This window comes from Thermoanaerobacterium thermosulfurigenes (assembly GCF_051201035.1).
Taxonomy (GTDB): Bacteria; Bacillota; Thermoanaerobacteria; order Thermoanaerobacterales; family Thermoanaerobacteraceae; genus Thermoanaerobacterium; species Thermoanaerobacterium thermosulfurigenes.
In genome coordinates this window covers 1-54,626 of sequence record NZ_JBPODR010000016.1, presented here as the reverse complement: position 1 = coordinate 54,626, position 54,626 = coordinate 1, and the positions used below count along the sequence as shown (strand labels likewise).

The 54,626-nt window shown below is 38.4% G+C and carries 46 protein-coding genes; 2 read left to right on the top strand and 44 right to left on the bottom strand.

The window, feature by feature from the left end:
* The first annotated feature begins 256 nt into the window (after positions 1 to 256).
* Positions 257 to 754 carry an ABC transporter ATP-binding protein gene (locus HNR52_RS07825; RefSeq protein WP_041592135.1) on the top strand — a complete coding sequence of 166 codons (498 nt, stop codon included), beginning with the start codon at positions 257 to 259 and terminating at the stop codon, positions 752 to 754.
* Positions 755 to 806: 52 nt separating this feature from the next.
* Here the strand turns inward: HNR52_RS07825 and HNR52_RS07820 are convergent, their stop codons facing one another.
* The 10 genes from HNR52_RS07820 to HNR52_RS07775 form a co-directional block, all read right to left on the bottom strand.
* On the bottom strand, positions 807 to 1,148 hold the full coding sequence (locus HNR52_RS07820) for a rod-binding protein (protein WP_013788904.1): 342 nt from the start codon (positions 1,146 to 1,148) through the stop codon (positions 807 to 809).
* Between the two features lie 25 nt (positions 1,149 to 1,173).
* Entirely contained in the window at positions 1,174 to 1,974 is an 801-nt protein-coding gene (gene flgG, locus HNR52_RS07815; RefSeq protein ID WP_013788905.1) for a flagellar basal-body rod protein FlgG, read from the bottom strand.
* Between the two features lie 15 nt (positions 1,975 to 1,989).
* Positions 1,990 to 2,736, bottom strand: coding sequence for a flagellar basal-body rod protein FlgF (gene flgF / locus HNR52_RS07810; RefSeq protein WP_435620217.1), 747 nt, complete (start codon positions 2,734 to 2,736; stop codon positions 1,990 to 1,992).
* A gap of 12 nt (positions 2,737 to 2,748) precedes the next feature.
* Positions 2,749 to 3,777: a rod shape-determining protein gene (locus tag HNR52_RS07805; RefSeq protein WP_013788907.1), complete on the bottom strand. Its 1,029-nt coding sequence runs from the start codon at positions 3,775 to 3,777 to the stop codon at positions 2,749 to 2,751.
* A 129-nt stretch (positions 3,778 to 3,906) separates the two neighbouring features.
* The gene (gene spoIIID / locus HNR52_RS07800; protein ID WP_013788908.1) at positions 3,907 to 4,158 is read right to left on the bottom strand and encodes a sporulation transcriptional regulator SpoIIID; all 252 of its coding nucleotides are present in this window, start codon (positions 4,156 to 4,158) and stop codon (positions 3,907 to 3,909) included.
* Between the two features lie 134 nt (positions 4,159 to 4,292).
* Complete coding sequence (locus HNR52_RS07795) at positions 4,293 to 5,108, bottom strand: M23 family metallopeptidase (RefSeq protein WP_013788909.1); 816 nt, start codon at positions 5,106 to 5,108, stop codon at positions 4,293 to 4,295.
* 79 nt (positions 5,109 to 5,187) lie between these two features.
* Positions 5,188 to 6,255 carry a stage II sporulation protein D gene (gene spoIID, locus HNR52_RS07790; RefSeq protein WP_435620216.1) on the bottom strand — a complete coding sequence of 356 codons (1,068 nt, stop codon included), beginning with the start codon at positions 6,253 to 6,255 and terminating at the stop codon, positions 5,188 to 5,190.
* Between the two features lie 57 nt (positions 6,256 to 6,312).
* Complete coding sequence (locus HNR52_RS07785) at positions 6,313 to 7,773, bottom strand: S-layer homology domain-containing protein (protein WP_435620215.1); 1,461 nt, start codon at positions 7,771 to 7,773, stop codon at positions 6,313 to 6,315.
* 15 nt (positions 7,774 to 7,788) lie between these two features.
* A complete protein-coding gene (locus HNR52_RS07780) occupies positions 7,789 to 10,284 on the bottom strand; it encodes an S-layer homology domain-containing protein (RefSeq protein ID WP_435620214.1) in 2,496 nt (831 codons plus the stop codon).
* Positions 10,285 to 10,297: 13 nt separating this feature from the next.
* On the bottom strand, positions 10,298 to 15,550 hold the full coding sequence (locus tag HNR52_RS07775) for an IPT/TIG domain-containing protein (protein WP_435620213.1): 5,253 nt from the start codon (positions 15,548 to 15,550) through the stop codon (positions 10,298 to 10,300).
* Between the two features lie 419 nt (positions 15,551 to 15,969).
* On the opposite strand from HNR52_RS07775, the gene HNR52_RS07770 reads away from it, so the two are divergent.
* Complete coding sequence (locus HNR52_RS07770) at positions 15,970 to 16,260, top strand: MTH1187 family thiamine-binding protein (protein ID WP_435620212.1); 291 nt, start codon at positions 15,970 to 15,972, stop codon at positions 16,258 to 16,260.
* Positions 16,261 to 16,280: 20 nt separating this feature from the next.
* Here HNR52_RS07770 and HNR52_RS07765 read toward each other — a convergent pair whose 3' ends face one another.
* From HNR52_RS07765 to HNR52_RS07600, 34 genes are all read right to left on the bottom strand, one after another.
* Positions 16,281 to 16,424, bottom strand: coding sequence for a YvrJ family protein (locus HNR52_RS07765; protein WP_013788915.1), 144 nt, complete (start codon positions 16,422 to 16,424; stop codon positions 16,281 to 16,283).
* 93 nt (positions 16,425 to 16,517) lie between these two features.
* Positions 16,518 to 16,736: a DUF2922 domain-containing protein gene (locus HNR52_RS07760; RefSeq protein WP_013788916.1), complete on the bottom strand. Its 219-nt coding sequence runs from the start codon at positions 16,734 to 16,736 to the stop codon at positions 16,518 to 16,520.
* Positions 16,737 to 16,774: 38 nt separating this feature from the next.
* Complete coding sequence (locus HNR52_RS07755; RefSeq protein ID WP_435620211.1) at positions 16,775 to 16,999, bottom strand: DUF1659 domain-containing protein; 225 nt, start codon at positions 16,997 to 16,999, stop codon at positions 16,775 to 16,777.
* A 110-nt stretch (positions 17,000 to 17,109) separates the two neighbouring features.
* Positions 17,110 to 18,504: a dipeptidase PepV gene (gene pepV, locus HNR52_RS07750; protein ID WP_435620210.1), complete on the bottom strand. Its 1,395-nt coding sequence runs from the start codon at positions 18,502 to 18,504 to the stop codon at positions 17,110 to 17,112.
* Positions 18,505 to 18,598: 94 nt separating this feature from the next.
* Complete coding sequence (gene yjeM, locus HNR52_RS07745) at positions 18,599 to 20,113, bottom strand: glutamate/gamma-aminobutyrate family transporter YjeM (RefSeq protein ID WP_435620209.1); 1,515 nt, start codon at positions 20,111 to 20,113, stop codon at positions 18,599 to 18,601.
* A 112-nt stretch (positions 20,114 to 20,225) separates the two neighbouring features.
* Complete coding sequence (locus HNR52_RS07740; protein ID WP_435620208.1) at positions 20,226 to 21,053, bottom strand: 5'-methylthioadenosine/S-adenosylhomocysteine nucleosidase family protein; 828 nt, start codon at positions 21,051 to 21,053, stop codon at positions 20,226 to 20,228.
* A gap of 257 nt (positions 21,054 to 21,310) precedes the next feature.
* Positions 21,311 to 22,564, bottom strand: coding sequence for a UDP-N-acetylglucosamine 1-carboxyvinyltransferase (murA, locus tag HNR52_RS07735; RefSeq protein ID WP_435620207.1), 1,254 nt, complete (start codon positions 22,562 to 22,564; stop codon positions 21,311 to 21,313).
* 9 nt (positions 22,565 to 22,573) lie between these two features.
* Complete coding sequence (locus tag HNR52_RS07730) at positions 22,574 to 23,326, bottom strand: YwmB family TATA-box binding protein (RefSeq protein ID WP_041592136.1); 753 nt, start codon at positions 23,324 to 23,326, stop codon at positions 22,574 to 22,576.
* Between the two features lie 199 nt (positions 23,327 to 23,525).
* A complete protein-coding gene (gene wecB / locus HNR52_RS07725) occupies positions 23,526 to 24,677 on the bottom strand; it encodes a non-hydrolyzing UDP-N-acetylglucosamine 2-epimerase (protein WP_435620206.1) in 1,152 nt (383 codons plus the stop codon).
* An 18-nt stretch (positions 24,678 to 24,695) separates the two neighbouring features.
* Entirely contained in the window at positions 24,696 to 25,730 is a 1,035-nt protein-coding gene (locus HNR52_RS07720; RefSeq protein WP_435620205.1) for an MraY family glycosyltransferase, read from the bottom strand.
* Between the two features lie 65 nt (positions 25,731 to 25,795).
* The gene (locus HNR52_RS07715; RefSeq protein WP_041592137.1) at positions 25,796 to 26,242 is read right to left on the bottom strand and encodes a deoxycytidylate deaminase; all 447 of its coding nucleotides are present in this window, start codon (positions 26,240 to 26,242) and stop codon (positions 25,796 to 25,798) included.
* A gap of 13 nt (positions 26,243 to 26,255) precedes the next feature.
* The gene (upp, locus tag HNR52_RS07710) at positions 26,256 to 26,888 is read right to left on the bottom strand and encodes a uracil phosphoribosyltransferase (RefSeq protein WP_013788926.1); all 633 of its coding nucleotides are present in this window, start codon (positions 26,886 to 26,888) and stop codon (positions 26,256 to 26,258) included.
* Between the two features lie 16 nt (positions 26,889 to 26,904).
* Complete coding sequence (gene rpiB, locus HNR52_RS07705; RefSeq protein ID WP_435620204.1) at positions 26,905 to 27,351, bottom strand: ribose 5-phosphate isomerase B; 447 nt, start codon at positions 27,349 to 27,351, stop codon at positions 26,905 to 26,907.
* A gap of 14 nt (positions 27,352 to 27,365) precedes the next feature.
* Positions 27,366 to 27,806, bottom strand: coding sequence for a low molecular weight protein arginine phosphatase (locus HNR52_RS07700; protein ID WP_435620203.1), 441 nt, complete (start codon positions 27,804 to 27,806; stop codon positions 27,366 to 27,368).
* A 17-nt stretch (positions 27,807 to 27,823) separates the two neighbouring features.
* Complete coding sequence (locus HNR52_RS07695) at positions 27,824 to 28,873, bottom strand: L-threonylcarbamoyladenylate synthase (protein WP_435620202.1); 1,050 nt, start codon at positions 28,871 to 28,873, stop codon at positions 27,824 to 27,826.
* A gap of 23 nt (positions 28,874 to 28,896) precedes the next feature.
* The gene (locus tag HNR52_RS07690; protein WP_435620201.1) at positions 28,897 to 29,616 is read right to left on the bottom strand and encodes a ZIP family metal transporter; all 720 of its coding nucleotides are present in this window, start codon (positions 29,614 to 29,616) and stop codon (positions 28,897 to 28,899) included.
* A 309-nt stretch (positions 29,617 to 29,925) separates the two neighbouring features.
* Positions 29,926 to 30,987, bottom strand: coding sequence for a peptide chain release factor 1 (gene prfA / locus HNR52_RS07685; RefSeq protein WP_013788931.1), 1,062 nt, complete (start codon positions 30,985 to 30,987; stop codon positions 29,926 to 29,928).
* A 51-nt stretch (positions 30,988 to 31,038) separates the two neighbouring features.
* Positions 31,039 to 31,878, bottom strand: a complete 840-nt coding sequence (gene prmC / locus HNR52_RS07680; protein WP_435620200.1) for a peptide chain release factor N(5)-glutamine methyltransferase — start codon at positions 31,876 to 31,878, stop codon at positions 31,039 to 31,041.
* Positions 31,865 to 32,794, bottom strand: a complete 930-nt coding sequence (locus tag HNR52_RS07675) for a DUF1385 domain-containing protein (RefSeq protein ID WP_013788933.1) — start codon at positions 32,792 to 32,794, stop codon at positions 31,865 to 31,867. Before HNR52_RS07675 ends, prmC begins: the two co-directional genes overlap by 14 nt.
* A gap of 24 nt (positions 32,795 to 32,818) precedes the next feature.
* Positions 32,819 to 33,400: a thymidine kinase gene (locus HNR52_RS07670; RefSeq protein WP_435620199.1), complete on the bottom strand. Its 582-nt coding sequence runs from the start codon at positions 33,398 to 33,400 to the stop codon at positions 32,819 to 32,821.
* Positions 33,401 to 33,749: 349 nt separating this feature from the next.
* On the bottom strand, positions 33,750 to 33,959 hold the full coding sequence (rpmE, locus tag HNR52_RS07665; protein WP_013788935.1) for a 50S ribosomal protein L31: 210 nt from the start codon (positions 33,957 to 33,959) through the stop codon (positions 33,750 to 33,752).
* A gap of 63 nt (positions 33,960 to 34,022) precedes the next feature.
* On the bottom strand, positions 34,023 to 35,864 hold the full coding sequence (gene rho, locus HNR52_RS07660) for a transcription termination factor Rho (protein WP_435620198.1): 1,842 nt from the start codon (positions 35,862 to 35,864) through the stop codon (positions 34,023 to 34,025).
* A 348-nt stretch (positions 35,865 to 36,212) separates the two neighbouring features.
* On the bottom strand, positions 36,213 to 36,860 hold the full coding sequence (gene fsa, locus HNR52_RS07655) for a fructose-6-phosphate aldolase (RefSeq protein ID WP_013788937.1): 648 nt from the start codon (positions 36,858 to 36,860) through the stop codon (positions 36,213 to 36,215).
* A gap of 66 nt (positions 36,861 to 36,926) precedes the next feature.
* Entirely contained in the window at positions 36,927 to 37,778 is an 852-nt protein-coding gene (locus tag HNR52_RS07650; protein WP_013788938.1) for a class II fructose-1,6-bisphosphate aldolase, read from the bottom strand.
* Between the two features lie 73 nt (positions 37,779 to 37,851).
* The gene (locus tag HNR52_RS07645; protein WP_013788939.1) at positions 37,852 to 38,205 is read right to left on the bottom strand and encodes a response regulator; all 354 of its coding nucleotides are present in this window, start codon (positions 38,203 to 38,205) and stop codon (positions 37,852 to 37,854) included.
* A gap of 189 nt (positions 38,206 to 38,394) precedes the next feature.
* Positions 38,395 to 39,825, bottom strand: coding sequence for an N-acetylmuramoyl-L-alanine amidase (locus tag HNR52_RS07640; RefSeq protein ID WP_435620197.1), 1,431 nt, complete (start codon positions 39,823 to 39,825; stop codon positions 38,395 to 38,397).
* Between the two features lie 207 nt (positions 39,826 to 40,032).
* A complete protein-coding gene (locus HNR52_RS07635) occupies positions 40,033 to 41,946 on the bottom strand; it encodes an FAD-dependent oxidoreductase (RefSeq protein ID WP_435620196.1) in 1,914 nt (637 codons plus the stop codon).
* A 268-nt stretch (positions 41,947 to 42,214) separates the two neighbouring features.
* Entirely contained in the window at positions 42,215 to 43,999 is a 1,785-nt protein-coding gene (locus tag HNR52_RS07630; RefSeq protein ID WP_435620195.1) for an ABC transporter ATP-binding protein, read from the bottom strand.
* A gap of 33 nt (positions 44,000 to 44,032) precedes the next feature.
* Positions 44,033 to 45,781 carry an ABC transporter ATP-binding protein gene (locus tag HNR52_RS07625; RefSeq protein ID WP_435620194.1) on the bottom strand — a complete coding sequence of 583 codons (1,749 nt, stop codon included), beginning with the start codon at positions 45,779 to 45,781 and terminating at the stop codon, positions 44,033 to 44,035.
* Positions 45,782 to 46,185: 404 nt separating this feature from the next.
* Positions 46,186 to 46,602, bottom strand: coding sequence for a hypothetical protein (locus HNR52_RS07620; RefSeq protein WP_435620193.1), 417 nt, complete (start codon positions 46,600 to 46,602; stop codon positions 46,186 to 46,188).
* Positions 46,603 to 46,606: 4 nt separating this feature from the next.
* Positions 46,607 to 47,092, bottom strand: coding sequence for a type II toxin-antitoxin system HicB family antitoxin (locus HNR52_RS07615; protein ID WP_435620192.1), 486 nt, complete (start codon positions 47,090 to 47,092; stop codon positions 46,607 to 46,609).
* Between the two features lie 30 nt (positions 47,093 to 47,122).
* Entirely contained in the window at positions 47,123 to 47,374 is a 252-nt protein-coding gene (locus tag HNR52_RS07610; RefSeq protein WP_435620191.1) for a type II toxin-antitoxin system HicA family toxin, read from the bottom strand.
* 119 nt (positions 47,375 to 47,493) lie between these two features.
* Positions 47,494 to 47,754: a YgiT-type zinc finger protein gene (locus HNR52_RS07605; RefSeq protein WP_435620190.1), complete on the bottom strand. Its 261-nt coding sequence runs from the start codon at positions 47,752 to 47,754 to the stop codon at positions 47,494 to 47,496.
* Between the two features lie 221 nt (positions 47,755 to 47,975).
* Complete coding sequence (locus HNR52_RS07600; protein ID WP_435620189.1) at positions 47,976 to 54,455, bottom strand: pectinesterase family protein; 6,480 nt, start codon at positions 54,453 to 54,455, stop codon at positions 47,976 to 47,978.
* Positions 54,456 to 54,626: the final 171 nt, after the last annotated feature.

Genomic DNA, 54,626 nt, shown 5'->3' with positions numbered 1-54,626 from the left:
ATTTTTTCTCCAAGATGGTATATCTTAGAGAAGTAAATAAGCATTTGTTTTAAATAACTTTTGTTCATTTTATCAGCATCCTTTCTATTTAGGTTTTCGCAAAACATATTATAGAAAGGATGCTTTTATTTTGCAAATTTTTTTCTTTCAATTTCCAGTAAAAAACGGAAAATCACATATTTCTAGCTGCTCTTAGTTAAATTATATAAATCAACGTGTTTATCACTCTATAAATTTTTAAATGCGAAATCTCTGAATGGGTATAGTTTTACAAGACACATTTATTTTTGCTGGCACAATATACGACAATATTAAATATGGAAAGCCTGACGCCACATATGAAGAAGTTATAGCAGCAGCTAAAGCAGTACATGCTGATGAATTTATAACTCAATTGAAAGATGGTTATTATACACAAGTTAATGAAAGAGGTTCAAGGTTGTCTGTAGGTCAAAGGCAGCTTATATCTTTCGCTCGCACATTGCTTAAAAATCCTGCAATAATAATACTGGATGAAGCTACGTCTAGTATAGATACACATACAGAGATACTAGTTCAAATGGCATTGGAAGAGTTACTTAAAGGAAGAACTTCATTTGTAATAGCTCACAGACTTTCAACAATAAGAAATGCCGATAGAATCTTTGTAGTAGAAGATGGGAATATTGTTGAAGAAGGAACACATGAAGAACTAATGGCAAAGCATGGTAAATATTATGATCTTCAAGTTTCACAAATTAAATTTGCGGTATAGCGATTAGGACTTATTAATTAAGAAGATGCAGTTCAATGCTGCATCTTCTTTGTCATATCTTCTTTGACAATTGGTTGTACATTTCATCTGCCAATCCAAGCCCTGAGTTTTTCGCTATTTCCTGTGAATAATTGTCATACATCATTGTAGTAAATACATCTGTAGCAAAGTCATCACCAGTTAGCGGATCCTTTGGTATAGTATTTCTCATCTCAGTAAGCATTTGATTTACAAATACGGCTTCCAAGTCGATACACGCTTCTTTCAACTTTTGCTTGTCCTTATTGTTTAAAGCATCTTGTATCGCCTTTTGAAAATCGCCGGTATTAGTGTTGACATTAAGCTGATTCACCTGATTTACTTCATTTATACTGCTTACAGGATCTATGTTCATTTAAAACTTCCTCCAATTGTAAATATTATCTCCTTAAATTGTTGGCAATGCTAAGCATGTCATCTGCTGCTTGAATAGCCTTTGAATTTAGTTCATAAGCCCTTTGAGCTGCTATCATGTTTACCATCTCATTTACCACTTGCACATTTGAAGTTTCTAAAAAGCCTTGACGGACGTTCCCCATTCTACCCTGAAAATCATCTCTTGTGCCAGGATCTCCAGATGCTGCTGTTGCTTCATAAAGGTTGTCGCCTTTGTCCAAAAGTCCATCTGGATTTTGAAAATTGTAGATACCTAAAGTCGCTACATCCTGCTGTGTCCCATCAGAGTTTTTCACAGATATGACTCCCAGAGGTGATATGGATATATCCTTTTGGGTACTATCAAATGTTATAGGATTTCCTCCGTCGTCTAAAACAGGATAGCCATCAGCAGTAGTAAGTGTAGCAGTGTTTTGATCTACGCTTAACTTAAAGCTTCCATCTCTCGTGTAGTACGTATTTCCATCAGGGCCTAACACTGCGAAAAATCCTTCTCCGTCTAACGCCACATCTAAAGGATTATCTGTCTCTTGCAGGCTTCCTTCGCTAAAGTCTTTGACAATGGCAGATGGCCTTACACCAACTCCCACCTGCATGTTTACAGGTTTCCCCTGTCCTCCATTTACGTCTTCAGTCTGAAGCGTCTGATATATAAGATCCTGAAATTCCGCCCTATCCCTCTTAAATGCAGTCGTATTTACATTTGCAAGATTATTTGAAATCACATCAACATTAAGCTGCTGGGCATTCATGCCTGATGCAGCAGACCACAATGCTCTTATCACTTATACCACCTCTTTTTATACTTTTCCAACTTCGTTTACACTTTTATCAAGTGTTTCATCGAATGCAGACACTGACTTTTGGTTTGCCTCATAAGTCCTCATTGCGCTTATCATAGTCACCATCTCATCTACTGGATTTACGTTTGAACCCTCTAAATAACCCTGCTTTACTTTTGAAGTCGCAGGTATAGCTTGTCCACCAGTTGTGAAAAACAGATTGTTGCCTTCTTTTCTGAGTGTATTGTAATTTGCAAAATCCACTATGTTTAACTTATCAACAACTTGCCCATTTACGCTTATGTTTCCAGACTCATCAACGGATATATCTCCGTTATTAAGCTGTATAGGGCCATTTTGGCCTAAAACGTAGTAACCATCTTTTGTCACAAGATACCCATTGTTGTTTAAAGTAAACGAACCATCTCTCGTGTACCTTACGCCACTTGGCGTGCTTACAGTAAAAAATCCTGAACCGTCTATAGCAAAATCCAGCTTCCCATCGGTCTTTTCAATGTCACCTTCAGAGAAATTGGTGTTAAACGTCTCAACTAAAACACCGTAATCCATAGTCCCAATATTGCCATTGTAGGGCATATTGTCACCGCCGCTTCTTGTAACCATATAATCAGGAAAAGCCATCGTCGTCACAGTGTCCTTTTTGTAGCCTGCGGTATTTACATTGGCGATGTTATTTGAAAGCACATCTACTATCTTCTGCTGTGCTATCATTCCTGATGATGCTGTGTACAAACCTCTTAGCATACAAACACCTTCTCACTTGATTTTAAACGCATCAATGACAGTTTCGTGGTCTTCCATAAATGGCAAAGACTCTAATGCCTTTCCCGTACCTAAAGCCACACATGATATTGGATCATTCGCCAGTACGACTGGCACATCCATCTTTTCCTCCAGCAATTTGTCAAGTCCATGCAGCAGCGAACCCCCACCAGTAAGCACTATACCTCTATCGCATATGTCTGCTGCTAATTCTGGCGGAGTTTTTTCTAATACGCTGTGGACCAGATCGACGATATCAGCTAACGGCTCTTCCAGTGCTTCCGCAACCTCATCTGAGCTTATATCGAAACTTTTCGGAAGCCCAGATATAAGGCTTCTTCCCTTTACAGTCATATACTCTTCCTTGTCTTTTTTAAGAGCAGAACCTATATTTATCTTTATTTCCTCAGCAGTCCTATCACCTATGATGATATTGTACTTTTTCCTTATGTACTTTATTATAGCGCTGTCAAAATTATTTCCTGCAACTTTGATACTTTTAGACACCACTGCGTTACCTAAAGAAATGACAGCAACATCAGTGGTGCCTCCCCCAATATCTACTACCATATTGCCACACGGCTTCTCTATGTCAAGACCTGCCCCTATAGCTGCAGCTATAGGTTCCTCAATCAAAAAAGCTCTTCTGGCACCTGCATGTACTGCAGCATCTATGACAGCCCTCTTTTGAACCTGTGTCACCTCACTGGGTATGCAGATCATTATTCTGGGCCTCATTATAATTCCCCCGCCGCAGGCCTTTTGAATAAAATATCTTAGCATTTTTTCGGTTATATCATAATCTGAAATCACTCCAGCACTCATTGGCCTGACAGCTATAATATCCCCCGGCGTCCTGCCTACCATTCTTTTTGCCTCATCGCCTATTGCAAGTACTTTGCCTGTATTTCTATCGATGGCCACAACAGATGGCTCGTTTAAGACGATCCCCTCATCCTTCATATAGACAAGTACAGATGCCGTGCCGAGGTCAATTCCAATATCTTTTGATAAAGCAAACATCTAAACACACCTTTCTTCTGTTTTTCGACATTGTATTGGCATCCATATTCTTTATCGACACTTAAAAATAAATATTTAATAAATAAATTCGACAAATATTTCATAATTCCTCTTTTTAATATTAAATTTTTATTTTCCTGACTTGTACTTTATTTTAGTGGCATTGCCACCTCTTATATGTCTTTCAGCCTTATTTTTCTCCAATACTTCTTTGACTTCTTGGTAGAGCTTAGGGTTTATATTCTCAAGTCTTTCTGTTACATCTTTATGAACTGTGCTTTTGCTAACACCAAAAACTTTTGCAGCTTCTCTTACAGTCGATTTGTTCTTTATTATATATTTCCCTATCTCCAATGTCCTCTCTTCGATATAATCTTTCAATACAAAAACCCCCTTAAGTATAGACCTTTCAATATATTTATATGCGGGGATTGTATCAATAGAATAAAATGACAAGCTTCAACGCAAAAAAATAACAGGGTTTTCCCCTGTTATCCTGATAATAAACACACTGTTTATTTGCTGAAGTATTGCATGGGGTCTATATAATTTCCATCTTTTAGTAACTCGAAGTGGACATGTGGATCTTCCGCAATTTCAAACTTAGCAGTATTTCCAACTTTTCCTATGACACTTCCTTGTTGTACTGCCTGTCCCACTTTCACACTGACGTCATCCTCAAGATTGCTATAGCGAGTTATATACGAACCATTTTTTATCTCTACAGTGTTTCCAAGCCTACTATCGTTGTACACTTTTGTCACAATACCGTTCATTGCTGCCACCACATCAGTGCCTAAATCCGCTTTTAAATCAACTCCTTTGTGGGTTGTCCATTCATCGAGAGTCTTTGAATATGTAAGCTTCGTCACAGCAAATTCCATTATCACATCTCCATTGACTGGTTTTATCAGCGATAACGTAGCATTGCTTTGACTCTTCGTATCCGCACTTGCTGTAGTGATGTTTGACATGGTATTTACAGCGTTATTTGATTGCGGCTTGTTCTCCACTGTCTTCGATGCTGTATTTGATACATTAGTTTTCGAGGACGATGATACATTGGTGGAATTTGTGTTTTCAACTTTCACTTTGTTTTCTTCTTTTGTCGTGCTATTATTCTTAGTAGTAGGGTACTCCGAAACAGTATTCTTTGTGCTGGAGTCTGTCTTCACAGTATTTTGCGTTGTACTAAGCTCTGCCATCTTCTTTAAGTTATTGTCTGTAACATAGACAGCAGTAACAGCTACGACAACTATGCACAAAAACAAAATTAAGTAGAATCCTTTTCTGTCAAAAAACCTTGCTAAATCGTCTCTATTTATCTTCACAAAAATTCACCTCCTTTTGGTATTTTAACCAATATAATTTAATTTATACCAAAGGAGGTTTCACGATATCTATGTAAGCTTAAGCTTTTCCATTTTTTAATTTTAAAAGGTTATCTATCTTCATTATTTCTACACCTGTATAGTAGTGCTTCAATATATCTTCAAAGTTTTTGCCATCCTTCGCCATTGCATTTGCACCATATTGACTCATTCCTACACCATGTCCATATCCAATCACATTTATCACCACGTTGCTTCCTTTCATGCTAAAGCTAAAGTTGGTGGAATTTAGCTGGAATAGATCTTGTATATCTGTTCCTGTAAAGTCTACGCCGCCTATGTTCAGCGATAAAACGTGTCCTGCTTCAGTCCTTTTTACGTTTTTTATGTATCCTAATACATTTTTTGTGCTTATATTAGCTTTAGGCGTTTTGCTTTTTATGCGGTTTACAAATTCTTCTGATGATACTGTCACAGTCGTCTTAAATTTCTGGGCCACTTCTTCCCCTGGAGATGGCACGCTTTTTAAATAAGGAAAGTTCTCCTTCCACACGTTAATGGCGTCTTCCGTCTCACCACCGCTTATGGCATGATATACAGGATCTATAAGTGCATCATTGTAAACTATCACAAGACCTTTCGTGTCATTTACCGCTTTCACTATCTTGTCATGGTACAAATTGTACTTATCACCCCATCGAGATTTCATTACATCGTCTGATATCCATGCCTGACAGTGCTTTGAATCTGTGCATATATCGCTACCTGGATGAAGATCGCAACCTTTACCACCTAAAGATAATTCCTTCGAAAGTGCATACGTCCTTGCAGCAACTGCTTGAGCCTTTAAAGCTTCTAATTCAAAATCCGCTGGCATCTCTGCTGCCACAACACCTACAAGGTAATCTTCCAGATTCATCTTTACATTTTTGTCTTCATCCACCACAAACACATTAATCGTATTGTAATCAGCAGGTGCTTCTTCTACATTGGTCTTTATGTCTTTAAGTCCTCCACTATTTATAAGCCTGACAGTGCTTCCATGGGATACAACACTTCTTGCAGGCGCCAATCCTATGACGATTACAGTTGGCAGTAAAATAGTCGCAAAGACAATTAAAATAACCCCGTACGCAATATGCTTCATTATATCCTCCTTAATACAGGATAGTAAAGTATATGCGTCGGGGTAAAAATTTATGAATCAATAATTTATAACCTTCTGTACATAATCAACCGTCAGATCCTTCATCATGAAGTCTATCATGCGGGATATCATGGCTGCCGCTTCCTCCCTTGTCAATGTGTCATTGGCATCTATGTTGCCGTAGCTATCACCTTCTAATAATCCAATCTCATTTGCAACGTAAATGTCCCTTTTAGCCCACGATGGAATGCTAACATCATCTTTAAAGCCTGTATTGAAATTGCCCGATGGAGCAAGGTTAGAAAGACCTAGTGCTCTTATGAAGATGACTGCCGCCTCCGCTCTGGTAAGTGGCTTATCAGGGCTAAACTGATTTGGCGCAGTTCCTGATATAAGCCCAGCTTGACTTGCTGCTTTTATGTAGCCGTAATTGCTGTCAGAAGTAGATACATCTACAAACGGGGATACTTCTGCAGTTTTAGACTTTGAGTAGCCCGTCATCTTCGGGACAGTATAAGGTGCCAAATTTATGGCTTTGGCAACTGCAACTGTAAAATCAGTCCTCGTTATAGGAAGTTTGGGGCCAAAATATTTTGAATCATTCGGGAAAATCTCCATGCTCATTAGCTTCAATATATCGTCATATCCCCATGTGCCGTTTATATCCCGTACATCCGGCACCACAAGCCTTTTTTCTTGCGGCACTTCGTCTAAACTTGCGCTGCTTGATCCTGTATTTCTTCCTATTACATTACCACTTCCATCGAACTCTGGCAAATCGTATGTGTACGTCATGACGTCTTGTCCAGCTTGACTTAAAAGATAACCGCCCCTAAAGCTTATGTAGTTAGGATCATTTGTCACGTACTGAAGGTCAGAGCTTACAGTAAATGATACATTCACATTGGCAGTGCCGCTCCACGATATATTCGTATTGTTAGATACGGTATTGCCTTCTATCGTGTAGTTAATCTGCTGTGTCTTTACACTGCCGTAAGCGTGGCTATACCCTACCGTTTTGTCAGTTATGTCTACAACAATGGTTCCGCCGTTATTGTTTAGGGTGTACACCTTTCTGCCTGCAAAATTGCCTGCAAAATAATCTACACCTGGGTTTATCGATTTAATGTCAGAGCCATTGAAATCATAAGATGACAGCCTGTAAACTTTGCCGCCTTCTGTTATGGTCTCTGAAAACCGGCTTAAAGTGGTATTTGACTGAACTTGATTGTACTGATCCTTTGGCGTGTCCACAGTAGTAAATGTCAAAGTCCTTGTAAGCTTACCACCATCACCTGATGACAATTGATACCTGTACGTTGACGTGGTGGTTCCAGATCTTGTAGACTGTGATACGGTAAGTTTTCCATCAAATACGACAGGACTGCCTGTTATAAACACTACTTCTTTGTATTCATATTCATTGGCAATACCACCTTCATACCCTGCGTCGTTGGCAAAGGCGTAAACTGGAATAACCATAAACAATAGTATCAATATAATCATAATCTTCTTCATGCTGCATCTCCCCATTTACTGCTGTACAGTGACTATTATCCCTGAAGCGCCATCTCTCACTATGTAGAGACTATCTCCGCTATTTAAATCATTGACAGATATTACTTTGTTGTTCTTCACTATGACTGCCTTAGTAACATCTATAGAGTCTAAAGATGTATTAAGCTCCCAATTGTTGTTAAGCCCATTCCAATCCATCACATTGTCCAAAGTCAAGACATTGCCATTAACGCTGCTTAATACCGCTTTAGTCACCCTGTCTGTACTAACTAAAGGCCTTAAGTTTACAGCTATTGCATTATTATTGCTGGAAACGACGTACGCAGAATAATAATTAGAGCCGCTGTACTTCTGATTTAAAAATTGACTGTACGGTATGTTTGAAGGGCTGTTGCCAGTATTATCTACAATATATGTTTCATCGCCGACGTAAAAAATTTCGTCGCCATTGGCAACCCATTCGTTGTTGCTTAAAGATTCATCACCGTAATCATTGCCACTGTAATAGTAGTAGTTGCCAAGCGTTATGGAATCTGACGTCACGGTTATAATATTTCCTTTGGCGTAGTAGTATCCAGATGGACCATTTGCATCCAATATTGATATGAAGTTTGCCCCGCCACCTCTTGCAAATGAAATGTAAGCCTGACTTACCTTAGACAACTGGTCTTTTGGCACCAAAAGCCCATCATCCAATATGATAGTGCCGTCATTGACGCTTACCTGACGATTGTCGCTAAGAGTCACCGTCAAAGTATTTCCATCGTACGATATGTTGCCAACGTAGCTCATATTAAATCCATTTTGTATAGATACAAGTGTTGCAGTATCTGTGCCATAATGGTTTTCCACCATTATATATGCATCATATCCTTTGTACTTGCTAATATCGCTTACAGGTATTTTTAGACCATTAAGGTAGACTGATGCACCATCAAGACTGTACATGGAATAATTAGATGATGTATTCCATTGGCCTTGTCTATAAATTTGGACATTCTTAAGCTGTATTTTAGGATTAAAGCCAGAAACTCCTGTTATGGTCCCTCTTATGACTGCAACAGCCTTGTTGTAGTCGCCCTCCAAAAACACTTCATCAGGCGTATTGGAGCTTATGCTGCTGAAATAAAGCTTTATATACTCTCCGACTTTCAAATCTCCTACGCTTAGTGACCCACTTCCACCTTCAACAGGCATATCAACATTTGCCGTATATGTATTTCCATTGTCCAATGTTATTGAAACTTGACCGCTATTCGTCTCTATGTCGGTTATCTTTCCGCTGTACTGCCTATCTCCAAGATTGACCTGACCATTTCCACTTAAATCAGTGTACACGATATCTATTCTTGTGGCTGTACTGCCAGAAACAGTGACTTTAGCTGTCTCCCCGTACTTTAAGTCGCTTATAGATGCATTAACAGAATTCATAGTAAGTTGTGTATTGTTATTATAGTATATTATATAGCTATTTCCACTGTCATCTATGAGCCTAAAACTTCCTTGCCAAACAGCATCGATTGTACCGCTTAAAACATATGAAGATGTACTTTCTGTTTCAGCAAATACCACATTGCTGCCATTTGTGTAATATGTGATTCTGTCGCCATTTGTGATTAATGAAGATAACCCTGCAACACCGTTTTTCAAAACTGCAAAGTCGTAATTTGCACTTTGCGAATTTTCGGAAACCAATGCAATATCTTGTCCACTATCATTTTTAATTTCGTATGTGTACCTTGTGCCGCCGTTTACGCTGTCTTTTTGTATGTCTTCAACATAGCCCATATCTTTTGTGTATCCCATCATTGTATATGAAATATTAAAAGCTCTGCTTAATACGGCTGCCATCTGTTCCCTTGTGATGTAGTCGTTTGACCCAAAATAGCCATTTGTGTATCCCGACATTATTTTCGATTCAATCGTCGCTTCTATGTACGGCAATTTATCTGCATCGAATAGGCTGCTATCTTTGTACGAATAGACGTACTGTGCATCTTTCCCATAAACAGGCGTCAGATTTATACCTTTAGCAATCCAGTTGGCTATCTCCTGCCTTGTGGCGTTTTTCGTAAAATCCAATGACTGCTCCTGCTTTGACAGAAGCCCTGTATTTTTAGCAACGGTTATTACACCTTGTGCCCAGCTATCCACTGTACCGCTGGAAGCAGTACCAGCAGCACCTGGTGCTCCACCAGATGCACTGTTTTGAGCCACTTGCACGTCTTTCTCTTTCCCTATTAGCCTTAGTATCATGGCAAGTGCTTCTTCTCTTTTTAAATAACTTGCAGGATAATAAAGTCCATCTCCATTGCCTCTTATGACTGCCAAGGCTGTCATCCTCATTATATCGCTTTTTGCAAAGCTATTGCCTATATCATTGTAAGTCATGTTCGCAAATATTGCTGATGCATTGTTTACACCGGAATAAACCGTTGAACCGTAAACGGAAGCAAACAGCAAAATGGATAAAATTGAAACCACAGTGATTGTTTTAATTAGCCTCTTCATAGCACATACCTCATCATAAATTAGAATCAACTACAGCATACCTTCCAGTGTATAAAACATACCCTGAGACGTAATGCAAAACAGGATCTACATATTGGTAGTAAGTCGTGATACCATCAAAATTTTTTAGTGACAATGAACTATTTTTTGCTCTGTTGCTGTAATAATTCATCGCTACATTTACAGCTTGTTTAAAGTTAGCCATGTGTGTCACAATGCTTCCATTTATCTCATCGTAATTTATCTGATACACATCAGATACAATTGTACTGGATTTTCCAAGGCTTTTGTTTAAATCATCTATCACTTTACCATCCAGCAATTTGACTGTGATCCTATCTATATTAGATGTCAAGTTTAAAGCCTGAGGTGAAAAATTTATGCTGAAATTTGGAGTCCTTACAACAATGCTTCCACTTTTGCCGCTAAAGCTTTTTGGGATATTTAAAACCCATGTGTTTGTATCTTTGTATTTGTATCCAGTCAAATCTACTGTGTATGCACTGGAACTTGCAGCATCATTTCCAAGCGTTATATAGACTACATTACCTGATATATTCGTAGTTGTACTGCCTATTACATCCGGCACACCAGTATCGTACTTTGAGTTAGTTGAAGAATCGGTGTATGCAGATGCATAAGCAAAGCCGCTATTGCCTTTATCATTAATAGGCCTTAACTCAAAATTGTAAAGAGTATTTGGGCTTAGCCCATCAACGTAATACTCCAACTTATCTGTTGATGCGATAAAGGAATAATTTGTATCAATGCTTCTTTTGCCGTATATCTCATAGAGATTTGCACCATTTACGGCATTCCAGTACAAATGTATCGCGTGATCATTTCCGTAAATCGTCTGGGCATAAAATCCAGATGGATTGTCTGGCGCTGTCTGAACATACATAAATCCGCCTGATAGCACAGCATCTGCGTAATCCGGGTTCAATATCCTTACATCTACTTTTCCAGCGGTATGCTGTGGCGTGACTACAGTTACAGTGGTGTAATTATTGACAACCACTGACTGAGCCAATGCATCTCCAAAGTAGACGAGAAGTCCCGTTTTGAAATTGTCACCCACAATCGTTACGGTATCTCCTCCTCTTGTAGATCCTGTATTAGGAGTTATAGATGTTATAACAGGGTTTGCACCTGTCTTCACATAAGTAAATGCACCTTGCATTGTTGTACTTGCTCCGTCATCTACGTTGTACACCGTGACATCTATCGGCACATTGAGTAGACTCGGATCGCCTGCCGGGGTCTTGACAACTATTTCTGTACTACTGCTTGATACAACCGTGGCTTTATTACCTTCAAAGTACACCGACACATTGCTTCTAAAGTCGCTGCCAGTTATTGTAACAGTTGTACCACCTGCAATGCTTCCTTTAGAAGGATCTACTTTAGTTATGGCAGGATTTGAAACAGGTGAAACATACTCGATGTTTGCTGTAACCATACCACCATCCGGATTTACAATCTTTAATGTCTTTATACCTATATCGCTCATCGCTGGTGCTACAAATTTTATCTCACTGCCGCTTACTACAGTGACATTTGTCACTTCTACATCATCAATGTAGACTTTAGAGCCGGGTCTTACAAGAGTGTTACCGTCATATATAGGTACAGCAAAATTAGAGCCTACGACAATGACGTGCGTCGTACCATTTACGTTGACTTTTGGTGGTACAATACCGCTTATTGTAGGTTTAGATTGAACGTACGTAAAGCCATTGTCAAGATATCCTATGCCTGTGTCGTAGTTTACGACAGATACCCTTACAGGCCCCGGCACATTGGGAGGCGTCACAACCTTCAACGTTCCATAGTCTACGTATATTACCTTTGTGGCTTTCACATTGCCAAAGTACACATCAGGTCCTATAGGATTGCCATCGCTGTCTTTTAGGATATTGCCATTTTGGTCTTTTGCTATTCTAAAATCTTGCCCTGTTATGGTGATGGTGTCACCGCCATACGTAGAACCTGTATTTGGATCTATCTTCGTTATGACAGGCAAGCTGTTTGGGACGACGTAAGTAAACCCTGCTTCACCACTGTGAAGTCCATAGGTGTAGTTGCCACCATCGTAGTTTATAACTGTGACGTAAGTCATTCCCGGATTTCCTGGCGGCGTCATAGCCTGTATGGTGGTGCCGTCAGAACTTACAGTAATGTTCGTGGCAAGTTGTCCACCGATATAGACTTGTGCTCCACGCCTAAAATCGCTTCCTGTTATTGTTATTGCCGTACCGCCGTTTACAGTGCCTTGATCTGGCGTTATCGACGTTATGACGGGATTTGATTCAGGAACAAGGTAGTGGAACTTCTGTGGGGATTTTGCTGTAGCCGTATCAGGGTTTACTACTGTTATGTCATACAGTCCTGTGTACTGCATATCTGGCACAACTGCGGTTATAGTATTCTGATCTATTACGTACACATCGTCCATAACCGTATTGCCTATATAAACTGTTGCACCTTCGCTGTCGCCTATTTTTCTCGAAAAATCACTGCCAAAGATGTACACAAGAGTACCTTTTCCACCGTAATTGGGAGACACGCTGGTTATTTTTGGGTTTGTCTCAATAAGCAAGTATTCAAATCCATCCTGCAATGATGCCGTACCGCCATCTGATGGATTGATAACCTGCACTATCTTTTGCCCCAATGTACCTGCAGGTGTCACAGCATTTATTACAGTATTCCCCGATGTGACACTTGTCACATTAGCTTGTACGCCATCTATGGTGACAATACTTCCTGTCTCAAAATTGCTGCCTGTAATAGTAATCTGTGTACCACCCTTTGTGGGGCCTTTATTAGGATTGACAGAAGTAATCGTGGGAGTCTTCTGTGTATCTTTTATTTCAAACCCGTTTTTAAGTGTGACTGTGCCGCCTGCCGAGCCATTTACCCCATCGTAGTTGGTAACCGTCACATCCTGCCATCCTACCGGATAAGGACTTGTCGTAACAGGCACTATCGCTTTTATCTGTGTGCCTATGTTTAACTTCTTGCCATCTATGATGTTGCCACTATTGTCCACAACGCTTATTACTTGTAAATTTATATTTCCTATAGTTACCATAGGGTACACAGGGACATATACACCATTTTGCACAGTTTGTCCAACATAGAAATCTGTCCCTGTTATTGTTATTAAATTTCCTCCGTACTTAGAGCCAAAATTTGTAAACACATTTGTGATAGTAGGTGCAGTATAGTAGTAATACCCATTTGCCATCGTTGTAAATCCACGGTTTTGATCCGCATCTTTATTGACAACTTTCACATCAACATAACCAAGGGCACTGCTTTTGGGCGTTATGACAGTCACTATTGACCTATTGCTGGAATCAATAGTCAAGTCTTTTACAGTAGCCAAGACACCTCCAAAATACACGCTGACGCCTGGTCTTATATCAAATCCTTGTATTGTGACAGTATCACCGCCTGCTCTACTACCGCTATTAGGAGATATGCTTAATATTTGAGGATTTGAAGGAAGCGGATTGTACGTAAACTTATTAGCCGGCGAGCTTTGCTCGGAGTACTGCATAACGACATTTCCATTAGAATCCATAATCGTGGTTTCAACTGTCACTACTACATCCACAGACATGGGCTGTCCTGGCGGGTTTAAAGTAATACTTGGAGACAATACCTGCAAAATCTCCTGTCCTACAGATGGTGCATAAACACTTTCTATTACAGCTTTATTACCACCAAATGTCACATAAAGCTTCCTTACTCTCGTACCAACTACGTTCTGCCCTGTCACAGGATCTGTGTAAGTGTAGCTGCTGTTAGTATATGTTATCTCCGTATTATCTGGATTTGCGGTATATGTGGACGGATCGTCGCTTCTTTGGAAGTTGTAGCCCCAGATAGTCACATCTGTACTGCCATTTTCATATCCACTGTATGGATTCATGTCTATAGCCACAAGGCTGTCTTGAACAGCAAGGTAAAAGTATCCGTTTTGCTCTGTTACAGTGTACCCTGTAATAGGGTCTATTATGTCTACATTCACAGGCCCTGATTTTGAATAAGGAGGTGTTGTAACCTGTATGGCATCCATGTTGTTTGTAAGGCCAGGCAAACTTACCATTTGAACGTTTTGCCCTTGAACACCACCAAATTTCACTATAAGATCTTGCCTCAAATTTTGGCCGACTATGATGACCTTCGTGCCGCCAGACACTGTGCCTGCATTAGGCGTTATGCTGTCAATCGTTATGATTGATGGTGTAGGAATTATTTGAAGTGCATTTACCAATGTGACTGTTGCACCATTTGATGCAATGATATCGATGTTTTGATATGGCAACGTCGTATCCTTTGGAGCAGGCACTACTACGCTCATCTCGGTATCGCTTACCACCGCAACATTGCCGCTATTTACAAGGTTTTCCCCAACGTAAACTCTCATGCCACTGCCAAGCGTAGAAAACCCATGACCATATATCGTTATAGTATCGCCTACAATGGCTGTATACTTTGATAAGCTTGTTATATCCTGATTGACTGCAGATAAATTCGTACTGTATGTATTTGATTGACCACCGTATATATTTGTCACGTTGATATTGTATGTTGTATAAGGATCGATCCTTATGCTGGAAGGTATATCTGAAATCAAGACAGAGCCGCTTTGGGACACCACATTTGACGTCTCACCGTTTATATTCCCTACAGCTATATCGCTTAAATTGCTGCCTTCCATTCTTATGTACGACTGTGGCTGCGATATACCTGTCACATTGCCACTGGAATCTCTCGTCACAGTCTTATAATTATCCAATGCTGCACTTTGTATATTAGGATTGTCGATGTATGTGAATCCGTTAGGTATAGCTGCACTTTGCCCATCGCTTCTATGGGCGATAATCATGTAAGGCTTATTCAATAAAAGGCCTGCAGCACTCATTGTAGGAACCTTTGCGTATATCTTGCTTTCATTTACACTAAGTATGGTAAGCTTCGTGTTGTCCGAAATAGAATCGATGTAAACCGCATCAATTTGAGATGTCATGTTTCCTGAACTGTCAAATGTCATAAAAGCACTGCCATCTATCTCTATAGCTGTGGATGTATCATAAGGTCCTTTGGCAGGTGACGCCATAGTGCCATCATAGCGCAATGACTCGACAGAAGTTATATTAGGTGGATTTGAAGCATAAGCTTTCGACATATTCCCCGGGAAAAACGAAAACAAAATGACAAATATCAACAATAGCGACACAAATCTCTTCATCCCACATACCCTCATTTCATCAAATACTTTATTTAAATAGTTCTATGAATGCAAATGAAAAACTATATAATCCAATATTTATATCGACACTTTTCTTTGAAATTTTATAGTTAAAAGCATAAAAAAAACGCTGCAATAAATGCAGCACACCATATTGGGTTGGGGGTGCAGAATATAAATTAATTATGGGGAAAAGGGGAATCATTCTTACATGTCCTATTATATTACAACAATTTGTCGAAATAAATAGGTCTTAAGACCCAATTAATCCAAAATTTAATCATTTATTTGTAATTTTTTCTTCAAATCGGCTTATTTTCAGCATTTTATAAAAACGGATAAAAAAATCTTTTTCGACAAAATATATTAATATTCTACAAGATAATTCAATATAGCAAACTGACAAAGGAGGTATTCAAATGTCAATATTGGAAATAAATTTTGTCCCTGTTGGAACAGGTAGCGCTTCTTACTCAAGTTTTGTACAAGAGGCAGTAGAACTTTTAAACACGAGAGGCCTCAAATACACCGTTACACCTACATCGACAGTAATCGAAGGAAATACAGGAGAGCTTATGAAAGTAGCAGAGGAAATTCACAACATACCATTTAAAGATGGAGCAATGAGGGTAGTGACAAACATCATGATCGATGAAAGGCGGGATAAGCCTGATAATATGGAAAAGAGGGTAAGTGAAGTAATCAGTTGATAGAATAAGCGCTTCTGCGCTTATTCTATCTTTGTTATGGCTTTTGTCAACTCGTTTATAGAATTGGTCAGGCTATCTAATTTACCTTCGATTCTAACTAAAAGGTAAATGCTTACTACTATTGGAAACCCAAGATTGGCGATACCTGTAAAAATCTCATTCATGATAACCCTCCTTTACATATTTACAATGCCATTCTTGCATAAAAGCTATGGCACTGTTCAATAAATTTAAAAGCGGGGTTGCCCCCCGCCGTATTATTTGACTGCAAATTCTTTTTCGGTTGTGGATACAAGGCTGGCGCTAACTGCTTCTACCAGTTCACCGCCATTTGTGTCAAATATGTTTTTTGAAATTATAGTATCCATTGCTGCTTTAACTTGGCTATCAGTAAGCGTTTCAAGTGCGTTATCCACATTTATTCTGAAATTACTGCCAAGCTTATTTTTGAAGTTCATCTGAAGCTGTACCGCCACTTCTATACCCTCCCTTCTTCCATAATCATCTTAAATTATTACTGCTGAGCCAGATCTACTTGGTTTATGCGGGTCACAGACTTCACAGGATATGTTTGAAGTCCGCTTAAAATTGCAGCCACATCCATGACATCCTGATCAAGGGCAGAACTTTTAATGTTGTTGTATGTCCTGCTTCTTATGACGTCGACACCTCTTTCGTCTTTTCCAGTGATGTATGATATGGAAATCCTTGAGCCTTGTGGTGTAGATATAACCGCCATTTTAACACCTCCTTTTAGTTTTTACACTTATAATATAGAAAAAGCGAAAAAATCTTACCCATAAAAAAACAGGAAATTATCATAAAGATAAGTTCCTGTTTTTAATGTATTTACTTTGCCAGCTCGTATATGGCACGGGCGTATATTTTGGCATTTAAGACGAGATCGTCTATCTCAATGTACTCATTTGCCTGATGGTCAAGATCTGGTTTGCCTGGGAAAATCGGCCCAAATGCCACCATGTTTTTCATCTCTTTGGCGTACGTTCCACCGCCAATCGACAATGGCTCATCTTTCCTTCCAGTCACATCCTCATAGACTTTCATAAGAGTCTTTATGAGGATGTGATCTTTAGGAAAATAAAGCGGCGGCTGATGCATCATGTTTTCAAATCTCATGCCGTGTTCACTTATTTTCGCATTAAATGGATTCATCAGATCCTCGTACTTATAAGTTACAGGATACCTTATATTTAAACCTATTGAGCCGCTTTCCTCGTCAAAATTGATAGTTCCTACGTTAAATGAAAGCTCTCCTGTATCATCCTTTAGGTAAACTCCAAATGTCTTGCCATCTGTCTCAAGTCCGACATTTTTCGCAAAAAAGTCTATGAAATCTTTCACATCGTCTTCATCTTGATATATGACATTTAAAAACATCAAAAGCTGCATTATCGCATTCTTCCCAAGATGTGGAAGACTGCCATGAGCTGATACGCCGCGGGATTTTACTATAAGCATGTCGTCTTCTACTTCGCTATCTAAATCAAAGCCTGAAACATCCTTAAACCTCTTAACCTCATCACGAAGAGCTTTTCTTTTGTCTTCATCTTTCACATAAATACCGCATTCACAGTAGTCTGGAACCATATTAGGTCTATTGCCACCCTTTATATACTTAATAACCATATCTTTAGACTTCTTTTCAAAATCTTTTACTACCTCAAACATGGTAATGCCTTTTTCTGCGTATATGACTGGGTAATTGGCATCTGGTGTAAAACCTATTGATGGTGATTCATCGTGTTTGAGGTAATACTCTATTTCTTTAGAGCCTGTCTCTTCATTTGTACCAAAAAGTATCCTTACCCTCTTGTTTAATTTAAGCCCAGAATCTTTAATGGCTTTTAATGCATAAAGAGCAGCCATTATAGGTCCTTTATCGTCTGTTGCCCCCCTGCCGTATATCTTGCCATCATGGATTTCGGCTCCATAAGGTGGATAATCCCAGCCGTCCCCTTCAGGCACTACATCCAGATGCCCTAAGACGCCTACTATCTCATCGCCTTCACCGTATTCTGCATATCCTACATATCCGTCTACATTTTTCGTCTTGAAGCCCAATCTTTTAGCTATGTCTAAAGCTAATTCCAACGCCTTTGCGACTCCTTCGCCATAAGGCATCCCCGGCTTCATGTCCCCCTCAGTGCTTTTTATCTTGATGATTTCCTGCGTCGACTTGACTAAGTCGTCTTTTAAAGCATCTACATATTGATCTAATACCATAAAAAGCCCTCCTATTTATTTACTTTAATTACATTATAGTCCCTTTTTAAAAAGAAATAAAGCAATACGAGTTAAACTCGCATTGCCTCAAAAGTTATTCGTCATCCCTTAAAGCCCGTAAATATTTATTTGCATACCTTCTGTAAAGAAGAAGCGCTGTTGCTGAGAAAAATACAGGCCCAATTATCATCCATATAGTAGACGTGTAGTCACCTGATGTCATAGGCTCTATAATGGTGAAGAAATTTGCAAAACCTACCGTAGCTGCACTTAAAATAGTGACAGTCATCACCATTCCTTTGCTTTTAAACACTTGATATCCTTTTTTTATGCTGCTTTTGCCTTTAAAATAAGGATATGCGATGATTAAGAACATATAAGGCAGTGTCATGGCAACATTAGCCATCAAAACAAGCCTTGTGAAAAATACCTTCGCGATATCTCCGCCAAATGACACCAAAAATATCATAGCCACCACGATGCCGCACTGAACCCATATAGCCACTTTTGGTATTCCATCTTCAACGTAACCTATGTTGGAAGGCCATAGTTCTTTCGGAGTACCTTCTACAAGCTGTTTAAGCGGTGCATAAGCAAGCGTGAAAAACGCTCCTGTAAGCGCTAAAAACATGGATATGCCTACGATCCTGGCAACCCAATTTCCCAGTGATACGGATGCTGCTTGACCCATGCCTAAACTTGTCCCCAACTGATAGCCAAGATTATTCATTATAACGTACGCCACATTGGCTAAGTTTATCTTGTCAGAAGATAAAACATCTTTCCAGTTTGTAAAAATACCGATTAAGAAAATACCAAGCGAATAACCCACAGCTATTATTGAAGCAGCTATCATCATGCCTCTCGGGAACGTCTTTTCAGCATTTTCCGTCTGATCTACGACACCGCCCACTACTTCTGTGCCACCGTATGCAAAAATTGCAAATACCACAAATGACAAGACAGATAGCGGTGTTGCATAGGAAGGGTTTGGCGATGCCACAAACGAGCTAATTCCCGTAATCGGCTCTTTAAATTTCCCGCCTGTAGCAATAAACACTATCAAAGAGCCAACTAACAAAACAACGTTTAGCAAAAGTACAGCCGTGCCACCTATAGAAGCTACTTTTGAGACACCGCTTAGCCCTTTGCTGGCCACAAAAGTTATGACGATGATAAGGATTATTCCCAGCATTCCCAGCGTCTGAGTTGAATTAAGCCCTAAAAAGTGAAGCTCAGATGTCTTGTCGCTTCCAAATATGGCATTCGAAAGTGGAATCCAAATCGTCGAGCATATGTTTACAAGCCATACAACATACGATGCATACCACATAAAAGTGCCTGTAAATGCAAAAAGCGGTCCTACGGATTTCTCCATCCATGTATATATACCGCCGCTTTCTTCTTTAAAAGCAGCACCATACTCAGCCATCATAAATGCAAATGGGATGAAAAACGTGATGCCTGATAAAATATACCACGGAATAGCGCCATATCCCATAAGGTAGAAAGATCTGGGCATATTTGTAAAACCAAAGACAGACGTAAATATCATTAAAATCAATGATAATTGGGATAACTTCTTTCTAGCATTTTCTTTTGTTGTCATCTGATTCCTCCTTTTGTTTAATTATTAAATTATTTTAATACATTTATTATAATTTAAACTTGCGATTTTTGCAATATTTAAGCATTTTCCAGCATTTCTCATCTAAAATTCATCAACCATTCTTCTCCAAATACGAGATAATTAAGTCAAAAAGCTTTTTTCTTTCTCTTTTATTATTGACATCTGAAAGCTCAATATTCTCTAAAAACAAAATATCTTTACCTGTTCTCACTTTGTAGTGTAAACATGATTTATAAAGAATTTCTCTTAAACTTTTTGTAAGTTTCAAAAGAGAACAAATCTTTTCAATCAACATAACTTCTTCTTTTTTGAAAAAGCTGTCATCAACTTTTGCAAAATTCTCAGCTTTTTTTATGAAAGCATCAATCTTTTCAATATTACCTTGAATAAACTCCAAGACATCTTCTTTAGAAACCGTATCAATGCCAACTCTATCTGAAACCACTTTAATTAAAAAGATCCTATGTTGCTCTATGTATTTTGATGCAGAAATATAAAAGCCACTGGCCTCCATATCGCACAAATCTTCCTCTAAAAGTTCTGGACTTGAAATAGGCTTATCAAAAGTTTCGATAGAACATTCCTTAAAATCATGCTTCAAAAGCACATCTGTATAGTAGTCTTTTCCAGTTGAAGCATCTTTTATTTTATTGATAAGATGCGGTGTGCCTATTTGAAATCCATCTTTTGCACCGCAAATGCCTATATTTACTACAATGTCACCATCATTAGGCGGTGTTTTTGCTAAAAGATATGATGTAGCTGCAGCACAATTAACCTTGCCAACACCCGTTATTATCAATCTCATGTTATCGCTTTTAAAAATTTGATAAAATCTTTCGTCCACATCTTTCTTCAAATTGTAATAATCTATAATAGGCTTTGCCTCCACATACATAGATACAGATATGTAAACCATAATTCCTAAACTCCTTTTTTAACTTTGCAAAACGCCTATAATATTATAATTCTTTTACCTTGACTTAACAAATAAATTTTAATTTTATGCCATAGTAAATATGTAAGCAATAAAAGTCAGGTGTCAATGGTAATGAAAAAGGCGGGAGGTGCATTCCCGTCTTTTTCTGTGTATATCTACTCATTTTGGAATAAAGTAAAACGCAATGCAGCACCTAAATTTTCATTATAGGTGGAGATTGCGGCTACTATTTTTGTTCAATCAACTCTATATATGATTGCTCCAAGACTTCTAAGCTTATCCTCGATGTTTACATAACCTCTATCTATATGGTAAACATCGTTTATAATGGTCTTTCCATCCGCTATAAGTCCTGCTAATATTAGTGCAGCTCCAGCTCTTAAATCTGTTGCCTTCACTTCTGCACCTGATAAATGATCAATACCTGTTACGACTGCGGTTCTTCCTTCGATTTTTATATCCGCACCCATCCTTTTTAGCTCGTCTACATGCATAAATCTGTTTTCAAACACTGTCTCTATGATTACACTGGTTCCTTTCGCTCCAGCCATCATAGCCATCATCTGAGCCTGCATGTCTGTAGGAAAACCTGGATACGGCAGTGTCTTTATGTCCACTGCTTTATAGCTTTCACAACCTTTTACCCTCACGCCTGTGCCTTCTTCATACACTTCAATACCACACTCGGTTAATTTGGCAATTATGGGCTTGACGTGATCGACTATGACATTTTCTATAAGCACATCACCGCCAGTCATGGCAGACGCAACCATGTAAGTACCGGCTTCAATTCTATCTGGTATGACAGTATGTTCTGTGGCTTTCAGCTCTTTCACGCCTTCTATCCTTATTGTGTCTGTGCCAGCACCTTTTATGTTAGCTCCCATCTTATTGAGAAAATTGGCAAGATCCACTACTTCCGGCTCTTCGGCTGCATTTTCAATGGTAGTAAGCCCATCTGCAAATACGGCAGCCATCATGATATTCTCCGTTGCGCCAACGCTTGGAAAGTCCAGATAAACCTTTTTGCCTACAAGTTTTTTAGCTTTTGCTTCCACATACCCATGACCTATGTCTATCTCCGCCCCCAGAGTCTGAAATCCTTTTAAGTGCAAGTCTATAGGTCTTGTCCCTATGGCACAGCCACCCGGCAGCGATATCTTTGCATGACCCAATCTTGCCAGGATAGGCCCCATCACAAGGAAAGATGCTCTCATCTTTTTAACCAGTTCATACGGCGCCTCCACATCTTTTATGTCCACATTTATCTTAAGCTTTCCATCCTGAAATGTACATTTGGCACCTAAAAACTTTATAAGCTCTATCATCACATTCACATCTTTAAGCTCTGGCACATCATCTATAATTACTTCACCTTGCGAAAGCAAAGATGCTGCGATGATAGGCAAAACAGAATTTTTCGCTCCACTTACCTTTACAGTGCCCTTTAGCGCAGGGCTACCTTCAACGACAATCCTCGTGTATACCACCCTCTATTGTTAATATTCTATTGCTATAACAGGTGTTGCCAGCCAGATATATGTTTTGTCATCGTAACTGCTATACCTTACTGCAACGTTCAAATTTATTTTTTCACTACCAATCTCAATATATTCCTTAATTTTATTTGTGTGAGCAGAAATACTGACTAAATTTTCATCATTTAATCCTTCTACTTTAGAAGCATCCGTGTCCTTCATCACTTCTTCTAATATACTACTTATTTTGCCATTATTCAACTTTCCATCGTATGTACCGACAAAACACGTAGCAATCTCTGGAGTAAGACTTAAACTTGAATACGCCTTTTTGATTTTTTCATCCTCATTGACAACATCCTTATTTCCATGAAGCAAATATTCGTCTATTAAAATGTATGTTTCATTAGCAGCATCGTTTTTGACGCTTTGTACGACAATTGAAATTTTTTTGTCTTTAGCGTCGTATTCAGCATCGTACTGTCTGAAATTGGACTGATCAAGTTTCGAAACTTTAACAACTTTATCGTCAATTTCCAACGATTTTATAAGATTTTCTACAATTTTATTCATTTGACTAAAAGGCGTAAAATCGGAATTCAACTTCGCCCATCCGTTGATATTTGCGTACTGGTACGATGCCCCAGTTTTTGAAAAAGCCTCTTCTATGACTGAAACATCATTCCCTTTTGCAGAAAACGCATCCATCTGAGAGTTTAACATAAAAACCACCACGACTATTGTAACAGCAATCAATGATAACTTATTAAACATATTCATTCCTCCAAAATCAAAATAAAAGTGGGCGGTATCATACGGTAAATTCACAAGGGGGATAATAAATTCACCATACGTTCCGCCCAACCTAATATAATTATTGACAATTTTAATGTATTTATACATAAAAACATCCATCAATTTAACGATGGATGTTTAAACTCCTTAAAGCACTTTATAATTTTTAAAGGCAGCGTTATACGCTGCCTTTAAATTCATCTACTTTTTCATCTGTCATGCCAAATGCGTATTTTATGGCTTGTACAATGCGCCTTGATGCATTACCATCCCCATATGGATTTACTGCATTTGCCATCCTGTCGTATTCATTTTTATCTGTCAAAAGTAATTTTGCTTCACTGTAAACTCTATCAAAGTCCGTTCCTATTATCTTTACAGTACCTGCTTTAACTGCTTCAGGCCTTTCTGTAACATCTCTTAATACCAAGACAGGTTTTCCTAATGATGGCACTTCTTCCTGAAGTCCTCCTGAATCTGTCATAACCATGTAACACCTTTTTAAGAGGTTGTGCATCTCATCCGTATCGATTGGATCCAGCAGCAACACATTGTCAAGATTGTCAAGAACGCTAAATACCGTATCCCTTACGATGGGATTTTTGTGAACTGGATATATGATATACGTATCCTTAAAATCGATGGCTATTTTCCTCAATGCATTGCATATATTTTCTATTGGCAAACCCCAATTTTCTCTGCGATGTGCCGTAACAACGATGACTCTTCTGTTATTGTAGTCAACGTCATTTAACCTGTCATCCCGAAAGATGTAATTTTCCTTCACAGTGTATTTCATGGCATCTATGACAGTGTTGCCTGTGACAAATATGCTGCTTTCATCTACGCCTTCTTTTATGAGATTTTCCTTTGCAGTCTGTGTCGGTGCAAAGTGCAAATCTGTAAGAACCCCTGTAAGCTTTCTATTCATCTCCTCAGGGTACGGAAACCATTTATCGAAAGACCTTAACCCTGCTTCTACATGGCCTACCTTTATCTTTTTGTAAAAAGCCGACAAAGCAGCAACAAAGGTCGTAGTGGTATCGCCGTGAACCAAAATCAAATCAGGCTTTTCCTTCTCCAAGACATCGTCAAGCCCTCTTAAGACAGATGATGTTATGTCGGATAGTGACTGGCTTTCCTTCATCACATCAAGGTCATACTTAGGAATGACATTAAAAAGCCTCAGCACCTGATCAAGCATGTCCCGGTGCTGAGCTGTAACGCACACGACTGTATCTATTCCATCGGCACATTGAAGCTCTTTTACAAGCGGTGCCATCTTAATCGCCTCAGGCCTTGTGCCGAAAATAGGCATTACTTTTAGCATGTCTTCAGCTCCTTATATTTACACATTCATGTTTTTAGCTTTGTGCCCATAAAGTCCCATCTTGTCTGCGCCCCACAAAACAGCTAAAATAGCAATAATCAATATGATGTAGCCTTTTGCACCGTTTGTGGAGGATATAAGTATCGCGCTTAAACCTAAGAACAAACTTACACCGTACATGACAAAAACCGCCTGCTTCTGCGAAAGGCCCAACGCTAAAAGCCTGTGATGCAAATGCCCTTTGTCTGCCTCCATGATAGGCTTTTTATTTGCCAAACGCCTTATTATTGCAAATATCGTGTCAAATACCGGAACGCCAAGAGCTAATATGGGAACAGCAATCGCAATGGCAGCAGCCGATTTTACTGCACCTTGTATAGATACCGCCGACAAAATGAAGCCTAAAAACATGGCGCCAGTATCGCCCATGAATATCTTGGCAGGGTTGAAATTGTACGGCAAGAATCCCAGTGCCGCTCCAGTGACAGCAACAGTAATAAGCGCAGTAGCATATCGCCCATTTAGCAAAGACACCACAAACAGCGAACCTGATGATATGGATGCTATACCTGCAGCTAATCCGTCAAGTCCATCAATAAGGTTCATGGCATTTGTAATACCTACGATCCAAAATATACTAAGAGGTATCGCAAAAACACCCATATTTATCATGCCATCGCCAAATGGATTTGTAAGCCAATCGATCCTTACACCGCTTAAGACAACCACAAATGCCGCTAAAAGCTGTCCTAATAGCTTCACTTTAGCTTTTAATTCGTATTTATCGTCAAATATCCCTAAAGCGACTATTATCGTGCTTCCTGCAATGATTCCAAGGTTAGTCTCCGATTTTGGCAAAAACAGAAGCATACTTAAAACTGTACCAAAGTATATAGCCAATCCGCCTATAAGCGGTACAGGCTTATTGTGAACACGTCTTTTATCCTTTGGTATGTCGATGGCTCCGATTTTATAAGCCAACTTCTTTGCCGCTGGTGTAGCCATAAGTGCAGCCACAAAAGCCACAACAAACGACAAAATGTATATTTTCATTTTAACACTCCCCTGAACTTATCATAATTATATAATATTCCACCAACGCCATTATTGTCAACTATTTATCGTCTTTCCATCTTCACAACTTCTACAGAAGCTTCCTTCAAATACTCAAATGAAAGGTTATCAGGGTAATCCCCTTCATAGACAACTCTTTTTATGCCTGCATTGATAATCATCTTGGCACACATAGAACACGGGCTTGCACTTACATAGATAGTAGCATCTTTTGTGCTTACACCGTTTAATGCGGCTTGTATTATGGCATTCTGCTCGGCATGAGTGCCTCTACAAAGCTCGTGTCTCTCACCTGATGGTATGTTTAGGCTTTCCCTCATGCACCCTACTTCCTCACAGTGTTTAAGACCTGTGGGTGCACCGTTGTACCCTGTCGATATGATGTGCTTGTCCTTCACAATGACAGCACCAACCTGCCTCCTCAAACAAGTAGATCTGGTCTTCACCACATCTACCACCATCATAAAATACTCATCCCACGATGGCCTCATCTTTACGTTCCTCTTACTTCGTTCCGAAAAGCCTGTCACCGGCATCGCCAAGACCGGGCACAATATATCCATGCTCATTTAGCCTCTCATCTATGCAAGCTAAATAGATAGGCACTTCCGGATGATCCCTGTGAACAGCTTCTATCCCTTCAGGTGCAGCTATGAGGTTGACAAGCTTTATGCTTTGTGCACCTCTCTCTTTCAGAAAGTGTATGGCAGCAGATGCGGATCCACCTGTTGCAAGCATAGGATCTACTACAATGAGATCCCTCTCATTTATATCAGAAGGCAACTTGCAGTAGTATTCAACAGGCTTCAATGTCTCGGGATCCCTGTAAAGCCCTATATGTCCAACCTTAGCTGCAGGTATAAGCTTCATCATGCCATCTACCATGCCAAGTCCTGCTCTTAAGATTGGCACTATGCCTAACTTTTTGCCAGCTATAACCTTCGTCTTGGCAACCGCAATAGGTGTCTTTACTTCTATCTCTTCCAATGGAAGATCTCTCGTCACTTCATACGCCATAAGCATAGATATCTCTTCTACAAGCTCTCTAAATTCCTTTGACCCTGTATTTTCGTCTCTTATCAAACTGATTTTGTGCTGTATTAATGGATGATCTAACACATAAACATTATCGTACATTCATTTACCTCCTATGTCATCTCGAGTATTTTTTTTCAATCTCAGAAATCTTGTCGATCCTCTTTTGATGCCTACCGCCTTGAAATTCTGCGTCAAGCCATTCATCCACCAAAAGTGCTGCAAGACCTGGTCCTACAACTCTCCCCCCCATGCAAAGCACGTTTGCATTGTTGTGCTCTTTTGAGTACCTTGCTGAAAATGCATCAGATACGTGCGCTGCCCTTATGCCAGGCACTTTATTGGCAGCAATCGATATGCCAACGCCTGTTCCACACAAAAGTATGCCTTTCTCATACTGTCCGCTGGCTACAGCCTCTGCCACTTCTCTGGCGTAATCAGGATAGTCTACAGACTCTTCACTAAATGTACCGAAATCCTTATACTCTATCCCTCTTTCTTCTAAATGTTTCTTTATGGCCTCTTTAAGCTCATAGCCGCCGTGATCAGAACCTATTGCAATCATTGAAAAGCTCCTTTCTACAATTTTTCTATTATACGCATTATAGATGCATATATTTCCTCTGCAGTTTTCTTGTACACATCTATGCCTCTTCCAAACGGATCCTCAATATCTCCACTTTTATCTGCGAACTCATTTAACGTAAAGACTTTATCTGCAAATTCGGGATGTCTTTTTAAGATAAACTCCCTTTGCGCCTCTGTCATAGTCAAGACTAAATCGGCATTTTCCAAGTGCTCTTTTTTTATGCTTCTGGATTTGTGATTTGATATATCAATGCCGTATTTTTCTTTTAAAACCCTAATAGATTCATCTGTGGCTGGCAATCCATCGTAAGTCATAGTGCCTGCTGATTCCGCTACATGAGATAAGCCTTTCTCCCTTGCTATATGGTTAAATATTCCTTCAGCCATGCTGCTTCTGCATGTATTTCCTGTGCAAACGAATAATACCTTCATAAAATACATTTTTCTCCTTACACATTGATTTCCTTGTATCCAGCGGCTTTTTCAAGCCTATTCATTATAGCTAGTCCAATTTCATCATAGTCAAACCCTTCAGCGTACACTACATCAACGCCTTTTTTGTCGAATTCCCTAAGACACCTAAACAGATTTTTAGCGATAGTCTCCGGTCTTTCCCTGTTGCCTACTACTAAAACTTCCCCATTTCGATATTTTTCGCATGTTTGCTCTGTTGCCATTATACCAACTTTTTTGCCATTATTCAATTGAAATTCTGTCAACTCTTGTATTTTTTTTATAACATCGCCTATATTTCCCTTGACTATGTAGACTTCTGCATCTGGTGAATAGTGCTTGTACTTCATGCCTGGTGATTTAGGCTTTACATCCAAAGAAGGCTTTTTATATACTATAGGATCTACTTCAACACTGCCAACTACGCCCATTATCATCTCTTTTGTAATACCACCTGGCCTTAAAATGGTAGGAATCTCTCCTGTCATGTCTACCACTGTAGACTCCACACCTACATCACAGCTTCCACCATCTATTATCATGTCAACTCTGCCGTAAAGGTCGCTAATAACGTGTGAAGCATCTGTAGGGCTTGGCTTACCGGATAGATTAGCACTTGGAGCAGACACAGGTATGCCAGCTCTTTTTATAAGTGTATGTGCAATCTTATTAGACGGCATTCTAATGGCTACAGTATTCATTCCGGCTGTATTTATAGACGGAACAATATCAGACTTTTCAAATATCATTGTCAATGGTCCCGGCCAAAACTGACGTGCCAGCTTTAACGCATCATTTGGGACATTTTTAGCATATTTAAAGAGATCTTGAAACTCTGAAATATGCAAAATAAGTGGATTATCCTGAGGTCTACCTTTAGCTATAAATATCTTCGCAACCGCATCTGGATTAAGTGAATTTGCACCAATGCCGTAAACCGTCTCTGTGGGAAAAGCCACAAGGCCTCCATTTAGAAGTATAGTTGCCGCCTCATCAATTAAATTCATATCCGGATTATCTCTGTCAAGCTTAACTACTTTTGTCATTTGTCACAACCCTTTCAATCATTTCATAAAACTCTCGTAATTATTATACCACTAATGATTCCCGCAATCATTCCAAATACAGAAATCCTTCCCCTGTACAAGTCTCTCGACTCAGGGATCATCTCACCGCAAGTCACATAAAGCATGGCACCGCCAGCAATGCCCAGATTTAAAGCTATGAAAAAAGGGGATACCTCGCCCATATAGACGCCAGCAATAGCCCCTAAGCCTGTAGGTATACCTGCCAGTATTGCGTACATCATGTTTTTAAATGGCGTTACACCACCTATCGATAGAGGCGTCGCCATAGCTATTCCTTCAGGTATGTCGTGAAGGGCAATGACGAGTGCAATGCTTAAGCCGAAACTGCTGGATGACATAAATCCAGAGCCTACAGCAAGTCCTTCAGGAAAATTATGTATTGCAATGGCAAATCCCATTATTATCCCCTCTTTTAAGTAGTTATTTATTTTCTCCTTATCAGGCAGTATATCTTCAAAAAACACCACGATTAAGACACCTGCTATAAGTCCCAACATGCCCACATTCAATCCACCTGTCTCAAAAGCATGTGGAAGCAAATCAAATGTGACTACAGACAACATGAGACCGCCTGCAAAACCCAGTATCGTGCTTAAAAATCGCTTCGATGGTTTCCTCAAAAAAAATGTCATGGCACCACCTGTACCAGTGCCTATTATGCCGATAACAAACCCCAACACAACAACATGAAAATTGCTCACAATATCACCTCATCTAAGTAAAATTTATTCTGCAAAAAAGCATAATATGATATGTGGCAAAATAAAATCTACCCGGATGGTAGGAGGTCCATCCGGGTAGAAAAGCGCCCTCAATGAGGACAGCTGGGGGGCAATATTTATATTTTCATAATGTGAATCATTAAAGTGTTTTCTTTATTATAAATGAGAAATCAATAGTGGGTCAAGTTAAAAAAATTTAACAATTTAAAAAAATATATAAGTTGTGTAAGTAGCAATAATCTCTTTCAGATAATTCATTTAATGCTAAAAGAAAAGGCTTTGTAAGCATCACTGCATGCTTTCAAGCCTTTCTGCCTGATCCTCTGCCAAAAGTGCATCGATTATTTCGTCTAAATCGCCATCTAAAACCATCTGCAATTTGTAAAGCGTAAGTCCTATCCTGTGATCTGTAACTCTACCTTGCGGGAAGTTATAAGTCCTTATTCTCTCGCTTCTGTCCCCTGTGCCAACTTGCAGCTTCCTCGTCATAGAAATTTCTCTTTCTTTTTCTTCTCTGGCCATCTCATAAAGTTTAGCCCTAAGTATCTTCATGGCTCTTTCCCTGTTTTGAAGCTGTGACCTTTCATCTTGGCACGATATGACTATACCTGTGGGTATGTGGGTAAGCCTTACAGCCGAGTCAGTTGTGTTTACGCTTTGCCCACCGTGTCCACCAGACCTAAACACATCTATCTTTATGTCATTTGGGTTTATCTCTATGTCTACATCTTCTACTTCCGGCAATACCGCAACTGTAGCAGTAGATGTGTGTATCCTTCCGCCAGCTTCTGTGGTGGGTATCCTCTGAACCCTGTGAACGCCGCTTTCAAATTTAAGCCTGCTATACGCTCCTTTGCCGGCTATGCTGAATATGACTTCCTTAAATCCGCCAAGCTCCGTAGCATTGGAGCTCATTATCTCGTACTTCCAGCGTTTTTTCTCTGCGTACATGGTGTACATCCTAAAAAGGTCATATGCAAAAAGTGCAGCTTCTTCGCCACCAGCTCCTGCCCTTATCTCCATTATGACATCTTTCTCATCGTTTGGATCTTTCGGAAGCAGCAGAAGCTTTATCTCATTCAGGAGGCTTTCCTCTTTCTCCTCCAGGCTTTTTAGCTCATCCTCTGCCATGTCTTTTAGCTCGTCATCCATCTCGATTAGCTCTTTAGTTGACTCTATGTCATCTTTGACCTTTTTATACTCTCGATACTTTTGGACGATTTCCTCTAATCCAGCCTGCTCTTTCGCCATCTTCTTCCATTCATCCATGTCTTTCATGGATTCAGGATCGCTTAATTTCTGACTAAGCTCCACATATCTATCTTCAATTGCCTTAAGTTTATCTATCATCATCTCACCTCAAAAGCTGATTATATCACATAAATAATATTTTTAAAAGTATCAAGAACCAAGCCATTTCCCTAAAACTACCCTGTCTATTCCTTGAAGGTCTTTTACGATTTCTATATTGCCATATCCACCATCTAAAAGTATTCGTGATACATCGCCTGCTTCATCATATCCCACTTCAAATGCTATTATACCGCTGCTTTTAATATATTCTTTAGAATCTCTGACTATCTTTCTGTAAAATAAAAGACCGTCTTTTCCTCCATCAAGGGCTATCTTAGGCTCTTTTTTTACTTCTTCCTGCAATTTATCAATATCACCACTTCTAATATACGGCGGATTTGACACAATTACATCAAACTTAACATCTTTCGGCACCGATGAAAATAAATCGCTTTTTAAAAAGACGATCTTATCTAAAACACCGTTCTCATAAGCATTATCTCTCGCAACAGATAAAGCATCGTCGCTTATATCAACTGCGTATACTTTCACATCTTTGTATTTCGCTATGCTTACAGCAATAGCACCGCTTCCAGTGCCTATATCCAATACCATATCGTCTTTCTGAAGCCTCTTTAAGACTTCCTCTACTAACACCTCTGTATCGTTTCTCGGTATTAAAACATTGGGACTTACTTTAAATATAAGTCCCATAAAATGCTTTTTCCCAACTATATATTGATAAGGCATACCGTCTTTTCGCAAGTCCAACAAACCTTTGTATCTTTCAAAAATATTTTCGCTTAACTCTTTATCTCTATTTACAATTATGTATTCCCTTCCTACTCCTAATAAAAAAGATAAAAGTCCTTCTGCTTCAAGCCGCGGTTCTGACACATAATTTTTAAGATACTGTTTCCCAAAATTTAAAGCATCAAATATCTTCAAAAGCTTTTCCTCCCTCATCTTCTAAAACACTTTTTAAAGATGCTATGGCTACCTCTAACTGGCTGTCATCAGGTTCTTTTGTGGTAAGCTTTTGAAGAAGCAGTCCCGGATAAACAAGTGCTGCTATCACCTTATTATCGCTATGACCAGCTATTTTTATCACTTCATACGATATGCCAGCAACGACAGGCAAAAGCAGTATTCTGGATATTATCCTTATGTATAATGAGGGCCATCTTAAAAACGAAAATACGATAATTGACACAATCATTACTATAAACAAAAAGTTTGTGCCGCACCTCGGATGAAGCGTCGTATACTTTCTGGCATTTTCAACGGTAAGTTCCTCTTCATGTTCGAAACAGTGTATCGTCTTATGCTCAGCACCATGGTATTCAAACACCCTCTTTATGTCTTCCATCCTCGATATGAGCGCAAGATACGCGATGAATATTGCAACCCTTAGGACTCCTTCAAAAAGGTTTATGAAAAACGTATTTTCGGTGTATCGCTTTAAAAAGCCTGCCACATAAGTTGGCCCTACGAAAAATACGATTATGGATATAGCCAACGATAAAGCCACAGAAAGATACATTATGACATCATCCAGTTTGTCGCCAAAGACCTTTTTCAAAAATATCTCAAACTTAGAAGGCTCCTCATCTCCGCTTTCACCTTCTATCAATTCAGCAGAATAGCTTAATGTCCTGATTCCAATTATCAAAGAATCTATAAGTGCAACTGTTCCTCTTATAAATGGCACTGACAGTATCTTATGCCTTTTGGTCAAAGGCTTTACCATATCCTTTTTTACAACTATATCATTTCCACACCTTACAGCAGTAGCTATGCTGTTGTGGCCCCTCATCATTACACCTTCTATTACTGCTTGTCCGCCAATATCCGTCTTCTTCATTGCAGCACCTCCTTAAAAATCAATTTAAGTTCGCGGGACTTCGTGGCACTTTCTGCACCTTGCTTCATAAGACTCCTTTGCTCCCACCATTATAATAGGATCATCGTAATTGGCAGGCCTACCATTTATAAGCCTTTGTGTGCGAGTAGCGGGATTGCCACATTTCATACATATAGCAGTAAGCTTGTCGACGAATTCAGCTATGGCCATCAATTCCGGAGTGGGACCAAATGGCTCACCTCTAAAGTCCATGTCAAGCCCTGCACATATGACCCTTTTTCCGCTGTCAGCGATCTCTTTTACGATGTCTACTATTTCAGAATCAAAAAACTGAACTTCATCTATAGCAAATACATCCGTATCTTCTTCAGCGTATGTCAATATATCAGATGCCTTTACAATGGCAATTGCGTGCATGTTGTCACCATTATGAGATACGACTTTATCTATGGAATACCTGTCATCTATGGCCGGTTTAAAGACTTGAACTTTTTGCTTGGCAATCTTGGCTCTTTTTATCCTTCTTATAAGCTCCTCACTTTTTCCACTGAACATAGGACCAGTTACAACTTCTATGTACCCGTGGTCTTTAGGCCCGTACATCATAATCCACCTCTTAAGACAAATAGTTTAAGACAACAAAAAGCTTGTTAATAAAATTCAGAAAAATTTATCAACGCTCACAAATTTCGCTTATCTAATATATCATCGATTCATTCCGCTTGTTTGGCTAACGCCGTCTATGCGTTGTGACGGCTTTCGCTTTCGCTCATACGCCAAACTACACTACATTCATCGTGATATATTACGAAAGCTTCATTAATCGTTCGCTTATGATAAATTTTTACACTAATTATATAAATAACAATTAATTTTTCATTATATATTATGAGCTGATTCCCTCCATGTACGTTTCATACAATAAAAGGTTAGAGCAATAACTCTAACCACTTCATTATTTTGTATCCAGATTGTATTTTTTCTTAAACCTTTCTACCCTTCCACCTGTATCAATCAACTTCTGCTGACCAGTAAAAAGTGGATGGCACTTTGAGCATATTTCAACTCTAAGTTCTTTCTTTGTAGAACCTGTCACAAATGTATTTCCACATGCACACCTTACAACTGCATCATGATAATAAGTTGGATGTATTCCTTCTTTCATCGCCTTCACCTCTTTCAAACCGAAATTACACTTAAATGATTATATCACACATAATATATAATATCAAGATTTATAAAGTTGGGATCTTATGGCCTCTATAAACTCTGCATTAGTCCTTGTCCTCATAAGCCTATCTATCAATACCTCAGTAACTTCATTAGGCGCAATGCTGCTCATGGCCTTTCTTATCATCCACATTGCTTCCAGCTCTTTTTGCGAAAGCAACAATTCTTCTTTCCTTGTACCTGATTTGTATATATCAATTGCAGGAAATATACGCCTTTCTTGCAGCTTTCTGTCAAGATGAAGCTCCATGTTGCCTGTTCCTTTAAACTCCTCAAATATGACATCATCCATGCGGCTTCCCGTCTCGATTAAAGCTGTAGCTAAGATTGTCAAGCTTCCACCTTCTTCAATATTTCTGGCAGCACCAAAAAATCTCTTAGGTGGGTGAAGTGCCGACGGATCAAGACCACCAGATAGAGTTCTTCCAGATGGAGGCGTCACAAGATTGTATGCTCTTGCAAGCCTTGTTATGCTGTCCATGAGAATAACAACATCTTTGCCATATTCCACCAGTCTTTTCGCGTATTCCAACACCATCTCTGCCACTTTTGTATGGTGCTCTGGAAGTTCATCAAAAGTGGAGTATACAACTTCGCCTTTTATAGACCTTTTCATGTCTGTAACTTCTTCAGGCCTTTCATCGATGAGAAGCACAATAAGGTGAACTTCAGGATGATTTATAGAAATGCTATTGGCTATCTTCTTTAAAAGGGTAGTCTTGCCAGCTTTCGGTGGAGCCACGATCATTCCCCTTTGGCCTTTTCCTATAGGAGCTATTATGTCCACAAGCCTCATAGCAAGTTCTGTTGGAATCGTTTCAAGTTTCAATTTTTCATCTGGGAAAATAGGTGTAAGCTCATCGAAAGGAATCCTCTTCTTGGCAAGATCCGGACTTTCACCATTTATAGACTCTACATAAAGAATTGCGGAATATTTTTCTCCTTCTCTCGGAATCCTTGTAATTCCTTTTACTTTATCACCAACTTTAAGCCCAAACCTTCTAATCTGCGATTGTGATATATAAATATCTTTATTGCCTTGTATAAAATTATCAACTCTTAAAAATCCATATCCATCAGGCATTATGTCAAGAACGCCCTCTGCAACCACGTCTCCCTGAGTCTCTATAAGCTCTTTCAATGGCTCAGATACATCACTTATCAGTGGAAGCCCTTCTTTTATAAATATGCTGTTGTTTTTCCTTGGCTCTTTTTCTTTTTCTTCGGACTTTTCTTCCTCTTTCTTTTCCTCTGTCACATCTAAAGATATATCTTCCTTGACACTTTCTTCATCTTCGTATGCTTCATCTTCATGCTTAACCTTTATTGCCTCATCTATATCCTTTTTGGCTTCCTCCACATTTTCTGTGATATTTTCTTTGCTTCTTAAGCGCATCCTTAGCTTTCTTCTAAGCTCCTCATAATCTGCATCTGATTTTTCAAGCTCCTCCACTGGTATGCTTATCTTCCCTATGGTCTTTTTCTCTTCCTCTTTACCAGATTCTGCTTCTTCTGTCTTTGCATCATTGTCTTCTGATACAGTTTCTATGATTTTTTCAGTATCAGATGCTTTTTCTTCTACACCTTTTTCAGAATCATTTTCATCTTCTTGTCCTTCTAATCTTGCTTTCTCATCAAGATTTTTTTCTAAAGACAAATTCTCTATATCATTTTTTGCTTCTTCGTCTGTCTTTTCCTCAAGCTTAATCTGTTTTGACTTCTCTACGATAAGCTCTTTTAACTGTTGCTTCCTGTATTTCGTAATGCTTTTTACGCCATATCTTTTGGCTATATCCCTAAGTTCTGCAAGGGATTTCCCTTCTAAATCATTAAAATCCAAAAAAAGGCACCTCCTGAACAAAATAATTATTCTTATTGTAAAATGGGATTTTATTAAAAAATTTTTAAATAATATTTTTAATAAAAAAGAATTGTTTTAGATTGGTCTTAGAATACACGGTTATAATATTTGTAAATAGATAATGATGTATTCTTGAGCCCTCAAACGTTATACACTATTTATATTTTATTATACCTTTTAAAAAAGTCAAGTAACACAGCGTAATTTTAATAATTTTTTAACATCACGTTAATATTATCGACACATTTTATAAAAATATTCAGCTTATGTAATTTTTTTCTTATAATTTTATAAAAAAAGTCAGAGGAAATATCCCCTGACTTAAAATTATTTCTTAGGAACTGTCTCCCAATCTTTCAAGAACCTTTCAATACCTATATCTGTCAATGGATGTTTTATCATCTGCATGATCACTTTATACGGCACTGTAGCTATATGTGCTCCTACTTTCGCCGCTTCCAATACATGCATCGGATGTCTTATACTTGCTGCTATCACTTCTGTTTCAATTCCGTATATATCAAATATCTGGACGATGTCAGACACCAACTGCAATCCGTCTGTGGAAATATCGTCAAGCCTGCCTACAAAAGGACTTACATATGTAGCACCTGCTCTCGCTGCGAGAAGTGCTTGTGTCGCTGAAAATACCAGTGTTACATTAGTCTTTACGCCTTTTTCGGTGAGTATTTTAACTGCCTTTAGACCTTCAGCCGTCATAGGTATCTTTATGACGATATTCTTATGAATCTTAGCCAGCTCTAAAGCTTCTTTCACCATGCCGTCGTGATCTTCTGATACGACTTCTGCACTGATAGGGCCGTCTACAATCGTTGTTATCTCTTTTACAACCTCTATGAAGTCTCTGCCTTCTTTAGCTATAAGAGAAGGATTAGTGGTAACACCGCATATTACGCCAAGCTCATTTGCTTCCCTTATCTCATCGACATTGGCAGTATCAATAAAAAACTTCATATTGCACACTCCTTTAAAACAAATTTATCCCATAGGGGCAAAAAGCGTCCCTTATGAATCTAAAACTTAAGCTCTTCCTTCTGAGCCAAACATCCTCATCTTGTTCTTTACTACTTCTTTCATAGCTTCTTTGCATGGACCTAAAATTTTCCTTGGATCGTACACTTCTTCATCATTTTTCAATAGCTCTCTAAGCCTTGCAGCGAAAGCTTGTCTTATGTCAGTGTCGATATTTATCTTATTTACACCTAAGCTTACTGCCTTCCTTATATCAGCTTCTGGAACTCCTGATGCACCGTGAAGAACTATAGGCATCTTAAGCATCTCTTTAATCTTTACAAGCCTGTCAAAGTCAAGTTTGGGTTCACCTTTGTATGGACCGTGTGCAGTACCTATGGATATTGCCAAGTAATCAACACCCGTCTCTTTTGCAAACCTGTAAGCTTCATCTGGGTCTGTCATAGATGCTTCTCTTTCGTCAACAGTGACATTGTCTTCTGTACCGCCGATTTTGCCTATCTCTGCCTCTACAGATACACCCATGCCGTGTGCAATAGTTACAACGTTTTTCGTCACTTCAATGTTTTTCTCGAGGGGTAACTTTGATGCGTCCATCATAACTGAAGTCCAACCATTTCTGAGACACTTCATGACATTGTTGAAATCTGTACCGTGATCTAAGTGTAATGCGATGGGAACTGATGCTTTAGCTGCCAATGTTCTTACGATTGCAGAAATTGTCTCTATGCCAGCATATTTTAAACCGCCTTCACTAACCTGAATTATGGCAGGAGATTTCATCTCTTCTGCAGCCTCAACAATGGCTTGTGTTATCTCAAGATTGCTCGTATTAAAAGCACCTACTGCATAGCCTTCTTCATTGGCCTTTTTTAATAATTCTATACCTGTTACTAACATCATAACACCTCCTTAATATATTTTAACCAATTAACGTATATAAATCAAGAAAAAAGGTACCTATGCGATACCTTTACACTGCTACTCTTTCCAGCAAAATTTTATTTACGTATTCCTTGACTTTGAAAATGTCGAAAGGTTTTTTTATAAACCTTTGTCCTTTAAAACATTCATCAGGATCATCAGCAGACATGAAAATGATTTCCATCTCTGGGTGTCGCGTTTTTAAAGTTTTCGTAAACTCTAAAACATCACACTTTCCTATATGTATGTCGAAAATGCTCACATCAGGCTTAAAGCTTTCCAATTTTTCGTGTACTCTTTCAATTTCACTGCATGTTTTTGCAAGGTGTCCCTCCATCGTAAAAAGCTCTTTTAAGAGAGAACAGACACCTTTGTTATCATCTACAATCAAAATCCTCCCCAACTACAAGAACCTCCCTACTGCTTACTTACTCATAAATTAATTTTTCAACAAATTCAAACGTTTTTCTACCAACGCACACACAAATATATATATTCTACAAAAATTTTAATATTCCTTTAATCTAAAAAAAATTTTTTAAAAAAAGGAGCGGATAGATATCCACTCTTTTTTAACGATAATACTTATATGTTATGAAATAGTAGATTTAATAGCACCACTCTTTAACTCATTGAAATACTGTACTATGCCATTGTATATGCCTTGAGCCACTTTCCACTGGAAATTATCATCTGTGAGAAGCTGAGCATCCGTAGGGCTCGTAACGAATCCTGTTTCCACTAAGACAGCAACCATCTTCGTCTGGTTTAATACCACCAAATTAGGCCTCTCTGATAAACCTCTATCCGTCGTGTTTATTTCCTGCATCAAGTTGTCGTGTATTATTTGCGCAAACGTCTTGTCATCCCTCGTGTCACCATTGTATCCATTTGGATAGTAAAGAACCGTCGTCCCATTTGCAGATGGTGAGTCAAAAGCATCGCAGTGAATGCTTACAAACGCATCTGCACCTGCACTATTTGCCTGATCAGGTCTATCATAAAGTCCTACATACGTATCTGTGGTGCGAGACATCATGGTGCGAAATCCACCATTGTCAAGAAGTGTTTTTAACTTAAGCCCGATTGCCAATGCTATATCTGCTTCGTGTATGCCGCCAATTCCTATTGCCCCCGGGTCAGAGCCTCCATGTCCTGGATCTATGTATATAAGCGGGCCGTTATTGGAAGTCTGGCTGGGACTGCCAATATTAAATGAAATGTCGAATTCCTTTTTGTCTTGTGACTGTGTTATCGTATATGGAAGGCTTGAAGACATACTTACAACAAACCTTGTTATGGCAGGCTGAAGTTGGTTCTGTCCAATATAAGCCATGTTAAGTCCACCTTGATTTATAGAGATCTGCTTATTAGTAACTGCATTTATAGCATTGTCAAAGTCGAAGTACACTCTTACGCCAGAGCTGTCAGTCAGAATCCCTTTTTGGTACACCAATGGGCCATCCGCCTTCAAAGTCACTGTGTAAACGCCATTTGCATAAGTTGAGCTAAAGCTTGTGATATTTACATTGTTTGATGTTTGTGGATCCGGTGTTTTTGATGTGACCTGTATTAAATACTTATCGCCTATCCATTTCACATCATACCCTAAACTTTCAAACAAAAATCTCATAGGAACGTAGGATGTATCGTAATTTATAAGTCTTGCAGGCGCTGGAAGTTGTACTTGGTTTCCGTCGACAGTGGCGTAATTTTTGCCTATGAAAAATTTAAAGACCTTTTCCTTCGTTATAGTTATCATCTGAGTTGTCCCATCCCAGTTTACACTGGCACCTAATCCTTGTGCAATCGACCTTAATGGTACTATGGTGTTCCCATCCAATATAAGTGGTGGATTGCCGTATGTATTAAATGGGTTTCCATCTACAGTTATGCTGACATCAGGCACGTTGTAATTTACGACTTTGCCGTCTACAACGATATTTCCGCTTAATGCGTACGAAGTAGCGTTAAATGCCAAAACAAAAAGCAAAATGGATAGAATCGCGATGGCTTTTCTCAATTCTCTACCCCCTTTCGACAAAAATTCTATTATTTATAAACATATTTACATGATAGCCTATTTTTATTACAGATAAGTTACAGACACATTACAATTTATTAACTTATTATGGATAACCAGCACTTCTTGATTTTCAATATGCCATTAATAGACTTTTTTCGCCACCGTATTACAAAAAAATACCTGTCTCCAGGTATTTTTTATAGCTTATCTATTAATATAATTATACAATGTCAGTGTCATGTCATAGGCATCCTGCCACTTTACATATCCACTTTTCAAAACATCTGCATACGCTTCTTTAGATACAAGCCCTTTTTCATAAGCCAATTTAAAAAGATCTCCACTATTGACATTTTCCTCATTTCTGTATCCAGCATACGTCAATAGTATATCCGCAGATTCTTCTTTTGTAAGAGGCTTGTCTACAATGTATTTTTGCAGATACTGACTATTTTCGCTTAATAGCTGTTGCTTACTGGGCATAGACCTTTCTATCATTTTGTACGTCATATAATAAAATGATATGCTTTTTATGTTTTCATCAAGTTTGTAGTCATTTGTGTATCCAGGCACTATAAGACCCCAACGAAGGGCAAATTTTAGCCCGTCAAAGGCCCAACTTTTTTCTACAGCTTCTTCTACTTTAAACGGTTTAAGGTACGCTCCTTGGCTTACCAATATGGACTGTATGTTCTTTATATCTTCTTCATTCTTTGCGATGTCTTCAAATGATTTGTCTTTGGCTATGGAGTATGCTGACGCTACACCTGCCGCATCTCCTTCTGCCATGCCTATTGGTATTGTTCTGGCAGAGCCTGCAGCTAAGTGGCTGTAGGATGCTGATCGCCCCACTACTAAAAGGTTGTCTACCTTCTCAGGCACTATGCACCTAAATGGCACTGCATACTCTACAGGCTTCCCGTATACATATCCCGTGTCTTCTGGTGATGTTGCTTGTACGTCTACTGGATATGAGCCTATGGCTATCCTGTCGTAAAAGTCCCTATTGAATACAACATCGTTTATGTCAAGTGTGTAATATCCTTTTATGTGCCTCGTCTCTCTTACGTACAGTTCGTCTGCTGTGCCGTCAAGCTGCACTTTCTCAAAACCATGGATGTTTTCTCTAAAAAACTGCACTATTCTTGGGAGCTCTTTCTTTGCTAATTCTATTCCTTTTTCTATTGATGATTGATTAAGTCCGTCTACGCCGTATATCAAAAGTGCGTTTACTAATACTGTGCCGTCATCTTGTCTACCGAGATTAAGACCTCTTAACCTAAGCATAGGCGTTGAAGGCTTGTAGTTTTTTGTGATGGATAGAAATCCATTTGCAGATGTATTGTTTATATACGTTTCTGGTATCTTTTTTTCGTATTTTATTATTTTTATTAGGTTGTCCCAGTCAATACCTTTTAATCTAAAGACAAGAGTCGATGCTTGTACTTTGCCTTTTAAGCCCATGTCTTCTGCGCCGATTGTGTATGGCACACCTGCAGATGCTGCAACTGAAGCATCCTGTGTTGCATCGATTATCCTTTTGCCGTAGTAGTTTACTTCTTTTCCGTCCTTCAATGCTGTTATGCCTATTATCTTGTTTCCGTTCATTATAGGCTTTTCAAATACTGTATTGTACGACTGGGTTATATTTGGAAGGCTTAAAAGCTTCAAGAATACTTCTTTTGCCTTTTTTACATCAAAGGAGTTTTTTGAGCCTATGCCTTTAAAAAACTCTTTGAATGTGCCTTGTGTAAGCAATGTACCATCAGGACCTATGCTCATGTCGATTGTATTTAGCATACCGTATGTCATGAGGCCGCCGGGACCATCGTGATTGTCGATTATAAGGACTTTGGCGTCATTTTTTGCAGCAGACCTTGCAGCGGCGACGCCTTCTGGCTCTGCTCCTACGACTATGACATCGTATTGACTTTCGTCTTTCGGCAGATTAAGCTCTATAGGGTTTGGAAGATTCCCATTTTCTTCTATAACCTTTAATGATGTCTTTTGGGGCGCTTTTTTGTATTTTCCCACATAAAAATACCCGCCTACCGCTGTTATTATTAATACTGATACGATGAAAAGCGTAATGATGATTATAAAATACTTCTTAGGCAAAAAAATCACCTCAACATATTACTCATATGTTGATTATATCATGATTTGCCTATATTTGAATATAAATTTCTCAGCCTTTCGAATAAATTTTTTTCCTCTTCTTTTGTCAATAATTTTGACATCCTATCATCTCCATCATTATCACTTGGTTTAATAATCTTGTAAAAAATACTACAACTGTACTTTATAATTTTGATGTGAAAATTTTGTGAAATTTATGTGATATAAAAAGGCAGAAGATGAAAATTTTCACCCTCCGCCTATATATTTAAGCTCCTTCACTTAAAAATTTGTACTGTGACATGTAAAGGTCGTAATAAAGGCCTTTAAGATTCATAAGCTCATCATGCGTCCCTACCTCTACGATTCTTCCTCCATCTACCACCATTATCCTATCGGCATCTCTTATGGTAGAAAGCCTGTGGGCTATGACAAAAGACGTCCTTCCAGAAAGAAGCTTTTTTATACCTTGTTGCACAAGCCTTTCCGTCTGAGTATCTATGTTAGATGTGGCTTCATCTAAAATCAATATTCGCGGGTTTGCCAGAAGTGCCCTTGCAAATGATATTAACTGTCTTTGCCCTACAGAAAGCCTTGATCCTCTCTCGTTTACCTCTGTATCATAGCCTTTTTCCATTTTTATTATGAATTCATGGGCATTTACGGCTTTTGCTGCGGCTATGATTTCCTCGTCTGTAGCATCAAGTTTTCCGTACCTTATATTTTCCTTTATTGTAGCCGAAAACAGAAACGTATCCTGCAACATTATGCCCATCTGGCTTCTCAGAGACTCCAGCTCCACATGCTTTATGTCTTTTCCATCTATCAAGACAGCTCCTTTAGACGGATCGTAAAAGCGGCTTATGAGATTTACAATCGTAGTCTTTCCTGCACCGGTAGGACCAACAAGTGCGATAGTTTCACCAGCATTAACTTTAAAACTTACATTATCTAAAACAACATTGCCATCGTCATAACCAAACGTTACATTTTTAAACTCCACATTTCCTTTTATCTTAGGCATTTTAATAGCATTTTTCATGTCTACAATATCTGGCTCAATGTCCATTATCTCAAATATTCTCTCTGCAGATGCAAACGACATGACCAAACTGTTGTAAAAATTGCTTATGTCGAGAATTGGCCTCCAAAACATGCCTATATACATAGTAAATGCTATTATTGTCCCGATTGTAATACCGTATCCCATAAACTTTGCACTAAAATAATACAGTATGACGGCTCCAATCCCATAAGATGCATCAACCATAGGCCAAAAAAGGTCATTCAATCTCACAGCTTTAATAAAACTGTCCATCATATCTTTGACAAGTTTAAAGAACACTGAAGAAGTCTTGTCTTCATTTGCAAACTCCTGTACAACTTTTATCCCTGAAAAATCTTCATGTGTATACGCATTAAATGTAGACCTCTTTCTTCTAAATTCCTGCCATCTTCTTCTCGATAAAGTCTCCACCGAAAAAAGACCAATCACAAGCATCGGCAGCAAAATCATGGAAGCCATAGCCAATTTGCTATTTAAATAAAACATCATAGCGCCAACACATATTACCGTCAATATCTGCGGTATAAAATTTGTAACGCTGTTATTAAATAAATCCTGCAGTGAATTCACATCACCTATGACCCTTGCTAAAATTTTCCCTACTGGCCTTGAGTCAAAAAAAGAAAACGAAAGCTTCTGTATGTGGCTATATAATTCATGCCTTATATTTAAAAGTATATCATTTGTGACAGAAGCCATCTTTACTATCCTGGTTCTTGATGCCATCATCGCTAAGAAATTTAATGACACCATCAAAATTCCGATGATAAATAGCCCATTTATATCGCCATTTCGTATGTTTTTATCAATGGCCGTCTTCATAAGAACCGGGTTTATCAAACTTACAGTCATCTCAAATATCAAAAACATTATCACAACAAATACCTTAAACTTGTATCTGCCAAGGTAGCTGAAAAGCCTTTTTAATATGACAAAATTTGACATTCGCCTTAAATCTTCATCTTGCTTTACCATATTTTTAGCCATCTTCGTGCCTCCCTCCATCGTTTGACGAATATTTTAGCTGCAAGCATCCGGAATGCTATACTCTTCATCGCTAAAATCCTTAAACTGCTCGAGATAAATCTCGTAATACCTACCTCTCTTTTTAAGAAGCTCATCATGGGTTCCCTTCTCAACGATACGTCCATCTTCCATGTAAAGGATCATGTCTGCATTTTTAACAGCCGATATTCTATGAGCAATGATAAACGTCGTAGCGTTTTTCCGCCTTTCACTTAAATTTTTTAAAAGTCTAAATTCTGTATCCATGTCAAGTGCAGATGTCGCATCATCAAGTATCAATATCTTCGCATCCCTTATAAGGGCTCTCGCAATGGCTATCCTTTGCTTTTGACCACCTGATAAGCCGATACCTCTTTCACCTACTATCGTATCGTACTTGTCGTCAAACTCCTCAACAAAATCATCTGCACAAGCCAGCCTTAATGCTTCTTTCACCTCTTCAAATGATGCATCTTCTTTCCCAAATTTTACATTCTCCTCGATGCTTTCAGAAAACAAAAATGTATCCTGCTGCACCACCGCCATCTGACTTCTCAAATCGTGAAGATTTATGCGCCTTACGTCGTAGCCGTCAATGTATACAGCACCATCAGAGACATCGTAATACCTGCCAATAAGGTTTACTAAAGACGACTTTCCGGAACCAGTTGTACCCATTATTGCTACAGTTTGACCTGCTGAAACCTTGAAATTTATATCTTTTAAGACCATATCATCATTGTACTTAAAAAACACATGCTTAAACTCCACATCACCTTTTAATTCTTTTATCCTTACAGAATCTTCACTGTCTTTGATAGATGGAACGATGTCCATGATCCTCATTATCTTTTTAGCTGACGCATCTGACTGTGCAATCAGATTCGTCAAAAATCCCAGCATTCTCATAGGCCATATAAGCATGTATATATATCCGCTAAAAGCCACCAATTCTCCAATAGATAGAGAGCTTCTGATTACCAACATGCCGCCAAAGACTACCAATATGACTATAGAGAAGTTCGTCAAAAAATCTATAGGCGGAAAATACTTAGCCACTATCCTGTTTTGCTCCATGCTAAGCTCAAAATTTTCATTATTTAAGTTTAAAAATTTCATGATTTCATACTTTTCTCTCGCAAATGCCTTCACAAGCCTCACACCTGCTATATTCTCCTGTGCCGCCGTATTCATAAGCACACCTTGATCGCTTAGTTTCCCATAAGATATGCCAATCTTCTTTTCAAACTGAAGTGCAAGATATCCAATGATAGGCATTCCTAAAAGACTTACTAAAGTAAGCTTCCAGTTTATAAAAAAGAGTATTGTGGATGCAGTGATAAAATATATCATATTTTCAATAAAAAGCCTTATGCCAAATGATATACTCCTCCACACATTGTCAACATCTTCACCTATCCTGGACATAAGCTCACCTGTATTCATTCCGTCAAAGAAGCTAAAAGGAAGGCTTTGAATGTGGTCAAAAAGGTCCTTTTTTATGTCTACGCTTATCTTTGCTGAAAGTACATCAAATATATACTCTCTTAAATATCCTAATACAGCCCTCACTGCTGTGATGGCAATGAAAGCCCACAAAATTGGCCAAAGAAGGCTCTTATCGTCACCTATAAATACCTTGTCGGTAATTACCTCCTGTAGATATGGATTAAACATATCAAGTGCGATTGCCAGTACCATAGCAATAGATGGCACTATCACGTATAACTTGTACCTTAAGACGTATTTTAAGACTCTCCTCAAAAAAATCCCCCCTAAAAATAAAGACTGTACAAGAACATAGTCTTATACAGTCTTTTTAAGCAAACTTTGATGCACAATAATTATATGTGCAATTATTGCGTATAAAGGCAAAGATCGTGTTGGACTGTGTTCTTAAACAATTTAAAGTATAGCAAACAAAGCCAATAAATTGCCAGAAATTTACGGCTTCAAAATAAAATGCCATACTTATCATGCCATTTTCAGTCTAATGGCTTATTTAAGAACACCCTTAATCATCACAATCTTTCCTTTCAAAGAGAAACTACAAATATTATACCACTGGGGACAAAACGATTGCAACAAATTTTAGTAAAAAAACCCTTAATGATCAGAAGCTTAACAAGCATTAAAAAAGCAGACATCAAGCCTGCTTTTTAACTTTTTTAGTTTTTATTATTTTTTAATTTAACAATTGGCGGTAAAACATATGGTTGTTTTAACATTTCATTAGTAATAAAGCTAACGATAAAACTCATTTTATCCGCCATAAAATTCAAAATATCTATTATATTTTCTTCAATTTTTTTTATTGTTATAGTTTGTTTGAAATTAAATTTTCCTATTAATTCAATTTCAATATTAAATATTGTCTTTGGTTCAAATCCTATTTGACTTATTAATTTTATTTCAGCAGAATTATCATCAACATGTAATATTTCATATTCAAATTCTTCTACAGGTTTAATGTCCCCATCATTTTCAAGAATAGTATTAGATATTATTTCACCAGCAACTTTATTAAGTATAATCTCGTTGTTTTCAATTTTTTCAATAATACTTTCTTTTTTTTTCTTAGACATAATTTCACCTCATTGCTAATTTTTCTATTATATCAATATTTGAATTTATTCTCTCATACCATTTATCTTTAGATTTTTTGTTTATTTTACTTGTAACTACTACATTATAATTTATATTCACGTTTTTTTCTCCTTTTTTATATCCAATAGCAAACGAAAGTAAATTCTGAATTAAATTATTTAAACTTATTTCTTCTTTTTCGGCCATTTCAGAAAGTATTTTATGCATAGTTTTTGGCATTCTTAAAAGAATTTTCCCACTATAATCATTTTCATCCTTATATTCATCAAATTCAGGAATTGCTCTGGTTAATTCTTTTGCAGTTTCTACCCAGCATTTTATAGCGTCTTGAACGTTTTTTAAAGCTTCTTCTGGAGTCTCACCATCACTCATACAACCTGGCAATTTAGGTACATACGCTAAATAGCCACCACCATCTTTTTCAGAAAGTTTAACAAGTTCAACTTTATAATTTAATTCGTTTGCCATTATTCTAACACCTCTCCAATCAACACCAATTTAATCATAATATCTAATATCCTGAATCATCTTTAAAGCTTTTTTAACATAGATCTCTTTGACAAAAGGTTTATCTTTAGGCACTGTCAATATATCCGCTAATTTAGGATGAAAATATGTTACATGACTAGAACCACTTTTTGGTTCTCGCACACCAAAACCAAAATGCCTCAAAATCTTATCAAGTTGTTCATACCTGACATTCTTAGGATTCTTCTCTATCTTTTCAAAGAGTTTTTCTATTTGACTCATTGAAATCCTCCATATATAAGCATTCCCAAAACGAAATTATCTTATACATTTTGATACTATATATAATATCATTTTTGATTAAGTAATTCAACAAATTTATAAAAAAATCCTTAAAATGATCAGTACTCTTTATATTCAAAGACTGGAACTTCGATTGTCTTTACAGGTTTTTTCTCATAAAAATACTCATCAAGCTTTAACGATGTATTTGCATCAAAATACCTTTCACCACATTCTACACATTCCATTACTGGTACATGCTCGATAACAATAAGCTTATCCTCTATCCATTTTTCTATTCTTATCTCTTTCTTTTCCAATTTCCCACCACATTTAAAGCACCTGTCATTCATGATATTTGCCCCATCTTGTTCTTTCATTAATCCATTTTGGAAGAGGTAATTTTCTCAAGTAGTTTGTCTAAAGCATGTTCACTCAATAACCATTGACCTTTTAATATCAATTTCTTGATCATTTTTATATCAAAATCATTCATATATTAATAACCTTTAATTTAATTACATCATATCAAATATTTAAACTATGCTTTAAAAAAGCTAACTGCCAACAGCTTCTTACGAAGTGTTGGCAGTTGAAATGATTATATGTTTCCGCTTTTCTCTAATAAGCCGTATATGATAGCCGCTGCTTCTGCTCTCGTAGCTACACCTTTAGGTGCAAATACATTGTTGGGTTCTCCATTTACTATTCCTAATTTCGCTGCATTTGCTACTACATTCCTTGCCCAGTCGCTTATGGATTTGTCATCGCTAAATGATGTAGCACCTATGTTTTCTTCTTTGTACTGTGTCAGCATCTCGTATGCTCTCATTGCTATTGCTGTCATCTCTTCTCTTGTTATATTGTCATTGGGCCTTGCGTTCTTTCCGTCACCTTCTATTATTCCTGCTTTGTATGCTGCTTCTATTGCGTTTGCATACCAGTCTCCGCTCTTAACATCACTAAATTCTCCGCTGTATGCTTCTTCTTTTATGTTTAAAAGCCTCAGTATCATTGCTGTGAATTCTGCTCTCGTTACTGTCTTATTGGGTTCATACTGAGTATCTGTCATTCCTTCTACTATATGCCTTGATGCTAATACTTCTATTACGTCTTTCGCCCAATTGTCTTTTATGTCATCAAATGTCTTGTCGTATTCTAATGCAGCATATTGAGAGAAGTGCGTTGCATTGAATGTTATTGTCCCAGATGACACGTCTACTTTTCCACCCACGTACTCCCATTGATTTGTCGTTGGGTTGTAGTAGTAAACTGCTACTTTTCTTGGATCGTTAGCTTTTGATATGTTCAGTGTTACTTCTACTGGTTTTGCCAATGCTACATTTCCACTGCTACTACCTATTGTTATGTCTACTACATTAGAAAGTGGCACATAATTTGTTACATTAGGCTTTCCATTGTCTTTTATAGATACATTGACGCCGTTTTGTATCTGGTTTTGGTTAAGTGCAGCTTTTGTAAGTTCTATTGATGCGTTGTCTGATTTTATGACGATGTCTTTGCCGTTAGCAGCACTTGTATCTAAAATGTCTTTGGAAATCTGCACGACTTTTTGCTGTCCTTCACCTATTGTTGTTATGTCAAATACTACTTTCTTGTCTTTTGAATTTATTATCAGGTCTTTAGCTTTTCCTGCATCAAGCGTCAATGTAATAATGTTGCCATTCTTTGTTATAACACCTATTGTATTGCTTGCACCACCATTGTTATTGCTTGTGCTAATTGTGCTGCCGTTTCCACTGTTATTGTTTGTACTGCCTGTGCTACTGCCGCTATTGCTGGTACTGCCGCCAGTGTTTCCGCCTTCCTGCCCTGTAGTGCCATTACCACTGCTGCCATTTTCGCTTGGATTTACTATAACCGCAACATCATCTTGAGGATCTATATTAAAAGGTATCCAATCTCCAAGAAATGCTGTAATAGCCTTATCTGCAGTGGAAATATCTGTGCCATCTGACAGTTTTCCATCCTTAATTACTGTAGCCCAAGAAACTCTTTGGGATGTATTGTCAACACCTGCTAAGGCTTCCATAGTATCATATTCATACATCTTCGGTGATGTTCCTCCAAGCGTTGAAAGCCAACCTGCTGGCTGTATCAGTGATTGCAAAGTTCCGGAATAATCAGTAGGTTCTATTATAGTCTTATCAAACACAACTTCGCTGGTGTTTGCCAACCAAGGTCTGCCAAAATAACCCGGTTTAGAATGTTTTGTAGATGCAGTATCAACACCAGGTGTCGTTGATGTTACAGTACAATTGTACATCAAGAAACCTCTCCCAGATGACTGCTGAGCAGCGGTAATATACCCTACATCGTTGCTTGCATCGCTTGTGTTGAAAACAAGCTTACACTTATAGAAAACGGCTGTCATAGGTCCAAATATATAATCAGTTGAACCCATTATTACGCTTTTATTAAATGCTGCTATCGAATTGTTTCCACCATATAGTGTATCTTGCCTTCCAACAAATCTACAATTGTTAAAGTAAATTTGCTTAGCATTATCAGCTATTGCAAGCGCAGCAGCTCTTTCTACAAATGATTTGTTTTGGACTGCAGTGTCGCCTGCATCTGTAGGTCTTACACCTTTATTGCCAACATCTGGTACAACCACATCATTGGCTTCTTTATCGGATATATATTGGTTATATGAATTTTCAAATATGATCCCATCTGCCTCAAATCCATCGGCATAGACAACCACTGTTGCATTCCAGAAACTGCCATTCGTAGTGCCTGCACCTGGGTTGTGGTATGCCAAATAGCCATTTGCCTTATTTACAGCTAATAAATCTGCATGATACTTGCCATCTGGGCCCATGCTATAGTAGCTATACCCCGTACCGTAATATGAAGTTATTCTTACTGCATTTTTGTCAATTCCAACGCCCTCATCTGTCAAATTAATGCTTGGTTGTGTACTTGCATTTTTTATGGTAACATTCGGCACATCTACAACCAACATCTCTTCGTAATTACCTGGTTGAACTTCAATAGTGACTCTTTCGTTGTTTGGACGATACATTGCTCTAACAGCATCTAATGCATCACTAATTGACGTATAATCACAATCTTTTGGTCCTACAGTTATAGTTTCTTTATAAGGAACCGGAGTATAAACCCTAATACTGGTTAAATATGTTTGTGATGCATTATTGCCAGCAATACCAGTTAAAGTCACGTATCCATCGCTTTGTGCAACATAAGTAGCCGTCTTAATTTGATTTGTGCTTCCTAAGTTGACATCTACATTTGTAGTAACGTCATTATTAAAATTAAATGCCGCACTACTTGTGTAACTTACAAAGACTATGTCTCCTGATTTTACAGGAACATCTATAGTTCCGCCTTTGGAAAGCAGTAGATAATAATTATTTTCAAAGACTCCACTGCTTGAAAGTTTGAGACCTAAATAGTAGTTAGAACCATTAATCGTCTCAATACCTGGTCCCAATGCAATAGAGTTGTACATGGCAAAATCCCATTTTGCTATAGGTTTAAAATTCAAATTAACTGTAGCAGGTGCATCTTTTACTATCAAATCAGGTGTTGGAGTCAATACAACCGGATATTCACCTGTTCCTTTTATGCTAATCTTATATTGCCCATCTCTCAAGCTAATGTTGCTATCAGTTAGATTAAAAGTATAGCTATAGCCTGGCTCGTTTATGTTTGTAAATGTAATTGTAGCACTGTTTTTTATAGCATCATCGAGTCCTGTTGTATTTACAGTAATTTGATAAGTAGGCTTTGGCGTAAACACAAAATCATGCGTTTCATCGCTATTCGCACTTATCGTATTTTCATTAAGGGTATAATCATTAACACCCTCCGCATCTATGGTATAAGTTACACCATTTTCAAGCTGAACAGTGTAAGATCCATCGCTTGATATGCTTATTTGTGGCACATAAATATTTGAAGATACAAAGTTTAGTTTTAGCTTATCCAGCGCATCCTGCGAGAGCCCTGTAATATGTCCTGTCAATGTTACAAGAGACGCCTTTTCTACACTGACATCAAACGTCTGATCACCAGCACCATTTGCTATTGACAGTGTTTTCGCACTTGTAATAAGGTATCCATTGGCATTGTTTAGGCTTACGTCATAATCATAATTCTCGTTTAATGTTACTGTGTATTTCCCATTGACAACATCTGCCGTTGTAACTTCTCCGTTTTCTTTATTTGTGAATGTAATTCCATAATTCGAAAGATCTGACGGAGCTGATACTGTGCCACTTACAGTTACTGGCCTTGTATGCTGTCTGTAAACCCTGGCCACTACAAGCTTTTCATCTTTAGAATATATCTTGTAAAGCCCTTCTTCAGATGCATAGAATGTCATTACACTCGCAGTACTTGAACCTAAAGTATGGACTTGTGTAGAAACATTGCCGCTTGGCGACTCAAAAGCAATTGTAGAAGGATTTCCATTCGATGCTACTACCAAAGTTACAATATCGTCTTTTTGCAAATAAACCCCTATATATACATTAGGATTTGCACTTGAATTTGAATAAAGATATCCTGAATAAATTGTACTTCCATCACTGCTTTTCAAAGATTTCGAGTCATACCGGGTTAAGCTTGTATTTATTGTCCTTAGCCTGTGTGTATTTAATTTCCCTCCATCATTAAAGACAAATTCTCCATTGTTAAGTGTAAAGCCATTTATCGTAACGCCCGATGTTCCTGGAGTAATGCCTGGATACAAGCTGTTTATAATGTCCACAGTTAACTTATTGTTATATTTTGTCGGATCTAACTGTTCCGCACCAAAGTCCCATACATCTATTTTGTTGTAATCTATCGTCTCCGTTCCACCGCCTTCCTGCCCTGCAGTGCTTGCCTTGGCAGTAGTAAATGTAACTATCGGCCCAAAAATCGTATTGTTTTGATCATCTGTCGCTTCAACAGTTATTGTATACTGAGTATCTGGATTAAGTCCTGTAAGGTCGTAAGTCGTAGTGTTTCCATCAGCCTTTCCCAATATGGTGCCGTCTGCACTTACAAGCTGATATCCTGTATAAGTGCCAGAAACTGCACTTGTCCAAGTTATCGATGCACTGTCGTACGTCACATTTGACACCGTAGCTGTGCTATTTGATGGCCACTCTGGAATCTGCGGCTGTGTAGTATTTCCCGTAAACTGTATATTAGTTGAATGAACAAGATGCCATGGATTTACAGGTGTCGTTCGATCACCGTCGTAATTAGTGGTAGAGCCATAGAAAACTACGTTATTGAATGTACTGTTTTTCAAATAGTAAATCTTCGTCTGATATGTTCCAGCGCCAAAAAATACGTTGTTAAAAGTAATGTTGTAATCAAATCCATCTGGCGCACCCTGGAACATTATGGCGTATTTTTTAGAGCCATTTACCGTACAATTTTCCACCGTAATGTCATGGAATGTCGGCTCATCTGGTGCCCAATTGCTGGTATCTGTAGGTAATGCACTTGAGTATCCATCCGTTAGCAAGAATGGTGAACCGTCATTATCTGTTATATACGCAAGGGCACTATCTCTAAATGTAATATTTCTTGCACCACCGCCATTGCCGCTTTGAGATTTACCTCTTAGCCCTATAGCAGTTCCATTTATGACATTGTCCTCAGCTAAAATGTTCTGAATCCACGCTGCAGTATGGCTGCCCATAGCTATTACACCATGTCCTCTACCAAAGTAGTTGTCAAACACCCATGCATCTCCCGTTGGAGGATTTTGTTCACCTGAAAGTCCAACGCCTGCATCGAAGTTGACATCGTCATCCCCTGTATTGAATACAGAATTTACGACAGTCAAACCTGTGCTGTTGCCAAAGTCTATACCATCGCCATTATTGCAGTCATAAGTTGAAGCAATCAATTGATTTAAAACAACATTCTGCGAATTTGTGACAGATATTGTATGGAAAGACGGATTTGTCACCGTAAGCCCGTCACCGATGTAAAGTCCATTGACATTGTTAAATACCATCAAGTTAGACCTTGTAGCATAGGCATTGCTGGTGCCTTGCGCTGAATATTTATTAAACTGATTCAATGCAAGGTGGTTTTTCGCAGTAGTCGATATGTTGCTGCTATTTCCCTTTTGATACTGATCAAACTGATCATCAATTGGCACGCTGGTATCTTTGCTGGAAACTTGCGCCCATCCATTACCGTTTATCAAGCCATGTCCTACAATCCTTATATTTTGATACTGTATCGTATTGCCGTACACATCCGTGCTGACTGTAGAAATAAGAGGCGCTGACTTCTGTCCTACTTGGCTCGGATCAGTATCGTATGGATTTGGATATTGGTTTGGATCTGTGGTACCTAAAAGCGTACCTTCTACATCAAGTGTCATATTGCTTTTAAGATGTATAGGTCCTGTGACAAATATTTTCCCTGCAGGCACCAATACAACGCCACCGTCTGGACATTCGTCAATCGCCTTTTGTATTGCTGCCGTATTTAAAGTACCTGATGACGGTATTCCGTTTACATCGTCCGCCAGCACGCCATCACCTACAGCACCTGTTGACTCTATATTTATGATGTTTTCACTCGGTATTGAAGGCGCAGTGCTTTGAGTTATTGTAACTGGTGTTGATACATCGCCATTAGCATCGATAGACTGTACTTGAATCGTATACGGCGTATCAGGTTTAAGCCCTGTAAGCACAAATGAATGCATAGAAATCTTATATGCACTCATCACAGTATTTCCACTGTCATCCTTTAAATCTCCTACATTATTATCGTAAAATTGCTTAATATATGGACTTGCGACAGTTTGATTCTCACTTGCATAGTACACTTGTTCATAGACACTATCGCTTACAGTAATCTTGTAGTCGATAATATCACTGTAATTATCCGGTTTATGCCAAACAAGAGTAAAACCCGTATCTGTTACAGAACCTGATAAAACTTGCAGATTCAAAGGTGCAGCCGGTCCAGAAGAAGTAGTATCTGCAAATGCTTCACTCATTGGCATTGTAAACACCATGAGAAATGCCAATAAGAACGAAACAAAGCTATTAAGCTTCTTTCCTATACCCATCATTTTCCCTCCTAAAACATTATGAATATTTTCGGCAACTTCTGTTGCCTGATATATCTGAATTTCAGGAGACATCTTTTAAATTTATCCCCCAAAATTTCATTCTGAAATCCTTTTTCGATTTCCAATTCATTTACATCTTTATTTACATTGTAAGATTTTTTCTTTATA

Coding starts and splice junctions, on each gene's coding strand:
- HNR52_RS07825 (WP_041592135.1), top strand. CDS start 257: ATGGGTATAGTTTTACAAGACACATTTATTTTTGCTGGCACAATATAC.
- HNR52_RS07820 (WP_013788904.1), bottom strand. CDS start 1,148: ATGAACATAGATCCTGTAAGCAGTATAAATGAAGTAAATCAGGTGAAT.
- flgF (WP_435620217.1), bottom strand. CDS start 2,736: ATGCTAAGAGGTTTGTACACAGCATCATCAGGAATGATAGCACAGCAG.
- HNR52_RS07805 (WP_013788907.1), bottom strand. CDS start 3,777: ATGTTTGCTTTATCAAAAGATATTGGAATTGACCTCGGCACGGCATCT.
- spoIID (WP_435620216.1), bottom strand. CDS start 6,255: ATGAAGCATATTGCGTACGGGGTTATTTTAATTGTCTTTGCGACTATT.
- HNR52_RS07785 (WP_435620215.1), bottom strand. CDS start 7,773: ATGAAGAAGATTATGATTATATTGATACTATTGTTTATGGTTATTCCA.
- HNR52_RS07780 (WP_435620214.1), bottom strand. CDS start 10,284: ATGAAGAGGCTAATTAAAACAATCACTGTGGTTTCAATTTTATCCATT.
- HNR52_RS07775 (WP_435620213.1), bottom strand. CDS start 15,550: ATGAAGAGATTTGTGTCGCTATTGTTGATATTTGTCATTTTGTTTTCG.
- HNR52_RS07770 (WP_435620212.1), top strand. CDS start 15,970: ATGTCAATATTGGAAATAAATTTTGTCCCTGTTGGAACAGGTAGCGCT.
- HNR52_RS07765 (WP_013788915.1), bottom strand. CDS start 16,424: ATGAATGAGATTTTTACAGGTATCGCCAATCTTGGGTTTCCAATAGTA.
- HNR52_RS07755 (WP_435620211.1), bottom strand. CDS start 16,999: ATGGCGGTTATATCTACACCACAAGGCTCAAGGATTTCCATATCATAC.
- pepV (WP_435620210.1), bottom strand. CDS start 18,504: ATGGTATTAGATCAATATGTAGATGCTTTAAAAGACGACTTAGTCAAG.
- yjeM (WP_435620209.1), bottom strand. CDS start 20,113: ATGACAACAAAAGAAAATGCTAGAAAGAAGTTATCCCAATTATCATTG.
- HNR52_RS07740 (WP_435620208.1), bottom strand. CDS start 21,053: ATGGTTTACATATCTGTATCTATGTATGTGGAGGCAAAGCCTATTATA.
- HNR52_RS07730 (WP_041592136.1), bottom strand. CDS start 23,326: ATGTTTAATAAGTTATCATTGATTGCTGTTACAATAGTCGTGGTGGTT.
- wecB (WP_435620206.1), bottom strand. CDS start 24,677: ATGCTAAAAGTAATGCCTATTTTCGGCACAAGGCCTGAGGCGATTAAG.
- HNR52_RS07720 (WP_435620205.1), bottom strand. CDS start 25,730: ATGAAAATATACATTTTGTCGTTTGTTGTGGCTTTTGTGGCTGCACTT.
- HNR52_RS07715 (WP_041592137.1), bottom strand. CDS start 26,242: ATGAGGCCATCGTGGGATGAGTATTTTATGATGGTGGTAGATGTGGTG.
- upp (WP_013788926.1), bottom strand. CDS start 26,888: ATGTACGATAATGTTTATGTGTTAGATCATCCATTAATACAGCACAAA.
- rpiB (WP_435620204.1), bottom strand. CDS start 27,351: ATGATTGCAATAGGTTCTGATCACGGCGGCTATGAGCTTAAAGAGGCC.
- HNR52_RS07700 (WP_435620203.1), bottom strand. CDS start 27,806: ATGAAGGTATTATTCGTTTGCACAGGAAATACATGCAGAAGCAGCATG.
- HNR52_RS07695 (WP_435620202.1), bottom strand. CDS start 28,873: ATGACAAAAGTAGTTAAGCTTGACAGAGATAATCCGGATATGAATTTA.
- prfA (WP_013788931.1), bottom strand. CDS start 30,987: ATGATAGATAAACTTAAGGCAATTGAAGATAGATATGTGGAGCTTAGT.
- HNR52_RS07675 (WP_013788933.1), bottom strand. CDS start 32,794: ATGAAGAAGACGGATATTGGCGGACAAGCAGTAATAGAAGGTGTAATG.
- HNR52_RS07670 (WP_435620199.1), bottom strand. CDS start 33,400: ATGATGTACGGGCCTAAAGACCACGGGTACATAGAAGTTGTAACTGGT.
- rpmE (WP_013788935.1), bottom strand. CDS start 33,959: ATGAAAGAAGGAATACATCCAACTTATTATCATGATGCAGTTGTAAGG.
- fsa (WP_013788937.1), bottom strand. CDS start 36,860: ATGAAGTTTTTTATTGATACTGCCAATGTCGATGAGATAAGGGAAGCA.
- HNR52_RS07650 (WP_013788938.1), bottom strand. CDS start 37,778: ATGTTAGTAACAGGTATAGAATTATTAAAAAAGGCCAATGAAGAAGGC.
- HNR52_RS07630 (WP_435620195.1), bottom strand. CDS start 43,999: ATGGCTAAAAATATGGTAAAGCAAGATGAAGATTTAAGGCGAATGTCA.
- HNR52_RS07620 (WP_435620193.1), bottom strand. CDS start 46,602: ATGTCTAAGAAAAAAAAAGAAAGTATTATTGAAAAAATTGAAAACAAC.
- HNR52_RS07615 (WP_435620192.1), bottom strand. CDS start 47,092: ATGGCAAACGAATTAAATTATAAAGTTGAACTTGTTAAACTTTCTGAA.
- HNR52_RS07610 (WP_435620191.1), bottom strand. CDS start 47,374: ATGAGTCAAATAGAAAAACTCTTTGAAAAGATAGAGAAGAATCCTAAG.
- HNR52_RS07605 (WP_435620190.1), bottom strand. CDS start 47,754: ATGAAAGAACAAGATGGGGCAAATATCATGAATGACAGGTGCTTTAAA.
- HNR52_RS07600 (WP_435620189.1), bottom strand. CDS start 54,455: ATGGGTATAGGAAAGAAGCTTAATAGCTTTGTTTCGTTCTTATTGGCA.